Here is a 48,099-nt window from a genome sequence, read left to right as displayed (position 1 = left end):
GCCCATGTGGGTACATACGGCAAGAAACTTAGAACTGCATGGGATGGGGTGATGACACACCCCTTAGCTTGAGGGTTGCCCGAAACAGAAATGGACTGAGGGCGTTAACCACTCAAGAATCCCACGGCTTTAGCCGTGTGGAGTGTCAAATAACACTACATAAAGAACCTCGCCGAACCATCAGCGAGGTTGATTTTTTGGTGGAGCCGCCCCATCCCTTTTACCGGAATCGGCTCCGCTGATTGTTTCTTTCGTCAAATCATTGGTGAGCATGCATGGATTCCGAATGCTCAATCCCAAAAAACCAAGAACAGTTGTAGTGATACTCTAATTCGGGGAAAGCCAACTTTCTTTTCATGTTGCAATACACGTTTCGTTCGGAGTTGTCCATACCGTTTTGAATCGATTCAATAACACAGTTGTAGCTTCGGTAAAATGGAGCATACATAACGGGATTGTATGCAAACATCACACCATATCTGATGGAAATGGAGCAATCGGAGAAATTTAACGGAAAATCGGCTGTATCGCCGTATCCGTCCAAATCTTCGATTCCTTTATCTGCTTTATTGCAGCTGACTAAATTATTGGCATCGAAAATTTTCATTTCTCCTCTACCGATTCCTGGATAACTTGGTACAGGCTGTTCCGGATAAAAACGTTGTTGAGCAGGCAAAGCTGCTTGGACGGAAACACTTCCTTGCTGACTCATCATTTGCTGCTGCATATTGGTGAATCCTTGGAAAAACTCAGCTTCATTTTTTTCGATTTCCACGTTGAGAGAATCTTGATTTTGATCGATCACAATCGTTTTTTCATAAAAAACATGATCTTCTTTGATCAGTTGGATTTTATTTGTACCGAGGGGGACACCTGTTAGGACATAATTTCCTCGTTCATCCGCCTGGGTTTCGAGGTTACCAATTTTCACCTTAACTGACGGAAGAGGCACATGCAGGTCAACCGATCCGTCCGGGCGTGAAGTCAACACCTTTTCGCCAGTGCCCCAAAAGAAAAGCGTGCTCAAGAGCTGATGAAATTTTTGTGTGACGATTCCATTTCTGCGATTATTCCCCCGTGGGGAGGCCAGTTTCTTATCGATGTTTTGCCCCTTTTGGACTGGGAAACTCTGCGGAAGTCCGGCCCGAAATGGATTCTCGGTTATTCCGATACCAGCACCCTCCTCTTCAGCTATACCCTCAACACAGGATATGCTTCCGCGCATGGAACCAATTATTGTGATTTAAGCGCGCCGAAGTGGGACTCTTTGACGGCAAAATGGGTGGATGTCTTAGGAACAGCACCGGGTGGGAGCATCACCCAGCATTCGTCAGAAATGTACCAATCTTCCTGGGAGCGAGCGTTCCAAAACCCGGGTACAGGCTTTTATTTTGACACGCCCACTGAATGGAAGGTGCTGGGAAGAGAGCAAATACCGAAGAAAAAAGTGACGGTGACGGGCCGGCTATTGGGAGGATGTTTAGAAACTTTGGTATCTTTGGTTGGAACTCCCTATGCACCGGTACATGATTTTATTAATAACTATATGAAAGAAGGGGTCCTCTGGTATTTGGAGAGTGCTGAGTCGTCGGCCGCGCAAATTTACAGGGCACTCTGGACGATGAGGGAAAATGGCTGGTTTGAACGGGCTAACGGCATCCTGTTCGGCAGGCCGGGCTATTATCGCGATACCAAGAATTTTAAGTTGACAGACGCTTTGTATGCCATCTTCGATCCATTGGGAATTCCGGTTATCTATGACGTGGATATTGGCCACCAACCACCACAAATGATCTTGGTCAACGGGGCTTTGGCCTGTGTAACAGTGGAAAACGGGAAAGGCATTCTTGAAATGACATTCAAATAACCAATTGGGCCCATCAATATTCTAGGGCGTGTCTAATAATTCAGCTGTTCAGCCAAATCATTAAACAGGCAATAAGAAGAACTGCATGAAAATTAACCGCCTTTTTCTCATAGCGCGTGGCGATGCCACGCCACTGCTTCAGACGATTGATGCAACGTTCAACAACGTTTCGACGAGCATAAAGTTCCTGATCAAAGGAAAGGGGGCGACCTGGGAGCTGCGAACGCCTCATTCTCTGGTCGATTCTTTCAGGAATGGTGTGAGCAATTCCGCGACGTTTCAACAAACGGCGACAACCGGGGTAGCTGTAGCCACGGTCTGCAATCAGGCGATCCGGGCGTTTCCGAGGGCGGCCACGCCCCTGGCGTGGCACACGAATGGCCTCCAAAAGAGTTTCCAATTGAGTGCTGTCGTGACGTTGGCCAGGGGTCAGGAGTACGGCGAGAGGGCGTCCTTTTCCATCACAGGCGAGATGGATTTTGGTGGTCAGTCCTCCCCGGCTTTTTCCTAAAGCCTCATTTTGGAAGTACTGGTTCCCCTTTTTTCGGTCTGCTCCGGCTCTTTTCCTGCTCCTGCCGTATGCTGATGCGCCCGAACGATCGTGGTGTCAACTGAAACTACCCACTCTACATCGGAAACGGCGTCCGAATGAGTTTGCTCATGAGCCAGCAGCCGCTCCCATGTGCCGTCTTTCCTCCATCTCACGAATCGATCATAGCAAGTTTTCCATGGGCCATAACGCTCGGGAAGGTCTCGCCAAGGCGCGCCTGTTCTGAGTTTCCACAGGATACTGTTGATCACCGTGCGATGATCTTTCCAGGGCTTTCCGGGTCGATTGTTGTTCGGAAGTAACGGAGCGATCTTTTCCCATGCCTGATACGTTAACTCTCCGCGTCTTGCCATTGATACTTCCCCCTCGGAAGTTTCTTCTTTTGTCAGTGTATCTATGACAAGATTGAATTACCAGACACGCCCTAGTAATTAGTTCCAAAATGTTCACCTTTGGTTTGCTATTGTCTTTTTTACTCTCTGTTAAGCACATTTATATTGACTTAGGGCGTCTCTACCCCTATGTGGGAGCATGTTTTGTTTGACAGGGTGTGTTCGGTCAAGACACACCCTGTTTTTGTTTTTCAGTAACCTTTTTCAAAGGCTTGATAAATCGGATATATGGTTGAGAAAATAGTGAAAAATTAGTTTTTTGACTGAACGAAGTACAGTCGCTAAGGAGGGAACGGGATGAAGCAAGACCCCGCACAAGCCACGTTTTCACATCTGTTGCTGTCGGGCACCCTCGTGCACGAAGGCAGTTTTCAGGAGATGCAAGAGGCCTTCGGGATTGGGATGCATCCGCAAGTCGTGATGGTGATCTCTATTGACCGCTATCCTGATTTGGTAATCGGCAAACCATTTCAATGGCGAATGGAGATCGGACATCAAGTGGTGGAAGGCGTGTGCGAAGCTGTCACCGTTCCGTTTGTCTGGGTGTGGGTAGCCGAAGGCGTGCTTGCCGTCTTGTTACAGTTGTCGCTTGACCCACCCTCCGAGCGTACTTGTAAAGAGGTGACGGAGCGGATTGCCCGTCAGATCCAGAAGCACTGTAAGGTCCGAGGGGTGAACGTGTCGATCGGGATCGGGGGCTATTACGACAATCCATACATGCTGCACTACTCCTACGAAGAAGCGAAAGAGTCGATGGTAGACCGTTTTTTTCAAGGCAATTCGCTCATTTTTCACTACGAGAAGAAAACGGGCAAAAGCGGAACATGGCAGTCGCCGCTTGCGCTGGAAGAACGGGCGGAACTGGTGGCTAGGGTGCGAATTGGCGACGAGGAAGGGGCCGTCACTTACTTACGCACACTCCTTGAAAAGTTGGCCCAGACCTATCGTCATGATGTCAACATGTTCAAATCGGAAGCTGTGGAATTGGTCATCACCATGTCCCGACAGGTTCTGGAATCGGGGGCGAACGCAGCAGTAATCCTGTCGGAAAACGCACGCTTTATTCAGGATTTGTACGTCACGATCCGCTATGACAAGTTTGTCCAGAAGGTGTGCGAGTACGCCCGGCGGCTGACACAGCACATGGAGCCGCAACACTTAACCTCCGCTTCGCCGGTGATCCGCAAGGCGGTCCGCTATCTGAAGGAAAACCTGCAACGTAGGATTTCTCTGGAGGAGGTAGCACAATATTGTTGCGTGAGTGTCTACCACTTAAGCCATCTGTTCAAGCGGGAGACGGGCATGACCCTGATCGATTTTCTCAACAAGCTGCGCGTGGAAAAAGCGATGCACTTCCTGGAAGCGACGGATTGCACCATTCAGGAGATCGCGTATTTCGTCGGATTTCAGGATGCCAACTACTTTTCCCGGACGTTCAAAAAGTATGTGAAACGCTCCCCCTCAGCCTATCGCCGAGCAAAATTGTGCTAACACTCCACAATATCGGCCAGTGGAGAGGGCGGTTCGTTTCAGTAGAATACAAGTGACGACATAACGTTAGACTGATACGATTAGCAATAGTCTGATTTATTATTTAAAAACATCAAGGGGGTCACGTGAGCGTGAAAAAACGTTCGTTGTTTCTGACTGGCTTGTTAAGTATAGCTCTGTTTATAAGCGCTTGTTCCGGCGGTGGAGGTGACACGATCAAGATCGGCTGGTTTGGTCCGCTTACCGGTCCAAGCGCAACGGACGGCACGCACAGCCGCGACGCCGCTCTGCTGGCGATTGAACAGTTTAATGCAGCGGGCGGTTTGAAAGGCAAAAAGGTGGAACTGGTTGCTGAGGACGATCAGAGCAAGCCGGAAGAAGCACTGAAAGCGGTGCAAAAACTGATCAACATCGACAATGTCGTGGCCATCATAGGTGGGTCGTACAGCGCCCCGACGAAGACGGTAGCGCCCAAGGTACAGGAAGCGAAAGTCCCGATGGTGGTCGCCTACGCCGTTCACCCACAGATCACCAAGGGCGGAGACTACGTGAACCGTATCATCTACACCGGCCCAATCCAAGGGAAGGCGATGGCCGACTACGCTGTCAACGAACTGGGCAAGAAAAACATCGCCGTGCTGTACGTCGACATCGACTACGGTAAGTCCATCTTCGGCGCGTTTAAAGAAGAAGCGGAGAAGCTGGGGGCAAAAATCGTTATCGACCGTCCGTTCAAGATAGGGGACAAAGACTTCAGCTCGCTCCTAACCGCGGTCAAGGGAGCCAACCCGGATGCCCTGTATGTTGTTGGGTACTACAACGAGGCGGCGGCCATCGTGGAGCAGGCAAAAGAGGCCGGCATTACCGCCCAATTGCTCGGCGTGGACGGGTTTGACTCGCCGAAGTACCTGGAGCTCGGGAAAGAAAATACAGAAGGTTCCGTCTTCACCACCTCGTTCTATACGAGTGATAAGCGTGAAGCGGTGCAAAAGTTTGTGCAAGCGTGGAAAGAGAAGTACCAAGGCGAGCCGGACATGCTGTCTTCGCAAAGCTATGACGCAGCCATGGTAATCCTTGAGGCACTGAAAAAAGTGGGTACGGACCGCGAGGCACTTGCAAAGGCTATCAACGAGACGAAAGATTTTGAAGGAACGTCGGGCAAAATCACGTTTGGTCCCGATCATGAAGTCATCAAACCAATCATCTTTATGACGGTGAAGGACGGAAAATTCAAGTTCGTCAAATCTAAGGTATACAACTAATCTTTGAAAGACAGCCGACTTTGTGTTTCGCATAGGTGAGGATCGACCGTCGTTCCTCCCTTTTTACTCTCGGAGTGAAAGGAGTGAGACTGATGTTAGTGCAGCAGATTCTAAACGGAGTGGCGCTCGGTTTCATCTACATCTTGGTGGCTGTCGGACTGACAATGGTCTACGGGGTGCTGAAGCTGCTCCACTTTGCCCATGGCGTCATCTACATGGTCGGGGCATTTGCCGCCATGATCGCCATAACCGATCTGCACCTGCCGTTTGCCGTTGCCATCCTGTTTGCCATGGTGGTGGCGGCTTTGGCCGGGATGGCAGTCGAACGGGTAGCCTACCGGCCACTTCGAAGTGGCCATCCCATCGCCACCTTGATCAGCGGAGTAGGTGTGGCGATCTTTTTGGAAAACCTGTTTCAGGTGATCTTCACCTCCGACCCCCAGCCGTTTCCCGAGACTGGCGTCAATGTATCGGTCATCCATTTGACGGAGTCGATCACGTTTACCAACGTGAAACTCTACATCATCCTGGCCGGGTTGGTCGGCCTGGGTCTCTTGTACGCGTTCCTGAAATTCACCCGGATGGGGATTGCCATCCAGGCGGCCGCGCAGGACATGCGCGCGGCATCGCTCATGGGCGTGAATGTTAACCGTGTGGTGTCCGTCACGTTTATGGTCGGATCGGCACTGGCTGCAGCTGCAGGGGTGCTGGTCGCGTGGAACTTCAATTCGCTCTTTCCCACGATGGGTGCGATCCCCGGGCTGAAGGCGTTCTGTGTGGTTGTCCTCGGCGGCTTGGGGTCCATCCCGGGTACCATCGCCGGCGGGCTTATTCTCGGGATCGTGGAGTCATTGAGCGACGGTTTCATGACAGGGATGGTGATCGACAAGGATGCGATCGCTTTTGTCATTCTGATTCTGATCTTGTTAGTGCGGCCGTCCGGATTGTTCGGTAGGCACGTGGAGAAAGTGTAGGTGGTTGGAATGGACGATCTTTTGAACCCCTATTACGTGGACATCATCGTGTTTTGGATGATCTACCTGCTGCTCGGTTTGGGGCTTAACCTGATCACCGGTTACGCCGGACAGGTGTCGCTCGGGCACGCGGCGTTTTACGGCATCGGTGCCTACACGTCGGCCATCCTGTCGGTGAAGTACGAATGGAACGTTTGGCTGGCCATGGCGGCGGCGGTAGTCGTCACGTTTGTGATCAGCGCGCTGTTAGGGCTGCCGAGCCTGCGTGTGCGCGAAGATTTTCTGGCGATAACGACGCTGGGCCTCGGGCTGATTGCCCAGTCGTTTTTCAAAAACGCGGAAATCACCGGTGGCGCATATGGCATTGACTCCATCCCTGCGCCTTCCCTCTTTGGGATGGAGCTGAAAAACACGGGATATCTACTCTTGGTCACGGTCGTCCTGTTGCTCGCCCTTTTCATCATGAAAAAGATGACGGAGTCGCGCATGGGACGAGCCTGGATGACGATCCGGGAGGATGAGACGGTAGCCCAGGCGATGGGTATCAACACGACGTATTACAAAGTGCTGGTATTCGCCATTGGCGGGGCGTACGCGGGAGCGGCTGGCGCGCTGTTTGCGCACAAGATGTCGTTTATAAGCGGCGAGTCGTTCAGCTTCACCGTTTCAGCGACGGTGCTGAGCATGGTGGTGGTCGGGGGGCTGGGAAGCATTCGCGGTACGCTATTCGGTGTGACTCTGTTGTACATGCTACCTGAACTCTTCCGGCTGTTTGAGTTCGAGATCGTGGATCCCAAATACCTGGATATGTACAAGCTGATGCTCTACGGCATTCTCATGGTGCTGGTCATGCGGTACCGTCCGAAAGGGCTGTTTGGCAAAACCGGAGTAAAAGCTGGGCGGCGGCCGTCGAGCAGCGGTGAAAAGCTGAATAAAGGCGGTGATCATGTTGCTTAGCATGCAAGGGATCACCAAGCGATTTGGCGGATTGACGGCGGTTGACAACGTTAGCCTAGAGGTTCGGCAGGGTGAAATCGTCGGACTGATCGGTCCAAACGGAGCGGGCAAGACAACGTTTTTCAACATCCTTACAGGTATTTACAAGCCGGATGCCGGCACGATCACGTTTGAAGGACGAGAAATTCAGGGACTTCGCCCGTTTCGCATCGCCCAGTGCGGCATTGCCCGCACCTTTCAGAACATTCGCCTGCTGAAGGAAGAGACGGTGTTGGACAACGTGAAGGTGGGCATGTTTCACAAGACGGACGCCGGGCTTTGGGCGTCGATTCTCGGCCTTCGCTCCGCCCGCAACGAGGAGCGGATGGTGACCGAAGAGAGCCTGCGGATTCTGGAAACGGTGGGACTCGCGGGCTATGAACACTTGCTAGCCGGAAACCTGTCGTACGGCAACCAGCGGCGGGTGGAAATCGCCCGGGCGCTCGTCTCCAAGCCGAAACTGCTCCTTTTAGATGAGCCGACCGCCGGTATGAACGCGGAGGAAGTACAGGAAATGACAGATCTGATTAAGAGCATTCGCGAGCAGGGGACGACCGTCGTCCTCATCGAGCACAATGTCTCCATGGTGGTCGGGCTGTGCGACCGGATCGCCGTGCTGGACCACGGCGTGAAGATCGTCGACGACGTGCCGGAGGTCATCATCTCCCATCCGGCCGTGATCGAAGCGTACATCGGCAAGGAAGAGGGAGGGGAGGTGTCCAGCGGTGCTGCACATTGACAAGCTGAACGTCTGGTACGGCAGCATTCACGCCGTCCGCAACCTTTCGCTCTCCGTCGAGGACGGCGAGGTGGTGACGCTGATCGGCTCCAACGGGGCGGGTAAGACTTCTACGCTCAACGCGATCTGCGGCGTGATCCCGTCCAAGGGCTCGATCCGCTACGGCGGAAAAGAACTCAACGGAATGCCCACCCATCTCGTTGTGAAGGAGGGCATCGTGATGGTACCGGAGGGGCGGCGGGTCTTTCCCAAGTTGACCGTGACCCACAACCTCCTGATGGGGGCGTTCGTGCGCAAGGCATCGAAAGCGGAGCTGAAGCGTGATATGGAAACGGTGTTTGGCTTGTTCCCCCGGCTAGCCGAGCGCAAGGAACAGCTCGCCGGTACGATGAGTGGTGGTGAACAGCAGATGCTGGCGATCGGACGGGCGCTGATGGCCAAACCGAAGCTGCTCATCCTTGACGAGCCATCAATGGGGCTCGCACCGATCATGGTGAAAGACATCTTCCAGACGATCCGGCAGATCAAACAGCAGGGGATGACGATTCTCCTTGTCGAGCAGAATGCGACGATAGCCCTATCTGTCGCCGATCGCGGCTACGTGTTAGAGCACGGAGAGATCCGCCTCCATGGCACGGCGGAAGAGCTGAAGGAGCAGGGCATCGTGAAAAAAGCGTACCTCGGCAGATAAAGGTTGGTAAGTTGTTATCTGGGGAGGGGTTTTATTGAAAAAAAGGATCGTTTTGTTGAATCCGCCGGAGTTGGTTCGACGATCTAATTGGCGTGATCGGTTTGAGACCAAAGTGTCCCAGTGGCTCACCCCGTGGGACGGCGAGGAGCCGATTGACATCGGGTTTATCGGGGTGCCACTGTCCAAGACGTCGATCAGCGTGTCGGCTGCATCCATGACACCTAATGCGCTTCGGGAACTGTTCCCTACGGTGACGACGTACAGTATTGACTATGACGTCGACCTGCAAGAGCTTCGGGCACGCGACTTGGGGGACATCCAGATGCACCCCACGGATTTGTTCCGATGTCATGACAACATCGAGCAGGCGCTGACCAACGTGTACCAGGCGCTGCCCGGCCTGCTCCCGATTATCGCCGGTGGCGACCACTCCATCACCTACCCGTCAGTCAAGGCGTTTAAAAGGCGCTTTGCTGGAAAAGTGGGCATCGTGCAGATCGACGCACATATGGATGTACGTAATCTCGAAGACGGTGGCCCGACTAACGGCACCCCGATCCGCAGTCTGCTGGAATCGGGCACGGTGGAAGGGCGGCACATCGCTCAAATCGGGATTCACAGCTTTGCAAACTCCAAGTCGTACCGGGAGTACGCGCTGTCGCAGGGTATCACCCAGTTTACCGCCCGGCAAGTGGCTCGGGAAGGAATCGAGCCACTTATTCATCAAGCGATGGAGATCGCCGGCAACGGCACGGAGGCGGTTTACGTCACGGTGGACATGGACGTGCTGGATCAGGCCTTTGGACCGGGTGTTCCCGCCATGATCCCGGCCGGAATGACCTCGTGGCAACTGTTGGACGCAGTGTATATACTCGGCCAAAACCCCAAGGTAAAAGGCTTTGACGTCGTTTGCATCGACCCTCTGCAGGACCCGCGCCGGGCTACTGTCCGTACGGCCCTGCATGTGATTCTCACATTCCTGGCGGGCGTCATGACGAGAAAACACTGAGAAGACAACGGGAGAGATGACCCATGGCAGAAACCAAAGCACGCGTCATTCGTGCACCTCGTGGCAACAAACTGAACGCGAAAGGCTGGCCGCAGGAAGCGGCATTACGCATGCTGATGAACAACCTGGATCCAGAAGTGGCCGAGCGCCCGGAAGATCTCGTCGTGTACGGGGGAATCGGGAAAGCGGCCCGCAACTGGGAGTGTTATGACAAGATTGTCGAGTGCCTGTTGAACCTGGAGGGCGACGAAACCCTGCTGGTGCAGTCGGGCAAACCGGTCGGCATCTTCCAGACTCATCCGCTTGCACCCCGAGTGCTAATTTCCAACTCCGTTCTCGTGCCGGCTTATGCCAACTGGGAAACGTTCCGCGAACTCGAACAGAAAGGGCTAATGATGTACGGGCAAATGACCGCGGGAAGCTGGATCTACATCGGCACCCAAGGAATTTTGCAGGGAACGTATGAAACGTTTGCGGAAGCCGCCCGTCAGCATCGCGGCGGCACGCTAAAAGGCACGCTCACCCTCACCGCCGGTCTGGGTGGTATGGGTGGAGCGCAGCCGCTGGCTGTCACGATGAATGAAGGGGTCGTGATCGGTGTCGATGTCGACCCATCCCGTATTCAGCGCCGGATCGACACCCGCTACTGTGACGTCATGGTGTACGATCTGGACGAAGCACTGAAGCTGGCTAGCGAAGCGCAAAAACGGGGCAAGCCACTGTCCATCGGTCTCGTTGGAAACGCCGCTGAGATCTACCCTGAATTCGTGCGCCGCGGTATTGTACCCGACTTTGTTACCGACCAGACCTCTGCGCATGACCCGCTGAACGGCTACGTGCCCCGCGGATTTACGTTGGAAGAGGCGGCTGAATTACGCAAGAAGGATCCAGAGAAATACGTCCGCCTCTCCCGCGAGTCGATGGCGGTACATGTTCAGGCGATGCTGGATCTGCAAAAAATGGGTGCCGTCGTTTTTGACTACGGCAACAATATCCGTCAGGTCGCCTATGACGAGGGCGTAAAAGATGCGTTCAACTTCCCCGGCTTTGTCCCGGCCTACATCCGTCCGATGTTCTGCGAAGGAAAAGGACCGTTCCGCTGGGCGGCGCTATCCGGCGACCGGGAAGACATCTACAAGACCGACGGGCTAGTGCTCAAGCTCTTCCCGGAAAACGAACACTTACGCCGTTGGATCACCATGGCCCGCGAAAAGGTGGCATTTCAGGGCCTGCCCTCCCGCATTTGCTGGCTCGGCTATGGTGAGCGCGTAAAGATGGGCCTCGCCATCAACGAAATGGTGCGCAAAGGTGAAATTTCCGCGCCTATCGTAATCGGCCGCGACCACCTCGATTGCGGCTCGGTAGCATCGCCAAACCGGGAGACGGAAGCGATGAAGGACGGCAGCGACGTGGTAGGCGATTGGGCGATCCTCAACGCGCTGGTCAACACCGCTGCCGGGGCGAGCTGGGTGTCGGTGCATCACGGCGGCGGCGTCGGTATGGGATACTCGCTTCACGCGGGTATGGTCGTGGTGGCCGATGGCTCTAAGGAAGCAGAAGAACGGCTCTCCCGCGTTCTCACTACCGACCCGGGCATGGGTGTCATCCGCCATGCCGACGCCGGGTACGACCTGGCTATAAAGACTGCTAAGGAACGCGGCGTGCGCGTGCCGATGCTCGGCCTCTGAACAATTATGGCATCGAAAAACAGAATCCCGGGGAAATGCCCCCGGGATGCCCTATGAAAAGGAGTGAGAGTATGAAACCGGAACGTATCGATCTTTTAGTGTATAACATTGGTCTCTTGGTGACGATGCGCGGAAAGCCGGGACCTCGGCGTGGCCGTGATATGTCGGACGTTGGCGCCGTGACGGGAGGCTCCGTGGCCATCGCGGATGGGAAAATCGTGGCGGCAGGGCCGGAAGCAGACGTCCGAGCGGAAATCGCGGGGCTGGCCGTCGACCGGACCCTGGACGCGAAAGGGCGGCTGGTGACCCCGGGTCTGGTAGATCCGCATACCCACTTGGTACACGGCGGCTCCCGCGAACACGAACTGGAGTTGAAGCTGAAGGGTGTGCCGTATCTAGAAATCCTGGCCCAGGGCGGCGGCATTCTCAGCACTGTACGGGCCACCCGCGCGGCCTCGGAAAACGAGCTGTATGAAAAAGCGTGGAAAAGTTTGAATATCATGATGCTGTACGGAGCGACGACCGTAGAGGCCAAAAGCGGCTACGGTCTGACACTGGAAGACGAGCTGAAGCAGCTCCGGGTGATCAAACGGTTGAACGAAACCCATCCGGTGGACCTGGTCTCTACGTTTATGGGCGCCCACGCCGTGCCGCTGGAGTATAAAGGCCGTTCAGGTGAGTACGTCAAGCTGGTGATCGATGAGATGCTGCCGGAAGTGAAGCGGCAGGGGCTGGCCGAGTTTTGTGACGTTTTTTGTGAGCACGACGTGTTTACGGTGGACGAGTCGCGCGAGATCCTCGCGGCCGCCAAAGAGCTGGGCTTCGGGTTGAAACTGCACGCCGACGAGATCGAGCCGCTCGGCGGGGCACAACTGGCGGCGGAGCTGGGCTGTATTTCGGCGGAGCATTTGCTTGCCACCACCGACGAGGGGTTAAAAGCGATGAGCGACGCGGGCGTGATCGCCGTCTGCCTTCCCGCCACCTCGTTCAACTTGCGGGCCAAGTCGCACGCGAGGGCAAGGGACATGATAGAATTAGGAGTACCGGTAGCGCTGTCCACGGACTACAACCCGGGTAGTTCACCCACGGAGTCGCTGCAGTTGGTGATGACCCTTGCGTGCCTCAATCTCGGCATGACGCCGGAAGAAGTGATTACGGGCATGACGATTAACGCCGCCTGCGCGATCGGCAGAGGTGACGTGATCGGCAGCCTCGAGCCGGGCAAGCAGGCCGACCTGGTGTTGTTTGACGCGACCAACTTGGCGTATCTTCCGTATCACTTTGGCATCAACCATGTGGATACGGTGATCAAGAAAGGACGCGTCGTGGTGGCCGACGGACAGCTTACGGTGTAAACCGCGAGAGAAAGAAAGAAGAACGACAGATAGACGATCAACTGGAAGAACAGATTGGCGGCCACACTGCCCATTGGAAGGAGACCCACCTCGTCGATAATCAGCATCCGGGGCTGCGGACCATATTTCTGGAAGTCAGTCAGAAAAGTTGGCCTCGTGAACAAGCTTCCCGGATATGAGTAGATGGGAGAAAGCAGCTTTGATTGGTGCCTCATGTCATTGGCCTCTTTCGTGGGCTTACAATATTATGTGTCCAATGACTTCTTCCACGACCTTGACAACTTCACCTTCGTGAATGAGCTGGTGAATGTTGCACATGTCGGGGTATAACAACCTGTCTTCTGTAAGCATTGGAACTTGCTTGCGAATAATGCGATAGACTTCCCCTGTTGCTGGTGAAGGTTTGAGGGGATGATGGAAATCCAGTGCTTGAGCCGCCGTCATCAGTTCAATGGCAAGAATATGTTCAAGTTTCGTGGAGATTTGATAAGCTTTTCGCGCTGCATTGTAGGCAAAAGAAACAACGTCTTCTTGAATTGCACACGTGGGAATATTGTTTATAGTCGCCGGATGGGAGAGTGCTTGAATTTCCGCAAACAACCCAGCTGCAGTGTACTGAGGAATCATGTACCCATTGTTCAGTCCTGGATTGACGACTAGAAAATCTGGTAGTTCACTGACATGGTAATTGACCAACCGATCAATTCTTCGCTCAGACATTTTTGCCAGATTTGCCATCGCAACGCACATGGCGTCCGCAGACATACCTACATAGGTTCCATCAAAATTCCCACCCATGAGGGCAATGCCATCGTCATCCAAGGGGTACACAATGGGGTTGTCGCTCACGGAATTCATTTCATTTACGATATTTTTCTCTGCGTCCTTCAGGGCCTTTTTTACGGCGCCGTGAACTTGTGGAATACACCGCAAACTAAGGGCATCCTGAAGTCGATAATCCTTGTACGTGTCTGCGATTTCACTTCCACTTAGAATGCGCAAAAGAGTTTCTGCAGTCTGTACCTGCTCCGAGTGTTTCTTGAGTGCATTTAACCGACTATCAAACGCCTTGATGGTCCCTTTTAACGCTTCAAGTGACATCGCTCCGGCAATGTCCGCTGTTTTCACAGCTTGAGTTGCATTGTAAAGTGCGAGCGCTGCGATGGCCGTGACGGATGTGGTCCCGGTTATCAGCGCCAATCCTTCTTTACAACTCAGATTTATCGGTTGCAGTCCTGCTTTTGCAAGGGCATCGCGACCTGACAACAACTGACCTTGATACCAAGCACTTCCCTCTCCCATGAGAACCAACGCCATGTGTGCTTCCGGTGAGAGATAACCAACGGATCCATCTCCAGGCGCAAACGGAACGATGTGATGATTGAGCAGTGAAGCGATTGCCTTCAACACTTCAAGTCGAACCCCTGAGAAACCTTGACCAAGTACTAAAAGAATCATAAATTGCGTAGCCCGGACAATCTCATGTTCGAGTGGTTCTCCGACGGAAACTGCGTGTGAGTAGATGATGTTCCGCTGTAGTGTTTCTGCATCTTCTGGGGATACCACTTTGGTTACATTACTGCCAAAACCAGTTGTAACCCCATAAATCAAACGGTTTTCTTCAAGAAACTTTTCAATTAACCCTCGGGATTGGTTTACACGATCACAATATGCTTGTGAAAATGACACTTTTGCCCCATAGCGGGCAACGGCCACGAGATCTTGAACCGTAATATCGCCACTGCCAAGTGTAACTTGTTTAATCTCCTTTGGGTGAGGGCGAACGGGTGTCACTATAGGAGTCGTCAACTCTTAACCCCCTCTCAAGTTTAAATAATGCCTTCTCACAATTCACAATCAGTCTATTGAGGTTTATATGAGAGACAGGAAACCTCTCTCATCATCATGCTCGTCATCCCAACGTCCAACCCGCCCAGAGAAAAACACCCTGGGCGGGTTGATTAATGAAAAATAAGCTCCGTGTATTGCGTTTCATTGTGACTCAACGATGTTATCTAAAACTTACTTCAGTATGTTACTCGCTACTTCACTAAAAGCGCTATCCTTACGATGAAGCGGATTGCTCGCTTCGTTTAAGGTAAGACGTCCCGTTTCTGGTGCCCAAGCAATCGAAATGATGGTACCCAATAATAGAACCAGGGTCATTCCAATCATGGAAGATGTTAAACTCATCAGTGGTAGGAAGAAGGTTCCAACTGCTGAACCCACACGGCTGATGGCTGTGACTACACCGGTACCGGATGAACGAACTTCTGTCGGGAACAATTCAGCTGGATAAACCAGCGTCAAGTTAGAAACTGCCGACATGACAAATGTAAAGATAGCAAACGCGATAAACTGGAAGGTGAGCATACTCATAGGCAACACGGTCACGAGGAACAGCGTGATGGTGAGCACCGCAAACGAGTAGATAATAAACCCTCTGCGCGTCATCTTCTCGGTAAACCATACTCCCGCAATCGAACCAACGAGCAAGAAGATGTTCAATAATGTATCAACGAGGAAGTTTTCCACATATCCCAACTGCTTCAAAATGGTTGGTAAGTAAGTGTAGATTGCAAAGTACGGCAGCACGATACAGACGTAAAACAGACTGCCAAAAATGGTGCGCAGCCGAATCTGTTTTGTAAAGAGATCTTTAAACCCAAAGGTAACTTGCTTAGATTCTGCAATCATGTCGTCAATCTCGATGTTTGGACCAATGTACTTCTTCACAATTTGACGTGCCTCTTGTTCACGTCCCATGCTAATCAGCCATCTTGGTGACTCTGGTGTGCCAATTCGCAACAGTAACACGATCACCGCTGGAATTGCACCCGTTGCCAACATCAAACGCCATGAATCCGGGCCGGTTTTCTCAAGGAAATATCCGACCAGTGTTGCAATCGTATACCCAAGCGTCCACAGAACATTCAAAGCAGAGAGCAGTGAACCCCGATATTTCTTTGGAGCAAACTCGGCGAGCAATGTTGAACCCACCGCGTAGTCTCCTCCTAAAGCAAGACCGATAAGGATACGTAAAATAAATAGAGTAACTGGGTCGTTCACAAAAAACTGTAAAACAGAAGCAATCGTTATGATTACGAAGTTTGTAACGTAAATCTTCTGTCTACCAATTCGATCAGATAACCAACCTAATAGTAAACTTCCGAAAAATAAGCCTATTAATGCTGAACTTCCGAGCAACCCTTGCCAAACGGGGCTGAGATGCATTTGGGCCCCTAAGAGGCTCAGCGCTATACCGATGATTCCAAGCGCGTATCCGTCACAGAAGTTCGATCCGAACGTAAGGGCAGTAATTCGCAAATGGAATTTGTTTAACGGTGCATCATCAATCTGGATTCTTTGTACAGTCATCCGACGCTTCCCCCATTCATTTATAATAGTAATAATATTCTGAAATTAATTTCTTGGAAGGATAAATAACAATTTTGCGTATCTTGTTACATTTTGTTTACATTCATTATAATTGGCCAAAAATCGAAGGCTCTAGAGATAATCCTTCGATTTAATAGCACAATATTGCTTAGGTTTTGTTTGTCAAGCAAAAGTTACCACTTTACTAATCGAGAAGTTGACCACCCCGAAGAACAAAGAAGACTATCAGAAGGAGTGGCCGTGAAGAAGGGGGTTAGTACCAATCGGGGTATTTGGGGTATTTACAGTGGAGCAGCTACACCAACGTAAAGGTAGGATGGGCTGATCGCCTACCTGGGATGCATCCCGATCCTCTGGATCCTCGGCCGTGGAAAAGGGACAAACCGAGCTGTTGCTCGCACCTGCTGTTGGCCGGATTTTTCGCTAATTTCAATTTCGCCCCGATTTACGCCTACGTGAAAAACGGTATCTGAAGTAAGTGGTGGAAAATGCTACGGGGTTGGCCGACGGACAGCTGGGGTGAAAAAGTAACGGTGTCACAGGTTTCGGTTGGGAAAGAAGGGATCCAACAATGAGTCGGGTTGTTTCGACCATGACTATACGTCTAAGTTATATAATTGACACCAACGTTAATTATGTTAATATTCAGATTATAGGGGGTGGGGTTAGTGGATGAGCCGAACAACCGTAAGGAATATCTGATTTCCGATTTGGTGCAGGAATTCAACATCAGTCAGCGGACCATCCGTTATTACGAGGAACTCGGTCTGATAAGCCCGAGGCGGACCGCGGGAAGCCACCGCATCTATTCCCGCCGCGACCGAGCACGGATCAAGATGATTTTGCGAGGGAAAATGCTCGGGTTTTCCCTGAAAGAAATCGCCTCTCTCTTGCAACTCTACGAAATCGATCCCACCCAAAAACGCCAATATGAAGAGGGGATCCGCTACGCATATTTGGAGGAAGTGCGCAATCGGATCGAGGAACTGAAAATTCTGGAGCAGGAGCTGGTGGATGCGATCGAGGAAGCCAAACGCCAATACCGGCTGCTGAAAAAAAAGGAGGAAAAAACATGACCGACAAGGTGTTGGTAGAAAAGGAAGGAGCCATCGTTATCATCTTCATCAACCGCCCCTCGAAGCACAATTGTATCGACGGAGAAACCGCCGACGCCCTTTTTCGCGCCTGGACGGATTTTCGCGACGATCCAGTGGCAAAAGTGGCCATTTTAACCGGAAAAGGTCCGTCCTTCAGTTCCGGTGCCGATTTGAAAGCCCTCGATTCTTTGGGCCCCCGGGATCAATTTGATCCTGATTTTGCGTACAACGGCAGGGGATATCTCGGCTTTACCCGGATAACAGACATCTTTAAGCCAACCATTGCGGCAATCAACGGTTATTGCTTTGCAGGGGGACTGGAAATGGCCGCTTGGTGCGATATCCGCATCGCTGCCACTAATGCCGAATTCGGCTGTCTCGAGAGGAGGTGGAATGTTCCGCTGGTTGACGGTGGCACCCAGCGCCTGCCGCGCATCATCGGCTGGGGAAGGGCGATGGATCTAATTTTGACTGGACGGCGAATCAACGCCCAAACGGCCCTGGAATGGGGGCTGGTCACCGAAGTGACGGAACCGGAGCACCTGTTGACCCGGGCGAAAGAGTTGGCCGCCCAGATCGCCGCTTATCCCCAGGATTCACTGCGCACGGATAAACAAGCCATGGTTCGGGGCTGGGGGTTGACTTTGGAAGAGGGATTGCGGGCGGAATGCCATCTCGGAATGCCTCATGTCAAAAGTGAAGTGACACGGGAGGGTTTGGTGAGATTTCAGAAACGCAAGGAAACGGAGGAAGATTAGTCATGATCGCCGCGGATTTGATTCGGAGGGGAGCTCAATATTATACCGAGCAAACAGCCGTTATTTTCGGGGAACGGACGCTCACGTTCCGAGAAGTCAATTACAATGCCAATCGCCTGGCTAATACTCTCCGACGCCTCGGTTTGAAAAAAGGGGATCGCGTAGCCTTTTTGCTGGCTAACTCCGTGCAGAGTGTGGAAATCGACTTTGCCATCATCAAATCCGGGCTGGTTCGGGTTCCTTTAAATACCCGTCTTTCCGAAAAGGAACACCTTCACATGATTCGTGAAACGGAGGTGAAAGCGCTTCTCTTTTCCGAAACGTTTCGGGACCGGGTTGCCGCTTTGCGCCCCCAATTGCCGTTGGTTCGATGGTTCTGCCAGGTGGACGGGCATCCCGAGGATTGGGCGGTTTCTTTGGCGAAAGAGATGGAAGCGGTGACAGCGGAGGAACCGGAGGTCCATCTGACGGAAGACGATTGGGTGACGATCCAATACACGTCGGGTACGACCGGCAAACTGAAAGCCGCCGTTCACACCCAGGGTTCCTGGAGCGCGATCACAACCAATATCTTGTTGGCACTCCGAATTGAAAAGGGAGACATCATGTTGCACGCCGCCCCACTCACTCACGCATCTGGAACTCTGCTCCTTCCCCACTGGATCAGAGGAGGCGTCAATGCGATTCTTCCCGGTTTCAAACCGGCGGAATTTTTACGGGCCGTGGAGGATATCCGACCGACCACGCTCAACCTGGTTCCGACGATGATCGTCATGCTTCTGGCCGAGCCGGACGTGGAGAAGGTTTCATTCGATTCCGTCCGGCAGATCATTTACGGCGCTTCACCGATGCCCAGAGAAACGTTGAAGAAAGGTATGCGACTGTGGGGAGCCAAGTTTATTCAATATTACGGCCAGACGGAATGCCCCTTGATTCTAACCCTTTTGGATATCGACGATCATGCTCGTGCCCTCGAAAACCCAGAGCTGGAAGAAAGGCTTTTGTCCTGCGGGCGCCCGACGGTAACCACGCAGCTGAAAATCGTGGACGAAGAAGGTAGAGAACTACCGCCTGGCGAAATCGGCGAAATTGCGGTTCGTTCCGCCCAGCAAATGAGCCATTACTTTCAAGCGCCGGAGCTCACACGTGAGACGATCCGGGATGGATGGATTCACACAAGGGATATGGGTTATATCGACCAAGACGGATACGTGTATTTAGTCGACCGGAAGTCCGACATGATCATCAGCGGCGGATTCAATATCTACCCCCGGGAAGTGGAAGAAGTCTTGTATCAGCATCCGGCTGTCATGGAAGCAGCCGTTGTCGGAGTTCCCCATGACAAGTGGGGTGAGGTGGGCAAAGCCTTCGTTGTGCTGAAAGAGGGTTGCCTGGCCACAGAAGAGGAACTGATCGAATTCTGCCGCCGACATCTCGCCTCCTACAAACGCCCCCATTCGGTGGAGTTTGTCGATAGTCTGCCCAAAAGTGCCGTGGGTAAAGTGATTCGGCGGGTGCTTAGGGAGCCGTACTGGAAGGGTAGGGAACGGTCGATTTGATAAGGAACCAACCCGACAGGAGGAGGAAATGGATGAACACCTTCGATCGTCCAAAAACCCCCTATTCCAACAACCTGGTCAGCAGCATGCGCATGAATTCTGGTAAATTTGCCAACCAACCGGCGATCGTCTGCGGAGAACGTTTGGTCACTTGGAAAGAGATGTGGCGTCGGACCAACCAACTGAGCCAGGCCTTGTATGGACTCGCTCTGAAAAAAGGAGACCGGCTCGGCCTCCTTTTGAACAACTGTTTCGAGTTTGCCGAGTCGTTCATCGCCGCTACCAAAAGCGGATTCATCATATGTCCTCTCAACCGCTATTTGAAGGCCGACGAACTGGCCTACCAATTGCGGGATTGCGGAGCACGGGCGGTTATCACCAATCCGGAATATGTAGAACGTCTTCGCTCGATCCGCGGCGACCTCCCCGATTTGGAACATGTCATTGTCACGGGGGATGAAGTATTTTCCGACACCTTAAGTTATGAAAGGATTTTGACGGAATCGCCCGATCGCGAACCGGAAGTGGTAATCGCGCCGAAGGATCTTCACATGATTCTTTACACGTCGGGTACGACCGGGAGACCGAAAGGGGCTGTCCGGGGATATATGGAAAACTATCATACCGCAGTCGGGGTGTGTATGGAGTGGAAGATTCGTTCCGGCGACGTTCAACTGGCGGTTACCCCCCTGTATCATGCGGCTTCTGTCGCCTGGTTCCTTGCCACCCTGATCTCCGGCGGCACATACGTGATCATGCCGCAGTTTGCACCGGAACAAATTTTGGCCGCTATTGATAAGCATCGGGTCAATTGGTTGATGATGGTACCCGTCATGTATGACCGACTGCTCAAACTTCCGGACGAAGTGTTCAATCGGTATGATCTGGTATCTTTACGCACCTTGATTTCCGGCGGAGCGCCTTTGCACACCCAGACCAAACTCAACATCAAAAAGCGGTTCCGCCATTGTCAGCTGTATGAATTTTACGGCAGCACCGAATTGGGGGTGTCCACCAGTTTGCGGGACGAGGATCAGCTTCGCAAAGAACGCTGTGTCGGCCGCACGATGCCGGACGTCGAATTGATGATCCTAGACCAAAATGGAAAAGAGGTTCCGCGGGGAGAAATCGGTTTGCTTTATTCCAGAGGTTTGAGCGGGTTTAGAGGCTATTGGAACGACCCGGAAAAAACAGCGGAAGCGTTTTTGGAAGACGGATGGGCGACGGTCGGCGATATGGCCCGTCAGGATGAGGAGGGATATTACTATATTGTCGACCGGGCCAAGGATATGATAATTTCCGGCGGTGTCAATGTGTATCCGGTGGAGGTGGAGGAAGTGATTCACCGGATCCCGGGGGTTCAGGACACGGCGGTGATCGGCATCCCCGATGAACGGTGGGGTGAAGCGGTCAAGGCGGTCGTCGTATTGGAACCCGGAGCCCTGGTCACCGAAGCGGAAATTATCGCTTATTGCAAAGAACGGTTGGCCGCTTTCAAAGTACCCAAGTCCGTCGATTTCGTCGCACAAATCCCCCGCACGCAAACCGGAAAAATTTTGAAGAGGGAGCTGCGCAAGAAATACTGGGGGGATGGTGACATTCAAATCTCGTAAATAGGTTCCCCCATCGGAACATCCACGGGAAGAGATAATGTTTGCACGAAGTGTTCTCATCCAGTTAAAGCCTTGATCGGGACGCGGGATAAGACGGAAACCAGCTACAAAACGGAGGGTTGAAGATGAAAGTGGATGACATTCGAAAAATCTGTGTAGTCGGCAGTGGTTCCATGGGACATCAAATCGCGATGTTGTGTGCCCTCGGAGGGTTTGAAACTACGGTCCAGGATATCACTCCGGAAGCGTTGGAAAATGCCCGGCGAAAACTGGAAGCGATCATGGACGACTGGGTCAGGAAGAGCAAAATATCCGGGCCGGAAAAGGAAGCGGCTTTTTCCCGCCTTTCCTTTTCCGCCGATTTGGTGGAAGCGGCGAAAGACGCGGATTTCGTCATCGAAGCCGTGGTGGAAAAGCTGGATGTGAAGCGGGAGGTATTCAAAAAGCTGGATGAAATCACCCCTCCCCACGCCATCTTAGCCACTAACAGTTCGACCATCGTCAATTCCTTAATCGCCGATGTCACCTCCCGACCCGACAAAGTATGCAATATGCACTTTTTTTATCCACCGCTGGTGATGGATTGCGTTGAAGTGGTGATGAGTGACGCGACCTCGGAAGAGACGGCGCAGGTCACTCTGGATCTGTGCAAGCGGATTGGGCGAACCGGGGTGTTGTTACGGAAAGAGATTTCCGGCTTTGTCGCAAACCGCATCCTGGGAGCGTTGCAAAAGGAAGCGATGAAACTGTACGAGTTGGGTATCGCTGACTACCGGGACATCGATTTGATTGTCACCAAGGCGTTGCGCCATCCCTTGGGACCCTTTCAATTGATGGATCTGTCTGGGATCGACGTTATCTATTACGTGATGAAGCAGCAATATGCCGAAACGAAAGATCCGAAGGACCGTCCGCCCCGATTTATCGAGGAGAAAGTGGAAAGAGGGGAACTGGGACGGAAGACGGGCAAAGGGTTTTATGAATACGACGAGAAGGGGCGAATTCGTTCATAAGCCCCGGATTACATGCAAACCGTTGGCTACAATGCCAGCAAAGGCGCCGTGATCACGATGACCAAAGATCTTGCCGTCAACTGGGCCCGCCACAACATTCAGGTGAACGCCATTGCTCCTGGCTGGTTCCCCAGTAAAATGTCTCGGCCGCTCTTGGATCGGTATGGAGAGCAGATGCTCTCCCATATCCCCATGGCCCGGTTCGGTAAGTCGGAGGATCTGAAGGGGGTTATCGTATTTTTGGCTTCCCCCGCTGCCGCTTACATAACCGGTCAGGTGATCGTGGTGGATGGTGGCTTGACAGCTTGGTAACCAAATAGATCGGAGGAATTCATATGACCGATGTTTATATCATCAGCGGTGCCCGTACCCCCTTTGGTACCTTTGGCGGAAGCTTAAAAGAGGTGACCTCGGAGGAGCTGGGGGTGACGGCGGCCAAGGAAGCGATACGCCGCGCGGGCATCTCACCGCAAGACGTGGACAACACGGTGGTGGGCAACGTGATCCAAACCCACCAAGGCTCCCCTTATCTCGCACGGCACATCGCCCTTGATGTCGGCGTTTCCATCGAAGCACCTGCCCTCACTGTCAACCGTCTCTGTGGTTCGGGTCTGCAAGCGGTGGTCTCCGGGGCTCAGATGGTAAAGCTGGGGGAATCGGAGATCAGTCTGGTGGGGGGTGCCGAGAGCATGAGTCAAGCTCCCTATGTCCTGCGGGGAGCCCGATGGGGAATGCGCATGGGGGACGGGCTTCTTCAAGATACTTTGACTGAGGCATTGAGTGACAAATACTGCGGCATTGGCATGGGTATCACTGCGGAAAACCTGGCGGAGAAATACGGGATTACCCGGGAAGAGCAGGATGAATTTGCTCTTACCAGCCAGCGGCGAGCCGCTCAAGCCCAGCGCGACGGCCTCTTCACTGAAGAGATCGTGCCGGTGACGGTTAAAGGGAAAAAGGACGCCGTGGAGGTGAACCAGGATGAGCATATCCGCCCCAACACCACCCTTGAGGGTCTTGCTTCCTTGCGCCCGGTGTTTAAAAAGGAAGGCACAGTGACAGCGGGAAACTCCAGCGGCATCAATGACGGAGCCGCCTTTCTCGTGATCGCCTCGGAAGGAGCGGTCAACCGCCACAACTTAAAACCCATGGGCCGGATCATCAGCTGGGCTGTCGCCGGCGTCCCCCCGGAGATTATGGGCATCGGTCCAGTCCCAGCATCCCGCCTGGCTCTGGAACGGGCGGGGTTGACCCTCGACGACGTCGACCTCATCGAGATCAACGAAGCCTTCGCCGCCCAGTACTTGGCTGTGGAGAAGGAGATGGGGCTCAATCGGGAGATCGTTAACGTCAACGGCGGCGCCATCGCCTTGGGTCACCCCGTGGGAGCCAGCGGCGCCCGCATCCTTCTCACCTTGCTGTATGAACTAAAGCGGCGCAACAAAAAAATCGGCCTTTCCTCCCTCTGCATTGGCGGCGGCCAAGGCATCAGCATGGTAGTAGAAGCGGTTTGACTGGCTTCAGCCCACCCCGCTAAAAATCTTGGGGTGGGTATTCCTTTTGTTCATGGGTTTAAGCATGGCAAAAGCAACCCCACCCATACCGCCAGGTTCTGGTACAACACCCCCTCCACTTCCTAGGAGTAGACGTTAAAACCGTCGTTGATTATCATCACCTCTAGGGCGATCGCTTTGCTCATCATGACGCGACTGACACTTTGCTTGGTAGGCGAAATATCGACGATCGGTAATTCCAGTCTGGGATCGTACGTAGAGCTTGGTGAATTTCCTCTCAGCTTCCGGTTCGCGGGAAAGTAGCGTTCCCAACACGGCACCGAGCATGGTTTTTGAGGATGAAATTCTATGACTTTTTTTGCGGGATAATGGCAACGGTGCAGCGCGAAACACAGATGAGAGCGCCCTCTTCATCACGAATCTTGATATCCCATACCATCGTCAACCGTCCCTTGTGCAACGGCACACCGGTCGCAGTTACGATACCCTCCCTCTTGCTACGGATGTGATTCGCGTTGATCTCCAGTCCGACTGCAGCCTGCGTACCCAGATCAATGAGATTCGCGGTTCCGACGCTCGCAACTGTCTCGGCGAGCACCACGGATGCCCCGCCGTGCAAAATGCCGTACGGTTGTCGGGTCGGCCCGTGCACCGGCATGGTGGCGACGACCTTGTCCTCGGAGACCTCCACGAGTTCGATCCCCAATGCTTCCATGATGGTTCCTTTGGTGTTGACGTCCATGATGACCTCCCGAAAGAATATTACTTTTTCGTGTCTTACAATTTACATAGAGAGCTTTAGTTTAATTAGACCTTTTTTGGGGTAAGTCCGAGATACGTGTAAAATATACGGTTTTAAATGGGTGTAATTGGAAAAAGCAGATTCCTAGCGAAAGGAACGGCAATGGCGAGATTCCTTGAAAGACCTGAGGTCAACCCTGATTTTTGCCCGCAACTTGTTTCTCTCTTTCTCCCCCTTTCTTTTTTTCTTTTCCTCGGGACTCCGCCGAGACGGTCGCCCGCGGCACCGCCGCGGCCACCCGTTCGGCTCCTCTGGACCCCGTAGCCCGGGGGCTCGGCCCCGGGCTCTCCTCCCCGCCCCCTCAGTTGCTGTATCCTCATACAGTGCTCTTTGCGCCTTCTGATCCGGATGACCAATTGGTTTCGTGAACGTCATAAACCAACAACACAAAATTCGGCCTTCTTCACGAATATTTAGGATGGATAGGTAGAAACGATTTTTTACGTGGAAAGGGGACGATATTGATAAAAATCGCTTCTCACTTATTTAAGTTTCTTTTTGTATACGTTATATTGGTTTTATTTCACTATTTCGAATGCTACTTGGTACAATTTGATATCCCGATTAAACCTACTTGTTTAGACCCTCTTGGAAAATGGATCGTCCCAATACCGGTAGCTGTTGCATTTGTTTTGATAAATGCATTTCGGATTGGGAAAAAAAGAGAATAACCCTTATTTTTCAGCTTCGTGACCGCTGCACCTTTAAATCTCAAGTAGGGTATATGCATAGGCACACCAGGAGGCAAGCTCACGCCACAAAGTGGCGTTTTTTTTTACTTTGGAAGGTTTCTCTTGTAGATCCGGGCCGGATAATGGGAATCGATATGGGTATTGTGTATCCGGTGTACATAGCGATTAGCGACTCACCCGTTCGATATCATATTGAAGGTGGAGAGATTGAGCGATTCCGTCGTCAGGTAGAACGAAGACGGAAACAGCTTCTCAAGCAAGGGAAATATTGTGGCGACGGAAGAAGAGGACACGGCAGGCAAACCCGCATCAAACCGATTGAAGCACTGAGTGAGAAGATTGCCAACTTCAGAAAAACCACCAATCACAAATACGCTCGGTATGTGGTAGATTTAGCATTAAAACAAAAATGTGGAACCATCGCTTTGTCGCCTGCGGCTATGAAGCATTGGCCGATTACAATGCAGCCCGAAACTTGGCCACCAAGAATATCGAAAAAATCATTGAACAAACAGTTGGCAAGGAAGAATATAACAATTGCACAGAAAAAAACGGCTCGCTACAATAAATCCGGAGCACAACCGTGTGGTTAGTGAAGACAATGGCAAATAGGGGTGGCTCCTCTATCAGCCTCCGTTTGTGTTCAGCTGTGTGGTTAGTGAAGTTGTCTTGTCATCGCCAAAATGGGCATACAGTGTCAGTTTTTGTTCCACTTATGTGGTTAGTGAACTAGGCTTCGTCTGGTGCATCAAGGAAGTATCAAAACGTTTGTGTTCCAGCTATGTGGTTAGTGAAGGGCACGCCGTCAGAAAGGGAGTAGCGTTTGTGTTTCAACTTGTGGTTAGCGAAGAAGAGCGTACATGGTGCAATTTTCAAGTTGAAAAACAGTTTGTGTTCCAGCTGTGTGGTTAGTGAGGACGCCTGCCGACAATTCGCCCATCAGTAACGGGCGAGTTTGTGTTCCTCCTATGTGGTTAGTGAAGTATGTCTCCCCTACCTGGTCTTTTCTTTTTCTTTTCAGTTTGTGTTCCAGATATGTGGTTAGTGAAGTCTTTCAGGCAGATCACTTTTCCTTGGGCGACTTCGTTTGTGTTCCGATATGTGGTTAGTGAAGTGTTATCCACTGGTATCCGGCATACGACACAAATGCCGTTTGTGTTCCAACTATGTGGTTAGTGAAGGAACAGGTTTCGGCTCATCACGTTTGTGTTCCAACTGTGTGGTTGGTGAAGTTTGTTTTTCGGCTGTGTTCCACTCTAGAGAACAGTTGCGACCTGATCGGGTCGTTTTTTTTTGTGTCAATTTCTCTTTACAGAATTCGCATTCTGTCAACACTATTCCTTCTGAAGTATGGATAATACTTTACAGAATACGTCATAATAGATTCGAAAAGTACTTTACAGAACACGTTTTGACTGAGGCGGCCGAAATGAATTACCTTGGAAGGACGACCATTCCAACAACAGGAGAATCGTCTGGTTGTTTCCTATCTCTGGGTATGTTATGATGACGGTGAGGAAAGCATAAACTACAAATGGCCCCAGGTGGTGCCACACCCGGAGCCATTGTAGGTACGCTTCATTGACAGGACGGGGCCGCCGTCCTAAGCCGATGAGGAGAACCCCAGCAGCCTAGCGGGACCTACCAATCCACTTGCTAGGGGCGTGGGGTTTTCGACGTTTATTGCGGCGATTTTTGCCCTTTGCTAGTATTTCGCGGATCTCTAGGTAGGTTTTCACCACCCCCAGAGCCGCTCCCACGACAACAACCACATGATGACTGGGATGTTAAAGAATACATGTAAAAGCCGTAACGGCATAAGCAGTAACCCGCAGGGTGATAAACCTGCGGGTTACTTTGCGTAATGCGTAATCTGGTGTGGGAACCACACCCCGTCGGCGTGCTTCTTCACTTATTATATCCTATTGTTGGATAACAAAACGCTAAGGAGTGACTGAAGTGTTCGTGATTCGCAAGTTCCAAGACCCGGATGCGGCTCAGATTGCAACGCTGTTTCATGAAACCGTACATACGGTCAATGCACGAGACTACACTCCGGAACAACTCGATGCCTGGGCACCGGAATGGTCAGCAGAAGAACGACAGGAACAGGTTAAAAAGCTAAAACTTTTGCTCCGAAAGAACATATCTTATGTTGCCGACATGGGTGGTCAAGTGGTTGGTTTTGCCGATATAACCAAGGACGGCTACCTGAATCGAATGTTCGTTCACAAAAATCATCAAGGACAAGGCATTGCTTCCGCTCTACTGCGGGTTCTTGAGTACGAAATGACGCAACTTGGCGTAACTGAAATACACACCGATGCAAGCATAACGGCAAAGCCCTTCTTTGAAAGCCATGGGTTTGTGACGGTTCAACCTCAAACAGTAACCGTACGTGGTGTCTCGATGGTCAATTTCAAGATGGTGAAAGCTCTTTAGCCATGTATCCACTTTTTGCTTCTTGGTTTACAGACATATCAAGGAATACCAGCTCCACCATGACGATCGCTAAGATCGAAAGCAAGCCGCGATAGCCGTAGTGGGCGAACAACTGCATAACCCGGTTCCCTTAGCGTACAGGGAGCCGGGTTTTTTTGTCCATCGAGCGCCTTACCGTACAATGTCCAGTGACCCCAAAAGAGTGGTTTCTCTTGTCTCAAAAAGGATCGTTTTTGAGACTTCCCAACGAAGGATCTATGTCCCATATGGGCTTACCCTATCGGGATTGTCCTTACCATACCTGACCACATCTGGAGCCACTTTGCAAAAGAGTGGTCTCTTGTTTCAAAAACGAAAGGGATCGAGACCAGTTTTTCATCCCTTTATCAGACGTATGGGATTGGGAAAGATCATACTCAGACTTCTTCTCTTACAATCTCAAAACCAAAAATTTGAACAATATGTCGTAACGCATCTACGCTACCATAGGGCCATGACAACGTAAGATACTCTAAACGAGCAAGGTTTGGAGACGTTTTTTCACAAGACAGTAGCTTATGTTCACCCGTATATATGCAATCTAACCAAGATGTAAACTCCCATGGATGTTGTAGTCTTGGGTCGTTTTGTCTTTCTTCAAAAGTAAGTGATTCCCAAATTCTCGTGTATTCCTCCCAGTCTTTTTCGGTTGGCCACCAAAATTGCTGTAGCATTTTCTCATCAAAGTAATCCAACCACTTACTGTCATCAACGGTTTCTCTTATTTCTTCGTCTCTGTCTCGTTGAAAGTCTTTTACAAAACGTTGAAGTTGTCGGAACCTTGTATCGTCGTTTACCTTAAATTCAATATAACATTTCCACATAATGTACCCTTCTCCTTAGCGTAGGATTTTGTAATTACTGGCGATACCCCAAATAGGGGAATATACGAATCACACCATACCGAACCAAGCTATATAATCCAGAAAGCTTCAAGTTCGGAAAACATGACATCAGCGACTATGATACTTCGCTGGAGGATCGTTGAGAAGCCCTGAATATCGAACTTCTCTGGAGCGGATAGAAGAACCTGAGCGAACATGAATCGTCCTCTCCAAAAATCAACCCCCAGCATTGGCAAGCTGAGGGTTGCTTTGTAATATTAACATTTAGTTAGACTCATTGAATAATTCCCCAGTCGCTCAAGTTGATAAAGCCCGTCTGGGATTTCACCAGTGTTTTTCCAGTTCCATCGGGTTTGATCGTATAGATCTGATGGAGTTCTCCATTAGAGTAATCATAAAGGTGGTAAGCGATCCTTTTGCCATCTGGCGACCAAACTGGCTGAATGAGTCGTTGGCTTGACGATGCAGGTGCCGCCACAATCGTTTTCCCGCTTCCGTCTGTATTCATGACTACAATGCCCTCATCGGTAGCAAAGAGGAACTTATTACCGTCAGGTGACCACTCAAATTGCCCTGCACCTGTGGAATTTGGAACCACTCTTTTGTTGGTTCCATCGATATTCATGAGTTGAATTTGCCCACTACCCGAATATGCAATGGTTTTTCCATCAGGAGAGAGTAATGGATACCGTTCGTTTGGATCGTCGGGATTGGTAATGATTCGTGCGTTTGTTCCATCTGAATTCATCAATACAATATCCTGGGTGGTAGTGCTAGTTGCCGGATCATAGATCGACTGAACTGCAATGATATTTCCATCCGGGGTCCAAGATGCATCAGTAGCATCTGAGATTACCTGAACATTGGTTCCATCTGCGTTCGCAACAGCTGTGACAGGTTTGTTTGCTGCTAAATCGTAATAGGTGAAAAGTAATTTCGTTCCATCTGGAGAAAGTTCACCATCATATGTTGTACTTTGCATCGAGGTAAGTTGAGTTTCGCCTGTTCCATCTGGTTTAACGGTAAACACATCGTCGTTTGGGATCGGGTCTCCTTCTGGGCTTGGATGTGTTCCTGAGCTTGCTTGATGGAAGACAAGTCGAGTTTGAGTAGGAGCGGCATGTGCAACTAGAGGAAAGAAGAAGACGGAGCATGCCAAACTAAAGGAGACCAACAGGTGTAGTTTCTTCAAAAATGACTCTCCTTTCTGAAGAAAATGGGCTTGCATAAATATCATTCGAATGTGAGTTTGATTTTGTGTCCAAAAATAATTTTCCTTTGTTTCTTTTAAATGGCAATCAAGATAAGAAAAGGGCTGTATTTGTACCTCGGTGAGTTTTCAGCGTATACAAAGATCTATGTCCCATATGGGCTTGGTCTATTGAGACACCGAATTACCTGCCGAAACGGTCGCTCACGGCGGCGTCGCGGCCACCCGTTCTTGGACATTATTCAATAGAAGGAGAATGCGTTGTGGTGGAGTACCTATCAAACATCAACACACCAAGAAATTTGGGATGCATATTCGGATATTTTCAGAGTGCAAATCAATAAGTATCGCCACTACTAATCATTTAGAAAAGAGGGATTCGAAATGAAAACATGGGTGAAGGTAGTCACTGCCTCTATACTTGGAATCACATTAGGTGCTGGAAGTTACATGGGGTATCACTATTTGATAAATCCTGATCCTCCTGTCGCCTATGCTGATCGTATATCACAAGAAACCACTGGACTTGCATTTCATGCTACTTCTAAAAGTGATACCATTGCAAAAATGCCGAGCGTCTTGAAAAAGGAACTTATGCTTCCAGCACAAGCTCCTGTACAAGGACTGGACGTCAGTTACTTCGCAGTGGTAACGAATCCTGAATATCCATATACCACCACTCTGGAAGCAATCTTTCATGATAAAAACCAAAACCCACAAAAACCTTCTTCTTATGCTTCCCTGGAAGTCAGGCAAATGATCACTGACGATGGTAAAAAAGTCGAATGGGCAGGTCCTAGATTAGGAGAAAAGGTTCAGCTTCCATTTGGTGAAGGTTGGCTAGAAGATGCTCCTGGTGTGGTCTCCTTGCAATTCATGCATAATGATTTACACTACACTGTCACTCTTACAAAAAAATCCATGATCAAAAAACTGATGAAAGTGAAGGGTATCTCCGAAGAAGATGCCAAGGTACAACTTAAAGGTGAACTTCTCAAATGGATAAAAACATTCAGCAAAGAAAATGCAAAATAAGAGCAGTCCTCCAGTCCTCCTTCTTCCTGAAGGGGGACTTTCCGTATTCACCTAGTTCTACCCCTCAACCCGTTTGCTAATCGAATAAATGCCCAGGAACAGTATCCCTGGACACTTACCTTTTTTTATCCATCTATCATGCCGCTTTTGGACTTATCTCGGACTTACCCCATAATCGTCCCCTGCTCACGGGGAGATTTGTTGTGGGGAATTTGGGAGGGGTTTCGAGAAGCGCTGGAGTGGAAAGGGGTGGAGAACATTCCCCGCTTATTCGCGGTGGAACCGTTTCCTCGCTTGGAGCGTGTTTTGGCCGGAGAAGACTATCGCGATATCTTCCCGGGGAACACCTTGCTCAGATCCATCGGGGGAGACACCGTCACCTATCAGTCATTGGATGCCGTGAAACGAACCGGCGGCGGAGCCGTGGCCGTGTCTTTTTTTGATGTCGGTAAGGGGCTTTCTTTCGGTCTCAAAAGTCAGTATCAAATTGTATACAAGGGGTTTGGCTATACACAAATAAATTAAGGGTTAAATGCAGCTTTTGCTGTTACACCAGCTAAACCCATATTGTACGATAGGAAGGGGAATTGGATAGCATCGAAAGAGAAAACGATTATGTCGATTGGGATGACAGACAATATGATCGATTGGTTTCGGTGGCGCTCGAATTCCGTTTGAAAAGTGAGGGATGCGGCGTGATTAAACCGGGGGATCAAGGTAATAAAAAGGGAACGAAAGAACTTAATACGATCGAATATCCTTTGATACTGAACAATGACGGCAAAGATCGGCCACGACCGATATTCGTCGAATCGCTTTTCTTAAAGCCATTATACGAAGATTGAACCCCTTAATAAAAAGTAGGGGTTTTTATTGACACTACCAATAAGGTCCGAACCGTTCCACCAATTGATATTCGCTAGTATAGGCGGCAATCCATCTTCCCCTTCCACAAAGAAATACATTTCAGGCAAATCATCTCTATCTTCATAGCTAACTGTTTTCACTATCTTCCACTGTTCAGCTAGGTACCGTTTACGCTTTTCATTTATGCTACCCACACAACCGGATCTGTGTTGTTAGTGAGAGTCAGGGCATAAACGTATTGGCGGAATTTCCGTTCCAAAACTCGTGTTGGTTCTGTGTCATTATCGAATTCAAGCCAAAAATAGGAGATATCGACTATTAGGGTGTGAGGGAATGAAAACCTCTGAACACTGGTTGGATTTTTGCCTGCGACCTGTGGGGGAAGTGTCCCGTGAGTTTCAGTCTTTGGGTGTACGGACGTTCCGGGAAGCCGCCCTTTATGTGCAGTCGTTGCCGTACGGGCGGAATGTAGACCGGGCGGATGCGCGGTCGGTCTTGCGCGAGGGGAAAGGGACATGTAGTACGAAGCACGCACTGTTGGCCATGTTGGCGAAGGAAAACAACATTCCCGTTCGGTTGATGGTCGGTATCTATTTGATGAATGAAACCAACACACCCGGAGTTGGCAGGGTGTTGGAGAAACACGGCTTCAAGGAGATCCCGGAAGCGCATTGTTATTTGCGGCTGAGTGAGCGGTATCTGGACTTCACGCGTTTGACCGTGCCAACGAACGGGACCGCCCTTTCATTCCTGGTGGAAAAAGAGATTGCACCCGAAGGAATCGGGGAGGAAAAGATACGGTTTCATCAAGATTATTTGAAACACTGGGTGACATCCCCAGGCGTGCCAATCAAGGACTGGAGAGAAGTGTGGGAGATACGCGAAGCGTGCATCGCAGCGTTGGCACAATCGAAATGTACCTCCAACCCACGTCATCAGGGAAATAACTAAGGGGGAAGAGCCCGGGGCCGAGCCCCCGGGCTCGGGGTTAGGAGGGGCCGAACGGGTGGCCGCGGCGTGCTGCGGGCGACCGTCTCGGCGGGGTAAGGGGAGGAGAGAAAAAAGAAGGTATGTTGATAGCAGAAACAAGTTGGCTTTTTTCGGCGCGGTTTTTTCTCTTGAAATTAGTGGGTTCAACCTGTATTACAGTCATTTTTTACTGACATATTTACTGACTAACTAAAGGCGGGCGTTCGTTAATTTTGACTAACTATGCACGCGCCGTCTCTACAGTATGGATCAATGAATAGTCTAAAGCGAAATTACATGAATGGAGGTTTATATTATGAGCGGATTCGGCGGATTTGGTGGTTTCCATCATTTTGGTTTCGGATTGCGTCGCTTGTTGATTTTCCTGTTGGTAATCGCAACAATTTTTGTTTTTGCCGGCGTTGGATTTGGTTTCTAACAGGATTTACACACAATGAGCCCAACTTATGTTGGGTGATACAAACCCAGGGTAAAAGCCCTGGGTTTGTATATAGTTTTGGGAGAAAGTGGAGAAAGATAGACAGAGATCACGGAGAAAACAGGCTAAACCCTATCATCGTTTCCAAACATTTACATAAAATATATTAGGTGGCGGGCAGCCGTAGCCAGCCGTAGCCAGTCGAACCCAACTTTATCTCCTTTCTTATAACCCAGCGGAAACCGCTGGGTTTGTACATAGATTGGGAGAATGTGCAGAAAGATAGACGGAGATAATCGGGGAACGGAAACCACTCTTTTGCAGAGTGGCTCCAGGTGTAGTCAGGTATGGTAGGGACAATCCCAATAGGCCATGGTCTATTGACACACTCGGGCAACCTCGATAAGATAAGACTCCATAGCGTCCCAATAACATGTCCCAAAATATATAACGCAACAGGAGGATACATAATGACGGTTTATGGCTATGCCCGTGTATCGACCAATCACCAAGACATAACGCCGCAGATCGAGGAATTGAAACGGTATGGTTGCGAAGTAATCTACCAGGAGAAAGTAAGCGGTATATCAGCAGACGATCGCCGGGAGCTTATGCGGCTAATCGAGACCGCGCAAACAGGCGATAAAATCGTATTTACTAAGTTGGACCGATTTGCTCGCTCCACCGTGGACGCGCTCAATATCGCTAAGAAACTGAACGACAAAGGCGTGGCTATGGTCGTGTTAAATTTCGGGGGTATGCAGATAGACATTTCCACCCCTACCGGCAAATTAATGCTGACCATGTTCGCGGGATTCGCTGAGTTTGAACGGGAACTTATGCTTGAGCGTCAACGTGTCGGGATCGAGCGAGCGAAGAAGGCAGGCAAGTACAGGGGAAGAATCAGGAAGTATACAGAAGAACATCCGGGGATGAATCATGCGATTGAGCTGTATCAGAAGGCGGAAAAGACAGTGAAAGAGATATGCGCAAGCGCAGCCACTCTTTTACCCCATCAGCATGTTCCGGTTTGAAATGTACCGTAACCGAGAGATTGCCGGAAATGGTTTGTTCATTGATATATGCGGCTTTCACCGTGGGGAGAACGGCAAGCAGAAATAATGAAAAGACCAAGGCAACGGATAAAAGGGAGAGTAATTTTTTCAATTGACATTCCTCCTTATAGGTGTAAACATAATTGTGTACATAAATTATATACATAATAGATCGAAAATAAATAAAAAAATTGTAAATTTAAGTGAGGGAAGAATCATGAGGAAGTGTTCCATCATTTTGCTCTTGTTCTTATTCCTTGTGGGTTGCACCGAATACCTGAGTCAGGACGATCGCCATCTCCCTTTGATACAGTCTAATGACCTTGGACATTCGTTCGTCTACAAAGGCAAAGTATATGTAGCACAAGCGTTGTTGGGCGTACCGGAATCGCAATTGGGGGAACCCATCGGACGATTGAAATCGGAAAACATGGTGGTATATCGGATAAAGGGATTGTCGGAGGAATGGTTGGCCACCGTGTTTGAAGGAACTCCCACTGTCTATACATCCAAAAAAGGAATCAGTCTTAAAGTACTATCTCCCAACAAAATACTCATCGAGGATACGACTCCGATTCTCAGTTTGTTCACCGATGAAACTTCGATCAAAAATCAAAAGGTGATTGATCAGATTGTTAACAAGATTACCATGGGAAAATTTTCGAAGGGAGAAGTAAAGGGGAAGATCAGGAAAGTTAGGCAACTCTCCTTTGTATCTTCGAGGTATCCGGGAATACGTTACATGATGTATTATACAGAGGTTTCGAGCGGCCAAGCTTATCTGGACGACAATACAGGCCGGTTGTATCCGCACATCGGATCGATTCTCAAACCTTATTTGCAATGAACTACGGGTTAATTCGAGCAGGTTTGCGGTAACCACAAGGGTTCCATCGAAAAGTCTCAATAGTGACCGTTTATAGGCGTTATGAGACTCGGAAACAAAACGATCAATCAACCCACCCTTGAGCCGGTTCGGATATCTATAGTGCCCCGAGCACTTTTTCGGCCATCACATACCCCGGTGCCGAAGATCATAGGCGCTGCACATCTTCCCGTACCGCTTCCAACAGAGGGCGACCAAAGGAGAGAGGAAAATAGGGGTGTCTCTCCCCAACACCCCTAGATCAGAACTCCGCATTTCAGTAGGTTTCCTGCTTACCCGTTATATCCTTTAAGGTTTAAGTTTATGTTGAAGCTCATCTAGATATTGATTTAAAAATACCCACTTTGGATCATGTACATTTTTTATTTTCTCATTGTCGATGAGAAACAGTCCGGCGGGACCACCAACTATCGTGAGATATTTTTTCCCTTTATATTCTTTTTCCTCTAAATACAAAAGATACTTTTGTCCCTGCTTTAATAATGGATAACCACTCAGTTGAAGTTTGCTGTTACCGTCTTGGGTAATGATCAATTCTTTTGGAGCAGACTGATTCTCAGGTGCTTTGATATATTTGATTACATGAAACCGAAAATCGGAAAAAGGTATATCGCGATGAAGTGTGTATTCCTTCTCCACGCCCTTTACTTCGCCAAGTGCAATGATATCAGAGTCCAAAAGTTGTTTTTCTGTGACATGTGGCCATGTTGCACTCATGAACATTCTGATTTCTCCATTATTAGCTTCCATTTTTTTATTTGAGTGATTCAGGTTTATATACGATATGGTGACCCCTATTATTATTGCAAATAGAATCGCATAGATAGCAAATTGTTTCTTCATCTTAAATCTTCCTTTAATATACCCAATTAAAGCCGTTCATATCTTTAGTCGTCACACTTCTGGGGTATAATGTATCTTGACCCCACATTAGATTGAGCTCATTAGCATATCCGGGATTAGTCAAATCATCCAACCCAAAAGTATGTCCTATCTCATGTGCACTTACAGTATCCCAACCCGTATACGCAAAATTCCCCATGTTGAGCTGTATTCTCTATTGGCAAGGAAGAACTTTTTCGATCTACACAACTGGGCTGGGTAGGGTATTAAAAGGTTAGTCGGGGCTCATCTAGTCATGGTTGGGTCTGGCAAGGAAAATCGAAACACCCCTTTGTGGGGTATCTGTCGGAGGTAGCCTCTCCGACGCTGCCGCACCTTTTCTTCGAACGTCTCAGAAGAGATCGTTTATGAGACAAAAAGCCCAGCATTTATTGCTGGGCAAGCAATCCACAATCTGGTGTCCAATCCATTTACTATTGTAACTTACATACGGGGATACTATAACGAAATGGCTCTTAATCTCAGTTGTCCGTATTACCATTGCCCAAGAATTTGCTAAAACACATGGTTCGCCATCCAAACCAATGAACCATACGAGACCATGGGAATGAGAACACTGATAACGATAAGGATCCAGTTTCTGATTTCGGATCTAAGTAGTAATTTCAAAACAGCATTGATCAAGAAGATCACAAGAGCGGCCATGAAAATGAGATAATACACATAATATTGCGAAGACTCTGTTCCTTGATCAAAATTTTGCATCGTATAAACATAATCAAATGCATTGATGAGAATGCCCGAAATAAAGAGAAAAACAGCATTCAAGATCAAAAACGCCCCATAACGTTTGATAATCTTCATACTTCCTCCCCATAAAGATATTTAATCTTCCTAAACCCCACCTTAAATCCCGACACATGGACTCCCCCTATACTCGGGAGATCCACCAGTTTCCAGTATAATAAGAAATAAGAGTTCAACGTCAAGATACGGAAATCGCACACTAGGTTAGGAGGGATTCTCGCTATACACAGAAAGGAGAAAAACTAGCGTAAAATGCTCGATAAAAAAACGCAGACCAAGCCAACAACGGAAGCGTTTCACTCCGTGAAGAGCAGGCTGTCATCCCTCACATACTTACCGACTCGATACACCATCTTTCTTGCTGGTCTGCTCATATCCAGACTAGGTGATACCCTGTACGCCTTTGCCATCCCCTGGATTTCCTACGAACTGACCCGTTCCGCTGTGGTTATGAGTTCGCTCTACGCCATTAACGTACTGCCCATCGTTTTGTTCGGCCCTGTTGTTGGAGTGTTAGTGGACCGCTGGGAACGGCGACGGTTGATGTTGGTTGCCGATGTAGTGCGTGCTGTCCTGGTCGGCTTGGTTCCTGTTCTGTATCTTCTAAACCTGCTTCAACTTTGGCACCTCTACGGCATTTCATTTGCCCTTGCAGTGTTGTCCCTGTTATTTGATGTAGCCACGGTAACCGCCATTCCACACATGACTGAACAGGAGCTAATGAAGGCAAATGCCGCTTACCAAATGGTAAACCAGATTGCCGATCTGGCAGGTCCGGTCTTGGCTGGTATCGTGATTGCAGCAGTAGGTGGGTTTCAAACTCTTTGGTTAGATGCCCTTTCCTTTGGCGCTACCTTCCTGGCTGTATGGCGAATGCCAGTACTGGGGAGAGGGGTTTCGGTTAGCCACATGGGTAACATATTTCAGAACATGGCGGAAGGACTGCGTTGGCTCGTTCGTGATCGGCTCAACCTTTCTCTGTCCCTTCAGGCCATGATTGGGAACTTCGGTTACTTCGTGGCGTTTTCGATATTGATGTACTACTTACGGTCGACCCTCCACCTGAACGCTAAGCAAACCGGCCTCAATTTTGCCCTGCTCGGAGCTGGTGGTTTGTTAGGGAGTATCATCGTCGTACCGCTCGAGAAACGCTTTCGGCGGGGGATTCTGATACCTGTTCTACTCAGTATAGGGACTATCGGGTTTACCTTAGCGATTCTAAGCCCGTTCTGGTTGGTTCCTGGGATCGCTTTTGGCACCGTTGCAACCTGTAACGTGGCTTGGAACACCCTGGTGCAATCAGTACGTCAGGAGACTGTTCCAGAAGCCATGTTAGGGCGAGTACTCTCGTTCTCCCGGGTATTCACCCGTCTTGCTATGCCACTAGGAGCTATGGTCGGTGGGCTGATTTCCAACTTTGATCCGGTTGCCGTATTTGTAGTTGCCGCGGTTACCAAAGGACTTGAGGTGATCATCGCTCTTTCGTCACCCATCCGGAAGCTCTAATGCCTTAGATGAAAATGTGTTATAGAGAGCACTCCTACTGTGCGATTCCGTATTTGATACATGCCCGCCCAGGTGGGCTCTTTTATATCAGGTTTTCTTTATGACCTCTAAATAGTATTAGCGGTCATTAAAAGAGGGCTTTGCTCGTTATTCCCTTCTGTGGCCGTCGATCATTAGTGCTATGCGACCACTGCCCACGCAAAGTGTACATGTTCGAACGCATGATAACCATCCGTGCGTCCCTGAAAGTACCGTGCTTCGATGTCGGATGGACCCAAATTCTCACGGAGATGTAAACCAATAGTCGCGAGGTCTGCGGCAAGCGTGGACGGATCAAAGCCTGTTTTCATCGGCTCGCCTGCCCGTCGTACAATCTCCTGCATCCGTTGCACGCGTTTAGCTGCTCTCTCGGGGACAAAAGCGTCAGTATCCAGGTAATCGAAAATGATCGTGCTGCCCGCAGGTGCGATATCGGCAAGAGAACGCAACGTGTTGAACACTACGTCGCGGGTCAAGTAATAGGTGACGCCTAACCAGCTAAAGAAGCTTAATCTATGCGGATCATACGACGAGCGCTTGAGTGCGGTTACCAGACTCTCCTTCGTGAAATCCACCGGAACGAAGTGCAGTTGCGCTGGATATTCCCAGCCCAACCCAGAGAGGCGATGACGTTTTAGTGCTTGTGTGGCGGGATGATCAACCTCGAACACCTGAAGTTGCCTTAACATGTTCGGTCGCCGAAACGCAAAGGTATCCATCCCTGCCCCGAGGATCACATACTGCTGCACCCCCTGTTTAACTGCTGTCTCAAGGCTGTCTTCCGTGTACCTCGCACGACTGAGGGTTATGGGTGTGCTCTGGGTTCGCATTACCCAAGCCAAGGCGGACTCCTGGTCAGGGCACGACGTAGCAAGTTCAGGGTCAAAAAACTTGAGAGCCTCTGCCAGATTCCGTCCCATGTTTGTGAATTCCTCATCCGTAAACAAATGATAGGCGAGAAAGTCATTAAAAATCTTCGGGGAATCGTGCATGGCATGATAGGCACGAGCGTAGGCAGATATCAGTGCGGTAAGGCTGACTTTGTTCTCTTCCATCGAAAATCCTCCTTTTCAAGAAAGGGCGTGATCTAGAAAAAAGCACCATTTTCATCTGATTAAATCATCAACTACATATACTATGTATCACATTTTTTATTTTATGTAAATAAAAAATTTATTATATCATAATTTTATATATTTGTCAAGTGTTATTTTCATATGTGCTATGACCAAGTGCAAACAACGAGGAACTTATGGTTGATACTTTGTATTACTAAAATGTCCGCTAAATACCATTAGCGGACGTTACCTACCCAAAGGGAATCTTGCGCTTCAACCCCGAGTGGAAAGCCGTTCTCCTTTACTCTCCAGCCACCAACAGAAATCCTTCACTGCTACTATGATGGAAACATAGCAGATAGCCGCCGCCCAGATTACCGAAATCGGCAACGATACTTCTTTCCCGTTCAGCCAGGGGCCCACCATCAGCAAACCACCCACCACTGCTATTTCCACGCCATGAAAGAGGAGTCTCCGTTTGATACCACGGATGGGGCGTGTTCGCCTTTTCTCTATCCAATGAAAGAAACTCACGGCAAGCATCACTATTCCGAAGTCCGTGTGTCCCCGAACCGTACCATGGCCAAACACAAGGCTCCAACCCCAAAGAATCATCCAAAGTACTCCCGCAGCCACCGCCAAAAACGCCAACGAAAATCCCAACCATGTCAACAAACCTTCCGCCACAATTCCGACAGCGCGTTGAAACAACCGGTTGAACAATTTTTTCCCTCCGATTAGTGCATTCGTATCCAGGTCTCGTCGAAGGACCGGCTAAAGTTTTTTTTCGTTATGTGATGAATTTCTCCGCGATGTACACCAATGACATCATGATGCACGTGAAATCCAGTAAGAGACCTGAATCCTGTCTAGGCGAACCAGCCGCAACAGTCCGTCAATCAACAGCACTGCACAAGCAACACAGAAAATGGAGAGCCATTCATCTGGGTTACCGTACTTAAATGAGAAATACCACGCACCCTGGGACAATGTGATCCGTGAATTTTCCAATGACGATGGCGATGGGAAGAAGAGAAGAATCGCTCAGGGGAACCGACCCCAGCAGTTCCAAGTACCAGAAGGAATAATCCTAGCAATATTTTCAAAGTCCTTCCTCCTACAAGCTCTCTTTCTTTTCATAAAACCACCCAAAGTGTAACACAATCCCGTTGTATATTAGCGGACATTAATGGTTCTAGTTGTAGTCATCGGTAAGGTAATGTGAATACACAAAAAGCCACTATGGTAAAAGAGTGGCTCGAGGTTGTTGACAAACAAAAAAGTCACTCAGCGCTTATTTACTGAGCGGTTATGGAAGCTGTCAAGGATGAACGGGTTTAAAGGAATTGGCGATGTTAAGCAAAACGCCTTTGTTTATTTTGGGATCCTTCTTGGAGGATGAATAGCTTAAACGATAACTGAACCCTTTTTGATACCATGTCAAATCGTAGGAGTAGTATTGATCATCGGGTATGTCCGTTTCTTCGTAGTCTGCTTTGATTCTATTTTTGAGGGTGGCATTGTTCAAAAACAACTTCGGATCCTCATCTTGATTGATATACAGGGTTAGGCGAGTGTCACCATGTTCATAAAACACGTCCATCTCGTAGTGGAATATGCCGGCTTTTACTTCGGCATATTGCTTTGTTGGTTTAAACGGCAGTTTTGTTGGCAGTTGCACAGGATACCCGTATTCCGTTACAGCTTGGGGAATGGGTTGGGGTGGATTGAGCCATTGAGGCAACATGAAACCGGTTAGGTATACCAGACTGATTAACACAAACCAGAGTCCCCTTCTGATCCATCGGTAATATATTGTCTGTTTATATCGCTGTTTCATCTCTTGATTTAATTTCACTTGATAACGATTTTCGAGATAGAGCATGATAAAAAATACGATGACGATGATGCCCACCATCCCCCAAGAGCCTATGGTCCTGATTATGTTAGGTTGAAAAGATAAGGAGAGCAGCAGAAACGTCAGTGGATAAGAGGTAAAGACGATCATCTCAGCCCTTAAAAATCGAGGGTAACTTTCTCCATAAATCTCATGCAATTCGCTACGGATGTGGTTAAGCCACTTGTTCATATGCGGTTGACTCCTTTATCTATCTCTGAGGTCGCTATTCATTTATTCGTGCTCCCGCTTGGAATTTAGGTCCGCTTACAGCCTTTTTTGTCGAAGCGTTCCCTGCTACAGACAAAAAAATCCGGGCCGTGCACTTCTCCTGTCACCACGGCACGGATCGGCATGAACAACTGTTTCCCTTTATACCCCGTCTCTTTTAGGCATTTGTTTCAGCATCGTCTCGATGTCGTCCGGCGTGAGCGTTTCCGCATCCCCCAACTGTTTCAGAAACACTTCGACCACTTTCCTTGCCGGTCCCTCCCAATGTCACCGCTTGATAAATGGTGATGGTGACATAATCACCAATTTCACATGTTTCCCCGATCACGACGCCCTTACCGTGATCGATAAACACTCCTTTACCAATTTTGGCCCCGGGATGGATATTGATACCTGTTAGAAACCGGTTGAACTGCGAGATAATTCTCGCCAACAAATACCATTTCCGCTTATAGAGAGCATGTGCGATCCGATGCATCCAAATCGCATGCAAACCCGAGTAGGTCAACACGACCTCCAGCGTGCTGCGTACCACCGGGTCCCTGTCAAACACGGCCTGGATATCTGCCCGGATGACTTCCCGTATCTCTTTCCAACGTTGAATCCAAGACATCTGTTCCACCCCACGTAAAAAATCTCGAAGTACTCCTTCGTAGGTTTCAATGGCTTTTTGTGTTTATCCGATTTTTCTTTAGAACCAATGAAATACGTTAGGGGAGCTAATGAAATATACCAGAAAGATCGTAAAGGTAATGGCAACAAGGTAGAAAACTAGTCTTTTGACAGGGGGGATATTTATTTTTTGAGTTTTTTGTAAGTAAATTACCTAAACCGAAAAAAACAAACAAAACCACAAACCAAAACAAACTATGGCTTTTAGTCAAATGAAGAGATCGATGCAGAACATATTCATTCAAAGCCCATGCGAGGATGACAGCAAATAAAAACCTAATAATATAACCCCATATCTTTTTGTTACTAGTCATCAATAACACACCCTACCTACAGTAGTTGCCGGGGTTTTAACGTAGAAAATATAGGACTGCAATCAGGATGATTAATAGAATCCATGCGGTGATTGTGTTTTTTCTGGATTCAATCGCCCTTCTATGAAATTCAATCTCTATTTTACGCACTTCTTCAATGGATTCATCTATACGCTTCCAAAGCTTTTTCATATTAAACTCCCCTGGTGAGATAGGTGTACAAAAGCGAGTCACATTCCGAATGCAACATCGCATTTTCAAAAATCAGTGAGGAGGAGAAACAGGAACAGAGATTGAGTTCAATATTCCGATTACAATTGAAATCAAAAAAATGATGATCACAATCCATATCCATCGTTTCACTCGCTTGATTTCCACCCGTTGCTTCTCGATCCGATTCAGTCGTTCGATGACCTCATCAAACCGCTCGTCAATCTGGTCGAAACGCTCTTCCATCTTGTCCATTTTATTGAAAGCTTTGTCCAACGACTCTACAAGTGTCGTTTCTTCAATTTCCTTTGGGATTTTGTTTTCCACGCCCAATCCTCCTTATATCCCCAAAATATATATTCTTTCTACAATATAGCCCATTTTTTTCGTTTTGGAGGGACTTTTTGATGGGCATGAGTTTTTCTCACATATAGCAAGAAAAAATGTCCGCTAAATATTATTAGCGGACTAGTTGCACTCCGATTTTCGTATCCTTATGTACGATCCACTTCACAGAAAGGACATTCTTTGAAGTGGATCTAATCGGTGGCTTTAAGAACTTTCGCTTTCCAAAAAACTAATGCACTGAACAAAAAAAGGACGCATCCTGAAAAAAGAAGTATCCATGAGATGGGGATTCCTGTAGAGAGAAGCCCTGAAACCGCGCCGTATGAAATGGGTATTAAGCCCATTGAAACCATGGTACTCAGGCTCATGACCCGGCCAATTTTTTCTTTTTCCGTTTGTTCTTGAACCAGACTTATCACTGGAATATTAATTAAAGAGATACATGCCCCCAAAATCAACAATAAACCCATTCCTCACCAGGTTTCGTTTACTTGGCTTAACAATCCTAAAATGAATCCTTCAATCCCTATCACAAGAATGGCTATCATTCCACGTTTTTTTTGAGGATTTAAGGTTCCTATAGCCAAAGCTCCCAGTAACATTCCCCCCGCGAAAGAGCTCTGTAAATAGCTTAAATCTAAAGCACTTCCATGGATTTTCTCATCAACAATTAAAGGGATGCCCATCATCAGGGGACCAATAAACAAAAAGTTAACTACAATGAAAATCAACATAATGGTGGATAATAGTGTAGAACGCCTTACATATACAATTCCATCTTTCAATTCCTGCCAAAACGAAAAAGTCTTTTCCTTTTTACTCTGCTGCTCCTTTATTTTAGCGATAATCAGGCTCCCCAAAACCAGGAGTATAGCAATAGTAGTAAAAACACCTTTGTAAGATATAGTCGATAACAAGATACTTCCTAAGACAGGTCCAAGAATCACAGAGAGCTGTTTGGTGGTTTGCATAAATGAGTTAGCCCGTGTAAGTTGTTCCCGCTTCACAATTAAAGGAAGGATCGAGTCTCGAGCGGGCCAAAATAAGGCGTCCAAGGCACCAAACAACAATGCAAAGATAAGTAAGATCCAAAGATCCAACTGGTTGATGAAGACAAAAAAAGCCATACATCCGGTCAATAACCCACGTATTAGAAAAGAGACGAATATGATGTTAGAACGTTTTAATCGGTCAGCCAGGACTCCTCCAACAGCCATTAGGAGTACTCGAGGAATCGTAGTGGCCATCATCACAACTCCCAAAGACGCCTTCAAGTCTAGAGTTTTCACCACATACCATTGTTCGACCAAAATATAAATGGAAATGGACAAACCGGCAAAAATACTAGCGAGCCAAAGGAGTAAGAATTTTCCATTTATAAACAACGAAAAATTTGATCTATAAACAATTTTAATTTTAATGAACTTTTTTCTTCAACAACCCTGTTTCGCTCCATGATAGGACTCTCCTGATCTGTAGATGTTTAGCCCTATCTTAATCGAAGGCAGAATATAAAAAAAGACCTGAAATGAGGATTTTACATTAGTTTGAATACCCTTTGCCCATGGTAACAGCTCCGCTGGTATTACCCCAACCACCGACTTTAATGACCGCTAATTATCATAAGCGGACATTATTACCCGAAAAACCGGGTCTTGGTGTCCACTAAGTCTTCGGATGTCCTGAAAATATCATATCCGCTAAGGTATCGTGAACGGAAAGCAAAACTCTACCATTACGTAAAATTTAAACTAGTAGGAGAGGTGAAGGAGCGCCGTAGCGGGTACAGACCGTAGCTGAAATCGTGGCAGACTCCGGCGAGAGCACGACGAAGCCCTCTGAAATTTACGTCGCGGCATCTCGGTATAATAACCGACATTAATGAAAGACGTTCCGACATCCATTAAAGCACATGATGGCGATGATGATTCTTTTCTCCCGGTAAGGACCGATTCTTGCTCTGGGCATGTGTACAGGGAGGAATTGCATCAGTTGATCGAACGACACTGCTCGATAAGCAGCTTCTTCAATGACTTGATATGAAAAGAACTGCTGACTAATGATCGATTAAGTTCTTACAGCAGTTTTCACATCGCCAAAATAATAAGTTCACGCACATATAGGTTACGGTTAACCTCTCATATCATGCATAACCCCAGCGGAATCCGCTGGGGTTGTCAATAGCCTCAACTCTGCAATATTGGGTTGACGACACGTATGAAAAACGCTCGAAGAGAGCTGAAGCCTTTTGCTAATAGCCGCTACCGCGAATAGAAGGTGGTCCAGGGTTTGCTGCTCCCCTGAAACTTGCGAAGGAAGTCGGTGAATCTGTAGTGGGTATGTACACCCCCGAAGATGCCATTGACTTTGGTGGCATCAACCCTCGGGGGTTGGTCTAATACCGTCAAATCCGACACAGTCTCTTTTCCACCAACCGGTAATGAAGCATGAGCAATATCAACAGCACTACATTGGCTACCCACGAGTACCCGATGTTCCAGCCGTGATCATACTGGATGTGTCCTGTCGACAGCAGGTGAAATTCCACCACGATCAAGATGGAGGCACCGAGCACCACCCAGAAGGCTTGGTGCCAAAAGCGGCGGGGAAGTTTTTGCACAAAAATCCATGTGCCGATCGGATATAATCCCAGATTTAAGGTGATATTGGGCCACATTCCGGGTAACATCGGGTCGTGATATTTCCAAAAGCTTTGGTAAACGAAAGCCGTATCCAAGAAAAACGAACCGATCATCCCAGCCAGTACGGTGGGGTAACCTTTTTGCCATTGGGACCAATCGATCAGAATCAGCCCGATCATCCACCAAACCAGCCACCATTTCAGAAACACCATGATGCATCTCTCCGGGGGATCAGGTTATCTCACCCGTTTTCTTTTGCCCCATCTAGTCTTTAACCGCTCTAGCCATTTCAAGGACACCTGCCAACCGCTGATCCACCGGAACGCGAGCGGCAACATGATAAGGAACAGTGCCAAACTGAACCACCATTGTATACGAATACTCATTGTTAATCATCCTTGTTTTGGTTAGTGTGAGATTTGGGTGGCGGATGTATGCAAGATTGATTTAAATCATGAGTCACCCTCCTCATATCATCCAAAAGCTCAGCGGAGATTTGACTGGTTTTGCTCTCTTAGTTGATCGGTACAGCCGTATGATTGTGGCCGTTCATGTCTGTGTACGTCAGACGAATGGTGTTTTCCCGGAGATCAAAGATCAGCTTCTCATCGACGTAATCGGTGACACATTGGATTTGTCCGTTTGTCTTGGATATCGGGTGAATGGGATAACAATAGAGAGCTCCGTGCATTTTGGGGACAGTGAGAAACAATTGATCCCCATCGGCCGTAATCTTCAGGTTTTCGTCCAAATGATCCAATCGATAAGTGCCTACGATGGAGGCGATGTCCTCCTCAAACCAATCGATGGTTTGCACCGTATCAGGCACGCTAACAGACTCCCCCAACGCGATACGGAGCAAGGTTTTGCCGATCTGGGTTACCGGTGTGAGACTGAGATTGCTCAATACAATGACTGTCCATCCGTCATCCACCAATCGCAACATATTGCCGCAAAAACCGTTGATATCCCCAAAATGACTGATGCACTTACGGGGCTTTCCAGCAATCGTGAGCGGTTGAATCACCCAACCGTAGCCGTAGTTTTCCCGATAAGGGGTGAACATTTTTCGTAGGGTGGATGAGGAGACCAATTGCTCGGTTAACAAAGCCTGATCCCATCTGTACAAATCCTCGACAGTGGCATACATGCCAAAAGCGCCTTGTGGGATGGACATGTCGATATATTCGGCCCGGATTTTCTCTTTCCAAACCGAGTACCCGGTTGCCATTCCTTTGATGATCTTGCGGCCGTCGTCCACACCCGTGTCATTCATGTCCAGTGGGACTAAAATGTTGTTTCGAATAAAGTCTGTGTAAGATTCCCCGGACACCTCCTCGATGATCCTGGTAAGCAAAATGTAAGACGAGTTACTGTAACGGAATTGCTCCCCCGGCGTGAACTCTAAAGGAAGGTCGCGGAACAACCGAATGGTCTCATCCAGCGAGGACGGCAAACGCATGATCCTCGTCCAATATTCCGGAAAGCCGGCGAAATCCGGAATGCCGGATGTATGAGTTAGCAAATGATGAATGGTCATTCGGTTCCCGTTGGGGAAATCGGGCAGATACCGCCCAATGTTTTCTTCCGTTGAAAGAAGGCCCCGTTCTTCCAGTTGCAGAATGGCTATGGCTGTAAATCCTTTGGTCAGCGAACCGATGCGAAATTTGGTTTGTGGTGTGTTGATCACCCCATGTTCCTCACTGGCCATGCCGTAACCCCGACAGAGTAATCTTTCACCTTGATGGCCCACCAAAACGGCCCCTTGGAAATAACCACGTTGATCCAGCGCATTCATATATTCATGGAGACGGGATACGATGATTTGCAAAGTGGGTTCGCTCCTTTGTGATGGCATCGATTTCACAATGATCATAGCAGGAAATTAAGATCGATGTGGAATAAAGAGTGATTCGGTTGTCGAATAATTGATCAGGCCCGGCAATTGCCGGGCCTGCATGTGTTATGGCACTTCATCACTTAGTAAATATCTTCACTTCCTTCGGTCCCAAGGTGGCGGTAATGGCGCCGTTGTTGACGGTGGCAGTGTCGGTTCCCATCCGGTTATACAGCACTGTGCCGTTGGGGCAGGTTGGAGAGATTGGGAATGGTGCGTGTTTGGCTGTTCCAGGAGTTGTTGATCATCACCACAACCTCATCGCCGTTTTTGGACCGTTGGAAGGCGTAGAAGGTGTCGTCCACCCATTTCTCTTCCTGCCAACCGTCTTGCAGGGCGGGATGGGCGTTGCGGATGCCGTTCAATTTTGCGATGTATTGGTACAGC

General features: G+C 49.1%; 44 protein-coding genes and 5 pseudogenes (1 of these 49 cut by a window edge). 28 read left to right on the top strand and 21 right to left on the bottom strand.

The window, feature by feature from the left end; translation table 11 throughout:
- Nucleotides 1-259: 259 nt before the first annotated feature.
- Nucleotides 260-991 carry a hypothetical protein gene (locus NWF35_RS15295; protein ID WP_301240267.1) on the bottom strand — a complete coding sequence of 244 codons (732 nt, stop codon included), beginning with the start codon at nt 989-991 and terminating at the stop codon, nt 260-262.
- Nucleotides 992-1,012: 21 nt separating this feature from the next.
- Here NWF35_RS15295 and NWF35_RS15290 point away from each other — a divergent pair.
- Nucleotides 1,013-1,216: pseudogene (locus NWF35_RS15290) on the top strand (LD-carboxypeptidase); the annotation flags it as partial.
- Nucleotides 1,217-1,336: 120 nt separating this feature from the next.
- Complete coding sequence (locus tag NWF35_RS15285) at nt 1,337-1,867, top strand: S66 peptidase family protein (RefSeq protein ID WP_301240273.1); 531 nt, start codon at nt 1,337-1,339, stop codon at nt 1,865-1,867.
- Between the two features lie 40 nt (nt 1,868-1,907).
- Here the strand turns inward: NWF35_RS15285 and NWF35_RS15280 are convergent.
- Nucleotides 1,908-2,770 (bottom strand): IS5 family transposase gene (locus NWF35_RS15280; protein WP_301240265.1). Its coding sequence is split into 2 segments (ribosomal slippage): nt 1,908-2,432 and nt 2,435-2,770, totalling 861 coding nucleotides; the frame shifts between segments, so codons are not numbered across the junction.
- 336 nt (nt 2,771-3,106) lie between these two features.
- Between NWF35_RS15280 and NWF35_RS15275 the strand changes: the two genes are divergently transcribed.
- The 9 genes from NWF35_RS15275 (at nt 3,107) to hutI (ending at nt 13,014) form a co-directional block, all read left to right on the top strand.
- Nucleotides 3,107-4,300: a helix-turn-helix domain-containing protein gene (locus tag NWF35_RS15275; RefSeq protein WP_301240263.1), complete on the top strand. Its 1,194-nt coding sequence runs from the start codon at nt 3,107-3,109 to the stop codon at nt 4,298-4,300.
- Between the two features lie 131 nt (nt 4,301-4,431).
- Nucleotides 4,432-5,562 carry an ABC transporter substrate-binding protein gene (locus tag NWF35_RS15270; RefSeq protein WP_301240261.1) on the top strand — a complete coding sequence of 377 codons (1,131 nt, stop codon included), beginning with the start codon at nt 4,432-4,434 and terminating at the stop codon, nt 5,560-5,562.
- 92 nt (nt 5,563-5,654) lie between these two features.
- Nucleotides 5,655-6,536 (top strand): branched-chain amino acid ABC transporter permease, encoded by an 882-nt coding sequence (locus NWF35_RS15265; protein ID WP_301240260.1) that lies wholly within the window; start codon nt 5,655-5,657, stop codon nt 6,534-6,536.
- Between the two features lie 9 nt (nt 6,537-6,545).
- Entirely contained in the window at nt 6,546-7,493 is a 948-nt protein-coding gene (locus NWF35_RS15260) for a branched-chain amino acid ABC transporter permease (RefSeq protein WP_301240259.1), read from the top strand.
- Nucleotides 7,483-8,271 carry an ABC transporter ATP-binding protein gene (locus NWF35_RS15255; protein WP_301240258.1) on the top strand — a complete coding sequence of 263 codons (789 nt, stop codon included), beginning with the start codon at nt 7,483-7,485 and terminating at the stop codon, nt 8,269-8,271. Before NWF35_RS15260 ends, NWF35_RS15255 begins: the two co-directional genes overlap by 11 nt.
- Complete coding sequence (locus NWF35_RS15250) at nt 8,258-8,962, top strand: ABC transporter ATP-binding protein (protein ID WP_301240257.1); 705 nt, start codon at nt 8,258-8,260, stop codon at nt 8,960-8,962. Before NWF35_RS15255 ends, NWF35_RS15250 begins: the two co-directional genes overlap by 14 nt.
- A 34-nt stretch (nt 8,963-8,996) precedes the next feature.
- Nucleotides 8,997-9,971 (top strand): agmatinase family protein, encoded by a 975-nt coding sequence (locus tag NWF35_RS15245; protein WP_301240256.1) that lies wholly within the window; start codon nt 8,997-8,999, stop codon nt 9,969-9,971.
- Nucleotides 9,972-9,994: 23 nt separating this feature from the next.
- On the top strand, nt 9,995-11,659 hold the full coding sequence (hutU, locus tag NWF35_RS15240; RefSeq protein WP_301240255.1) for a urocanate hydratase: 1,665 nt from the start codon (nt 9,995-9,997) through the stop codon (nt 11,657-11,659).
- Nucleotides 11,660-11,730: 71 nt separating this feature from the next.
- A complete protein-coding gene (hutI, locus tag NWF35_RS15235; protein WP_301240271.1) occupies nt 11,731-13,014 on the top strand; it encodes an imidazolonepropionase in 1,284 nt (427 codons plus the stop codon).
- A 237-nt stretch (nt 13,015-13,251) separates the two neighbouring features.
- Here hutI and hutH read toward each other — a convergent pair whose 3' ends face one another.
- On the bottom strand, nt 13,252-14,823 hold the full coding sequence (gene hutH, locus NWF35_RS15230) for a histidine ammonia-lyase (RefSeq protein ID WP_301240254.1): 1,572 nt from the start codon (nt 14,821-14,823) through the stop codon (nt 13,252-13,254).
- 213 nt (nt 14,824-15,036) lie between these two features.
- On the bottom strand, nt 15,037-16,392 hold the full coding sequence (locus NWF35_RS15225; protein WP_301240253.1) for an MFS transporter: 1,356 nt from the start codon (nt 16,390-16,392) through the stop codon (nt 15,037-15,039).
- A gap of 689 nt (nt 16,393-17,081) precedes the next feature.
- Between NWF35_RS15225 and NWF35_RS15220 the strand changes: the two genes are divergently transcribed.
- From NWF35_RS15220 to NWF35_RS15190, 7 genes and pseudogenes are all read left to right on the top strand, one after another.
- Nucleotides 17,082-17,489: a MerR family transcriptional regulator gene (locus NWF35_RS15220; protein ID WP_301240252.1), complete on the top strand. Its 408-nt coding sequence runs from the start codon at nt 17,082-17,084 to the stop codon at nt 17,487-17,489.
- A complete protein-coding gene (locus NWF35_RS15215; RefSeq protein WP_301240250.1) occupies nt 17,486-18,268 on the top strand; it encodes an enoyl-CoA hydratase-related protein in 783 nt (260 codons plus the stop codon). Before NWF35_RS15220 ends, NWF35_RS15215 begins: the two co-directional genes overlap by 4 nt.
- 2 nt (nt 18,269-18,270) lie before the next feature.
- Nucleotides 18,271-19,827 carry a class I adenylate-forming enzyme family protein gene (locus NWF35_RS15210; RefSeq protein ID WP_301240249.1) on the top strand — a complete coding sequence of 519 codons (1,557 nt, stop codon included), beginning with the start codon at nt 18,271-18,273 and terminating at the stop codon, nt 19,825-19,827.
- Nucleotides 19,828-19,859: 32 nt separating this feature from the next.
- A complete protein-coding gene (locus NWF35_RS15205; protein ID WP_301240247.1) occupies nt 19,860-21,440 on the top strand; it encodes a class I adenylate-forming enzyme family protein in 1,581 nt (526 codons plus the stop codon).
- Nucleotides 21,441-21,565: 125 nt separating this feature from the next.
- Nucleotides 21,566-22,453, top strand: a complete 888-nt coding sequence (locus NWF35_RS15200) for a 3-hydroxyacyl-CoA dehydrogenase family protein (RefSeq protein WP_301240245.1) — start codon at nt 21,566-21,568, stop codon at nt 22,451-22,453.
- A 3-nt stretch (nt 22,454-22,456) separates the two neighbouring features.
- Nucleotides 22,457-22,765: pseudogene (locus NWF35_RS15195) on the top strand (SDR family oxidoreductase); the annotation flags it as partial.
- 23 nt (nt 22,766-22,788) lie between these two features.
- The gene (locus NWF35_RS15190) at nt 22,789-23,967 is read left to right on the top strand and encodes an acetyl-CoA C-acetyltransferase (RefSeq protein WP_301240243.1); all 1,179 of its coding nucleotides are present in this window, start codon (nt 22,789-22,791) and stop codon (nt 23,965-23,967) included.
- A gap of 346 nt (nt 23,968-24,313) precedes the next feature.
- Here NWF35_RS15190 and NWF35_RS15185 read toward each other — a convergent pair whose 3' ends face one another.
- Complete coding sequence (locus NWF35_RS15185; protein WP_301240242.1) at nt 24,314-24,709, bottom strand: hotdog fold thioesterase; 396 nt, start codon at nt 24,707-24,709, stop codon at nt 24,314-24,316.
- A gap of 886 nt (nt 24,710-25,595) precedes the next feature.
- On the opposite strand from NWF35_RS15185, the gene NWF35_RS15180 reads away from it, so the two are divergent.
- Both NWF35_RS15180 and NWF35_RS15175 read left to right on the top strand, forming a co-directional pair.
- A complete protein-coding gene (locus tag NWF35_RS15180; RefSeq protein WP_301240240.1) occupies nt 25,596-26,054 on the top strand; it encodes a hypothetical protein in 459 nt (152 codons plus the stop codon).
- Between the two features lie 1,366 nt (nt 26,055-27,420).
- Nucleotides 27,421-27,903 (top strand): GNAT family N-acetyltransferase, encoded by a 483-nt coding sequence (locus NWF35_RS15175; RefSeq protein WP_301240239.1) that lies wholly within the window; start codon nt 27,421-27,423, stop codon nt 27,901-27,903.
- Here the strand turns inward: NWF35_RS15175 and NWF35_RS15170 are convergent.
- From NWF35_RS15170 to NWF35_RS15160, 3 genes are all read right to left on the bottom strand, one after another.
- Entirely contained in the window at nt 27,881-28,021 is a 141-nt protein-coding gene (locus tag NWF35_RS15170) for a hypothetical protein (protein WP_301240237.1), read from the bottom strand. The two genes, NWF35_RS15175 and NWF35_RS15170, sit on opposite strands and share 23 nt — an antisense overlap.
- A gap of 298 nt (nt 28,022-28,319) precedes the next feature.
- Nucleotides 28,320-28,766, bottom strand: a complete 447-nt coding sequence (locus tag NWF35_RS15165) for a hypothetical protein (protein WP_301240235.1) — start codon at nt 28,764-28,766, stop codon at nt 28,320-28,322.
- A 295-nt stretch (nt 28,767-29,061) separates the two neighbouring features.
- Nucleotides 29,062-29,979, bottom strand: a complete 918-nt coding sequence (locus NWF35_RS15160) for a TolB family protein (protein ID WP_301240234.1) — start codon at nt 29,977-29,979, stop codon at nt 29,062-29,064.
- Nucleotides 29,980-30,381: 402 nt separating this feature from the next.
- Here NWF35_RS15160 and NWF35_RS15155 point away from each other — a divergent pair, with 402 nt between their 5' ends.
- The 7 genes from NWF35_RS15155 to NWF35_RS15125 all read left to right on the top strand — a co-directional run bounded on the left by NWF35_RS15155 (nt 30,382) and on the right by NWF35_RS15125 (nt 35,209).
- Nucleotides 30,382-31,032, top strand: coding sequence for a hypothetical protein (locus NWF35_RS15155; protein ID WP_301240232.1), 651 nt, complete (start codon nt 30,382-30,384; stop codon nt 31,030-31,032).
- 201 nt (nt 31,033-31,233) lie between these two features.
- Nucleotides 31,234-31,557 (top strand): hypothetical protein, encoded by a 324-nt coding sequence (locus tag NWF35_RS15150; protein WP_301240230.1) that lies wholly within the window; start codon nt 31,234-31,236, stop codon nt 31,555-31,557.
- A 62-nt stretch (nt 31,558-31,619) separates the two neighbouring features.
- Nucleotides 31,620-31,877, top strand: coding sequence for a hypothetical protein (locus tag NWF35_RS15145; protein ID WP_301240229.1), 258 nt, complete (start codon nt 31,620-31,622; stop codon nt 31,875-31,877).
- A 355-nt stretch (nt 31,878-32,232) separates the two neighbouring features.
- Nucleotides 32,233-32,850 carry a transglutaminase domain-containing protein gene (locus tag NWF35_RS15140; protein WP_301240228.1) on the top strand — a complete coding sequence of 206 codons (618 nt, stop codon included), beginning with the start codon at nt 32,233-32,235 and terminating at the stop codon, nt 32,848-32,850.
- A gap of 334 nt (nt 32,851-33,184) precedes the next feature.
- Complete coding sequence (locus tag NWF35_RS15135) at nt 33,185-33,307, top strand: hypothetical protein (protein ID WP_301240227.1); 123 nt, start codon at nt 33,185-33,187, stop codon at nt 33,305-33,307.
- 470 nt (nt 33,308-33,777) lie between these two features.
- Nucleotides 33,778-34,341 carry a recombinase family protein gene (locus tag NWF35_RS15130; RefSeq protein WP_301240226.1) on the top strand — a complete coding sequence of 188 codons (564 nt, stop codon included), beginning with the start codon at nt 33,778-33,780 and terminating at the stop codon, nt 34,339-34,341.
- 238 nt (nt 34,342-34,579) lie between these two features.
- Nucleotides 34,580-35,209 (top strand): hypothetical protein, encoded by a 630-nt coding sequence (locus NWF35_RS15125; protein ID WP_301240224.1) that lies wholly within the window; start codon nt 34,580-34,582, stop codon nt 35,207-35,209.
- Between the two features lie 327 nt (nt 35,210-35,536).
- Here NWF35_RS15125 and NWF35_RS15120 read toward each other — a convergent pair whose 3' ends face one another.
- Nucleotides 35,537-36,091 carry a hypothetical protein gene (locus NWF35_RS15120; protein WP_301240222.1) on the bottom strand — a complete coding sequence of 185 codons (555 nt, stop codon included), beginning with the start codon at nt 36,089-36,091 and terminating at the stop codon, nt 35,537-35,539.
- A 1,059-nt stretch (nt 36,092-37,150) separates the two neighbouring features.
- On the opposite strand from NWF35_RS15120, the gene NWF35_RS15115 reads away from it, so the two are divergent.
- Nucleotides 37,151-38,404: an MFS transporter gene (locus NWF35_RS15115; RefSeq protein ID WP_301240221.1), complete on the top strand. Its 1,254-nt coding sequence runs from the start codon at nt 37,151-37,153 to the stop codon at nt 38,402-38,404.
- 179 nt (nt 38,405-38,583) lie between these two features.
- Here the strand turns inward: NWF35_RS15115 and NWF35_RS15110 are convergent, their stop codons facing one another.
- The 12 genes and pseudogenes from NWF35_RS15110 to NWF35_RS15055 all read right to left on the bottom strand — a co-directional run.
- Nucleotides 38,584-39,498 carry a class I SAM-dependent methyltransferase gene (locus NWF35_RS15110; protein WP_301240220.1) on the bottom strand — a complete coding sequence of 305 codons (915 nt, stop codon included), beginning with the start codon at nt 39,496-39,498 and terminating at the stop codon, nt 38,584-38,586.
- Between the two features lie 276 nt (nt 39,499-39,774).
- Nucleotides 39,775-40,224 carry a hypothetical protein gene (locus NWF35_RS15105; RefSeq protein ID WP_301240219.1) on the bottom strand — a complete coding sequence of 150 codons (450 nt, stop codon included), beginning with the start codon at nt 40,222-40,224 and terminating at the stop codon, nt 39,775-39,777.
- Between the two features lie 598 nt (nt 40,225-40,822).
- Nucleotides 40,823-41,590 (bottom strand): hypothetical protein, encoded by a 768-nt coding sequence (locus NWF35_RS15100; protein ID WP_301240218.1) that lies wholly within the window; start codon nt 41,588-41,590, stop codon nt 40,823-40,825.
- A gap of 119 nt (nt 41,591-41,709) precedes the next feature.
- Nucleotides 41,710-41,787 (bottom strand): annotated as a pseudogene (locus NWF35_RS15095) (hypothetical protein); the annotation flags it as partial.
- A gap of 77 nt (nt 41,788-41,864) precedes the next feature.
- Nucleotides 41,865-42,242 (bottom strand): annotated as a pseudogene (locus NWF35_RS15090) (serine O-acetyltransferase); the annotation flags it as partial.
- A gap of 637 nt (nt 42,243-42,879) precedes the next feature.
- Complete coding sequence (locus tag NWF35_RS15085) at nt 42,880-43,152, bottom strand: hypothetical protein (RefSeq protein ID WP_301240217.1); 273 nt, start codon at nt 43,150-43,152, stop codon at nt 42,880-42,882.
- Between the two features lie 212 nt (nt 43,153-43,364).
- A complete protein-coding gene (locus NWF35_RS15080; RefSeq protein WP_301240215.1) occupies nt 43,365-43,634 on the bottom strand; it encodes an MFS transporter in 270 nt (89 codons plus the stop codon).
- Nucleotides 43,635-43,646: 12 nt separating this feature from the next.
- Nucleotides 43,647-44,558, bottom strand: a complete 912-nt coding sequence (locus NWF35_RS15075) for an MFS transporter (RefSeq protein ID WP_301240214.1) — start codon at nt 44,556-44,558, stop codon at nt 43,647-43,649.
- A gap of 1,019 nt (nt 44,559-45,577) precedes the next feature.
- Nucleotides 45,578-46,027, bottom strand: coding sequence for a CBO0543 family protein (locus NWF35_RS15070; protein ID WP_301240212.1), 450 nt, complete (start codon nt 46,025-46,027; stop codon nt 45,578-45,580).
- Between the two features lie 24 nt (nt 46,028-46,051).
- On the bottom strand, nt 46,052-46,201 hold the full coding sequence (locus NWF35_RS15065; protein WP_301240210.1) for a hypothetical protein: 150 nt from the start codon (nt 46,199-46,201) through the stop codon (nt 46,052-46,054).
- A 128-nt stretch (nt 46,202-46,329) separates the two neighbouring features.
- The gene (locus tag NWF35_RS15060) at nt 46,330-47,646 is read right to left on the bottom strand and encodes a serine hydrolase domain-containing protein (RefSeq protein ID WP_301240209.1); all 1,317 of its coding nucleotides are present in this window, start codon (nt 47,644-47,646) and stop codon (nt 46,330-46,332) included.
- Between the two features lie 145 nt (nt 47,647-47,791).
- A pseudogene (locus tag NWF35_RS15055) lies at nt 47,792-48,099 on the bottom strand (alpha-amylase family glycosyl hydrolase) (its annotated part continues 1,046 nt past the right edge of the window); the annotation flags it as partial.

This window comes from Polycladomyces subterraneus (genome assembly GCF_030433435.1).
In the GTDB taxonomy this organism is placed as follows: Bacteria; Bacillota; Bacilli; order Thermoactinomycetales; family JIR-001; genus Polycladomyces; species Polycladomyces subterraneus.
The sequence above is the reverse complement of the archived record's forward strand: the minus strand, read 5'-3'. Positions and strand labels throughout refer to the sequence as shown.

Coding starts and splice junctions, on each gene's coding strand:
- NWF35_RS15115 (WP_301240221.1), top strand. CDS start 37,151: ATGCTCGATAAAAAAACGCAGACCAAGCCAACAACGGAAGCGTTTCAC.
- NWF35_RS15100 (WP_301240218.1), bottom strand. CDS start 41,590: ATGAACAAGTGGCTTAACCACATCCGTAGCGAATTGCATGAGATTTAT.
- NWF35_RS15200 (WP_301240245.1), top strand. CDS start 21,566: ATGAAAGTGGATGACATTCGAAAAATCTGTGTAGTCGGCAGTGGTTCC.
- NWF35_RS15165 (WP_301240235.1), bottom strand. CDS start 28,766: ATGTGGAAATGTTATATTGAATTTAAGGTAAACGACGATACAAGGTTC.
- NWF35_RS15190 (WP_301240243.1), top strand. CDS start 22,789: ATGACCGATGTTTATATCATCAGCGGTGCCCGTACCCCCTTTGGTACC.
- NWF35_RS15130 (WP_301240226.1), top strand. CDS start 33,778: ATGACGGTTTATGGCTATGCCCGTGTATCGACCAATCACCAAGACATA.
- NWF35_RS15125 (WP_301240224.1), top strand. CDS start 34,580: ATGAGGAAGTGTTCCATCATTTTGCTCTTGTTCTTATTCCTTGTGGGT.
- NWF35_RS15140 (WP_301240228.1), top strand. CDS start 32,233: ATGAAAACCTCTGAACACTGGTTGGATTTTTGCCTGCGACCTGTGGGG.
- NWF35_RS15185 (WP_301240242.1), bottom strand. CDS start 24,709: ATGGACGTCAACACCAAAGGAACCATCATGGAAGCATTGGGGATCGAA.
- NWF35_RS15170 (WP_301240237.1), bottom strand. CDS start 28,021: ATGCAGTTGTTCGCCCACTACGGCTATCGCGGCTTGCTTTCGATCTTA.
- NWF35_RS15265 (WP_301240260.1), top strand. CDS start 5,655: ATGTTAGTGCAGCAGATTCTAAACGGAGTGGCGCTCGGTTTCATCTAC.
- hutU (WP_301240255.1), top strand. CDS start 9,995: ATGGCAGAAACCAAAGCACGCGTCATTCGTGCACCTCGTGGCAACAAA.
- NWF35_RS15135 (WP_301240227.1), top strand. CDS start 33,185: ATGAGCGGATTCGGCGGATTTGGTGGTTTCCATCATTTTGGTTTCGGA.
- NWF35_RS15205 (WP_301240247.1), top strand. CDS start 19,860: ATGAACACCTTCGATCGTCCAAAAACCCCCTATTCCAACAACCTGGTC.
- NWF35_RS15215 (WP_301240250.1), top strand. CDS start 17,486: ATGACCGACAAGGTGTTGGTAGAAAAGGAAGGAGCCATCGTTATCATC.
- NWF35_RS15275 (WP_301240263.1), top strand. CDS start 3,107: ATGAAGCAAGACCCCGCACAAGCCACGTTTTCACATCTGTTGCTGTCG.
- hutI (WP_301240271.1), top strand. CDS start 11,731: ATGAAACCGGAACGTATCGATCTTTTAGTGTATAACATTGGTCTCTTG.
- NWF35_RS15255 (WP_301240258.1), top strand. CDS start 7,483: ATGTTGCTTAGCATGCAAGGGATCACCAAGCGATTTGGCGGATTGACG.
- NWF35_RS15120 (WP_301240222.1), bottom strand. CDS start 36,091: ATGAAGAAACAATTTGCTATCTATGCGATTCTATTTGCAATAATAATA.
- NWF35_RS15065 (WP_301240210.1), bottom strand. CDS start 46,201: ATGAGTATTCGTATACAATGGTGGTTCAGTTTGGCACTGTTCCTTATC.
- NWF35_RS15285 (WP_301240273.1), top strand. CDS start 1,337: ATGTACCAATCTTCCTGGGAGCGAGCGTTCCAAAACCCGGGTACAGGC.
- NWF35_RS15110 (WP_301240220.1), bottom strand. CDS start 39,498: ATGGAAGAGAACAAAGTCAGCCTTACCGCACTGATATCTGCCTACGCT.
- NWF35_RS15210 (WP_301240249.1), top strand. CDS start 18,271: ATGATCGCCGCGGATTTGATTCGGAGGGGAGCTCAATATTATACCGAG.
- NWF35_RS15225 (WP_301240253.1), bottom strand. CDS start 16,392: ATGACTGTACAAAGAATCCAGATTGATGATGCACCGTTAAACAAATTC.
- NWF35_RS15180 (WP_301240240.1), top strand. CDS start 25,596: ATGGGTATTGTGTATCCGGTGTACATAGCGATTAGCGACTCACCCGTT.
- NWF35_RS15260 (WP_301240259.1), top strand. CDS start 6,546: ATGGACGATCTTTTGAACCCCTATTACGTGGACATCATCGTGTTTTGG.
- NWF35_RS15070 (WP_301240212.1), bottom strand. CDS start 46,027: ATGGTGTTTCTGAAATGGTGGCTGGTTTGGTGGATGATCGGGCTGATT.
- NWF35_RS15155 (WP_301240232.1), top strand. CDS start 30,382: ATGAAAACATGGGTGAAGGTAGTCACTGCCTCTATACTTGGAATCACA.